The sequence below is a fragment of the Helicobacter pylori genome (assembly GCF_011140715.1).
In the GTDB taxonomy this organism is placed as follows: domain Bacteria; phylum Campylobacterota; class Campylobacteria; order Campylobacterales; family Helicobacteraceae; genus Helicobacter; species Helicobacter pylori_DA.
Window position 1 is genome coordinate 1 of sequence record NZ_SFZZ01000025.1, and the last position, 44,613, is coordinate 44,613.

The window sequence follows — 44,613 nt, forward strand, 5'->3', positions numbered from 1 at the left end:
AGCGATGATACCGCAAGCGAGAGAGAGAGAGAGAGAGAGAGTAAAAATCGTTTTTTCATAAAAGTGTTCCTTAAAGTAATTTTTTTGTTGCTAAAATATTCTAAAATGATAATAGATTTACAACTGATTGGATTTTACCATAGATTTATTGTATTTCAAAAAAAAAAAAAAAAGATTTTGGAGTATTTTAACCTATTTATCTTTGAAGTGTTGAATTTTGTAACGATAAAATCATCTTTTGAATTTTATCATCAGTGTTTAATAAGAACGAAGCCACACTAAAACAAGAACGCGTAGCTGACAAAAACTTCTTTATTCCTAAAAACGCTGAAGTTTTGTCGGATCGTTTGTTGCTGCCACACATTGCTAGAGCCAAAATTCTTCCAACTTTGCGCGCTCAGGCTGTAATAAGGGATTTTTAACCCCACATTGAAGCGGTTATGCTTGCCTATATACAAAGAACCCCCAAAATTCACAAAAAACCCCCCACCCGCTGCAAAAAATTTATCGTCTTGTTTCGTGTTTTGGTTTTGATATTGAGGACTCCACAAGATGGCGTATTCCACCCCACCCCCACCAAACACGCCTATCTTAAAAAACAGCATTTTTTCTGTTTTTAAAGCGAGTTTTAAAAGGGTGTCTATAGGGAGATTAACAAACACATTCACGTTCAAACCAAACGCCATGAAATGCCCGTTATTAAAAAGGAAATCTTGGGGGCTTGGGGTTTTTTGCAAAACTAAAGAGCCTTGAGCGTTTGAAGCAGAATCGTAGGTTTTAATCGCACTTGGGTTATAATTCGCTTGGGATAAAAGGGTGTTACCCCCCACTTTTTGACCCAATTGAGCCTTAGCGTATTCTACATCCCCCCACACCCTTAAGCCTAAAATATGGTATTTATCAATAGCTATTTCATCGCCTATTTGCCCGGTATAAGACAGATTTTTACCCCCCTTATAATGGGCTTCTAATTTCTCGCCATAACACACGCTGCTAGGGCAAGTGGGGTTGTCTTTATAGGCTTGTTGCCACATGCTTGTGCGCGTGTTAGCCCCTGTGCCTAGCCTAAAACCCAAATAAATGTGGTTTTTGGTTTTAAAAAAAGGCGTTTTTTCAGTCGTATTACCCCACAACACCCCCAAACTGGCTAAAAAAACAAGCGCTTTCAAACACTTTTTTGATTCAATTCTACCCATAATGGCACTTCACTTTGCAACATTTCTTGATTAAAAAATTCCTCTATACTCTCTCGCATGCTCTTTACCTCTATAAGGGTATTGACACAGTTGCGAAACGCGCTCGCTTGCATTTCGCCCTTAGCGTAAGCATGCAAATTTTTCCTAAACATGATCACCCCCCTATCCCCATAAAACTCCACCATTTTATCAAAATGTTCTAAAACCAGGTCTTTTTTCACGACTGCGGGCAATTCGGTGGTGTTGTTTCTGATTTGCCAAAATATCCATGGGGCTCTTAAGGCCGCTCGCCCTATCATTAGCCCATCAGCTTGCGTGATTTGCAAGACTTCAAAGGCTTTTTTCACGCTGTCAATTTCGCCATTGGCTATCACCGGCTTTTTTAAAATCCCTTTCATTAAAGCGATGCTTTCATAATCTATTTTTTCTTTTTGGTATTTGTCGCTTCGTGTCCTCCCATGCACCACCACATAATCCACCGGCGCATCATTTAAGGCATGAGCGATTTCTTTAGGGATTTTCTTTTCAAAGCCTAAACGCACTTTCACGCTTGTGATCTTTTTATTGGTGTTTTCTCTGATGATTTTTAAAAGCTTCACCAAGTGGTTTAAATCCTTCAATAGCCCGCTACCATTACCATGATTAGCCACTTTAGGGGCAGGACAACCGCAATTAAAATCAATCCCACTCACATAATCTAAAGCGTTGATTTTCTCCACCGCTTCTTTGACTACGCCCTCTTTAGAGCCTGAAATTTGTGCCATGAAATGATCTTCTAAAGGGGATTTTTCCAACATTTTAGAAGTTTTATCAAACGCATACACCAACGAATGCGAGCTCACCATTTCGCTTGTGGTAACATCCACGCCAAATTTTTTCACCACGCTCCTAAAAGGCAAATCCGTATAGCCTGCTAGAGGGGCTAGAAAAAGCCATTTTTTATTTTTAAAGTCCATCCGCTCTCATATCAAAGTTTTTTGCTGTATTTTGACACAATCAAGGTTAAAAAGCGCTTTAAAAATTAGCGCTTGATTAAAATCAAGCTTTTTTATAGATTGATTAAACTCTGTTTGAAACGGGTTAAAAAATCATGCGTTGGTTGTTTTAAAAACTCTGCGTATAAAACAGGCCGTAAGCGTTTAGGGATATTCAACCTCCTGGCTCTGTCTTTAAAATCCTTTGGCATGCTTAAAGTTTTTGGGGGTTTAAAAGCGATAAACACATGCTCTTTATTGCTTTCAATGATGAATTTTTGAGCGATTTCTAAGCTAAAAAAATGGTGCTTGATTTCTTCTTTTTGAGAAAAGCTCAACACATACCCCTTTTGCTTTAAGATTTTATCCACCATAAAAAGCGCGTTTTGCGAATGCTTGAAAAAAGTGATCCCATGCATTTGTGAAACGGGCATCAAAGGATAAAGCCGCTCTTTTTCTTGATCCAAAAATTTAAAGCTTTGGATAATGCCCTTAGAATAATGTTGCATCAAGGCGTTAGCGTAATGTTTCCTGAAAAAATTGCGTTTGAACTTTAAAGAAGAATTAGAACTATCTTCAAAAAATTCCCAATCTTTAGCGAGCGTTTTAAGGGTGTCTTTAGGGGTGTAGAGCAAGGGGCGAACGATCGCATAAGATTCTCTTTTTTCATAAGCTTGAAAGCTTAAAAGCGTGTTTAGTCCGGCACCTTTACTTAATTGCATCAAAAACCATTCCAGCCTGTCATTCAAATGGTGCGCTAAAATCAAATGCTTGTAAGAATGCTCTTTGATTAGGGTTTCAAAAAAATCATAACGGATCTTTCTCGCTTGCATTTCAAAATTGCGCGCGATTTTTGGAGCGTAATGGATATAGCATTTTTTATGGTGTGTTTTTGCGAGTTTTTGAGCGTGTTGGATGATTTCAAGGCGTTGTTTTTGCGTGTTATAATCCACTAAAGCGATGTCAAAAGCGATGTTTTCTCCAACTAAAAGATGAAACAAGCAAGTGGAATCCAACCCACCCGAAAAACCCAATAAATTTTTCCCCTCTCTTAAAGGCTCTAAATAATTTTTAAAATCTCGCGCTGTCAAATCGGTGCTAAACGCATGCTGAATGGGTTGCGCTTTTATGAAGTTTCCTTGTGGGTTAAAACGCCTTTGAGTAAGCTCGCGCCTTCTATGCCTAAAATTTCATTCCTGAGTTTTTCCACTTCATTCAAACCTGGAGCTTTTGCATGAACGGCTTTATTGCGGATCTCTTGAATGAGGCTTAGGCTTTTTGAAAAAGGATAATTGATGAATCTTTTTAAGTTTTCTTCTAAATGGTATTGGACTTTTTCGTGTCTGAGTAAAAATTTAACGCTCCCAAGATTAGGCTTTTGAGTGAAAAAATCTTTAAGCGTAAAAGATTTTCCTTGGACTTTATAAGCTAAATCATAAAGGCTGGGATCGTTTTCGCAAGCCTTTAAAAGAACTTGTTTAGCAAAAGTATAAATTTCGTATTCTAAGGTTTTGATGTATTTGACGATGATGCTGGTAAAATCATTCAAAAGATCGTTTTCGCTTTGTAAAAGCTCTAATTCGGCATGAATGATGTTATTGATGCTGTCAGGGTGTAAGAGGTAAAAAAGCCTTTTGCCAAAAACAAAACGCATGAAATTTTCTTGCATGGTTAAATATTCTTTGCTTTTATACACGCTCAGATAATGCTTTTCATCGCCTAAAAAATAAGAACGCTCTTCTTTCAATCTCACCGGCAAAGGATAGACATAATTATTCCCATAAATGGCGTAAGTGTGGTTGTTTGGGGCGATGAAATTGGCTAAAAATTGATCCCTTAAAAGGCTGAAGTCTTCCCTGACTAATTCCCTTAAATCGCTGATAATAAAAAAGTCTTCCACTTCCAAATTTTTTTCTTTATAGTAGCTAGGGATCAAACCCTCATCAATCTCTTTAGAAACCTTTACCACCTTAGCGGCAAATAAATTAGCGTAATCGGTCAAAAAAAGCTGCAAAAAATTTTTTTCGTTGGTGGCTCTGTAAATCTCTTCTAAAGAGTCGTGCTTTTCTTGATCGTTAAGCTTTGATCGGATTTTACCAAAGCCCACTTGGGATTTTTCCTGTAAAACGCTTAAATGTTGTTGGATGACATCTTTTTGATAATAAGGGTTATAAAGGATTAAAAGGTGGTTCATGCCCTATCTTATTTTAGGATTTCTTTGAGGTTTTGCTTGATCTCATCAGGATTTTGCTCGTATTCTTGGATGAGTTCTTTTAAAATTTCAAACAATTCGTCAAAATCCTGCGGGTGCTCTTTCTTAAAACCCACGATCAAATCCAAAGTCTTGCCCGCCTTGTTTGATGGATCGTTTTCGCCCTCAAGAGCGTTTTTTATATCCAAAATCATATTGGCAATGCGAGCGCTTTGCCCAGGGCTTGAAATGCGTTTGCATATAAAGCCTTTGAATGCGTTGGCGAGCTTAAAAGATGCACAAATTTTAGAAAACATCGCCTTTCCTTATTGAAATATTTAAAATACCGCTTGTTGGATTAGTCCGTTTCAAGATCAGCCAAAAAGCCTTTTTGATGCGTTTTTGAAATTTTAACACAAATTCAGTTATAGCTGACTCTATTTGCAAAGTGTTGATTTGTTAATACTATTTATTTTTTGATCCAAACACTAAAGATGTTTGAGATTTTTGCTTCGGCATTTAAACAAAGTAATTTCAATGGGCAACTTTCAGATCGTTGACATTTAAAAAATCTTGCTAACAAACTTAAAAAGAATAAATTTCATCAATTTGTTTATTGATGAGCGGTGTTATATCTTTACCGTAATTTTTTTCTATGATTTTATCAATGCGTGTAAAATTGGCATATCCATCATCTGATGATAAACACTCTTTTGAAATGTAACGCCCTAGAGTTTCTGCTTCTATAATTACAACATTCTTGCCATCAATATCATTTTTCACACCCTTAGCAAACCGAGATGATACAACAATGCAGTATTTTGAGTTATGTTTTTCAATATGTAATATTAATCGTTTTGGGTTTAGTTGTGCTGTAGATTTTTTGCTTTTTTTAGCATCAATATTAATTTTATATGGTGGCGTTATATTGCCCTCATTTTGAATTTTACAAATAATATCTGTATCACCAGAGCCACCTATATGTTCACACTCTATCACTTCTCTAAATAAATCAAAACTTTCTTTAAGAGCGTTTTCAAAATCTTTGCCATCATTACTACCATATTTTGATAGGTAGATCATTGTTTTTATATTATTTTTGATATTCTTTTCATCAAATATTTTTTGTTGTATAATACTTAGATATTCTAAAGGATTTAATTCATATAGATCACTTTTCCACTCGCTTGGCAACAAATCGGCCTGTAAATTTGGATTTTCATCAAAAGCATGCTTATCTAAAAGCAATAATGTTTTTTCTTTCATATTATCTGCAAGTTTAATATACCCACTATATTTTTTGCGTGAGATGTAAGCATCATTTCTATAAGAACTTGTGCCGTGTGTAAATACAAAAAGTTTGCCATTATTATGTGCCATATCGCATACAAACTCTAAAACACCAAAATCTGCAAAAATTTGAAGAAAGTAGTATTTTAATTCATGTGTAACATTTGCAAAAACATCATTAAAATTATCTATGCTTTTAAAAAGAGCTAATTTCTCATCATATGTTAAAATTCTATATTCTAAAATGGAAGTTATGAGTTCTTCATAAATGCTCTTACTGATTGTTTCAATAAAGGGCAAAAACCATATACACTCATCAATATATAATTTTTGTTCTAAGCGTTTGTCCAACAAGAGCTTTAAAATCAGTCTTCCACAGTATAGTTTGAAATTTTTTGGAGTTTTACTATATGGATGTGGGAATTGCATAGAAAATAAATTAACAAGCATTAAGTCTGCTTTGTTTGCATCATTTTTTAATAGTAATTGTGTTGTAGCACTTGGGATAAATCTATTGTCTTTTTTATAACCAAACATATAAAAACACATTTGAGAAAATCTAACACCCATTGTACTTAATGATCCACCTATTGAACGCCCAATATAATGACCATTATACCGCAAATTATCTTGTATGTTTTGAGTATTTATCTCATTATTTTGTTCTCTCATAGCATTAACATAAGCTTGCATAAGTTCAGTTGAACTAATATTTTTTTGTAAAATCCACTTATTATCTTTTGAACGATTGAGTCTTATCATTTTATACCTTTAATAATATTTTTGCAAAACATAGGTGGTATTGCTTCGCCTATCACACTTCTTATAAGCGTTTCACTTGCAAAAATAGGCAAATCCCAATCTGCTGGAAGTGAACTAACAATAAACAATTCTCTTAATGTCAAAACTCTTGCATCACTATATGTGCCATCGCTTTGTAAGCGACCCGGATGAACATTATTGTGTCCGCCCATATTACCGCTATTTGTAGCCCTTGCAGGTGCAGGTTCATTCCATTTCATGCGCTTATAGGTATTATGAAATCCAATAATCTTATCGCCATTTTCTTTCTTAGGGTAATAAAACTCATTTTTCATGGCTGATTTTCCCTCTGCTGTATGTTTTAGAGCTAAAATATCTCTATCGTTGTGTTTTTTTGCATAATGCCATTTCAAATTACTCTTTTCCCCACTTTCTAAACTTGGCAAATCGCCGATAGCTTCTCTTAAGGAAATTTCTTTTTGGGGTCTAGGATTATCCCATTTTAGATTTCTTTTGTAAATTTTGATAAATCCTCTTGGGCGACTTTGTGCCACACCATAATCTTTAGCGTTTAGAATAAAGCTTTCAATATTATACTCATTGGCATATTTTTCTTTAACAATATCCACAAGTAGTCTAGGCTTATCTTTATACGGAAAGTATAGTTTTAAAAACTTTGGCACATTTTCAATTAAAATATAATCAAAATTACTACTATCAATTAAATCAAACACATAAAAAACTAGATAGTTTCTTTCATCATTATCATAATCTTTCTTTCCAAGTGAACTCATACCCTGACAAGGTGGTGTAGCAAGTAAAAATTTGCAATTGCTATCTATCGCTAATTGCTTAATTTTAGCAAAATTACTTTTCTCTTTTATATCACCTATAACCATCTCACATTTTGGATATAGCCATTTATAAAGCTCTGCTCTTTTTGGAAGCAATTCATTTGCTACCACCATTTCAATTTCCAACTCTTTTAAGTATATTTCAGCTATACCTGCACTTGAAAATAGTGAAACACCTTTCATTTTACGATAATTTTATTGATATTTTTACAAATTTTTTCAATTAACAATGGTGGAACACCCTCGCCAACCATATGTCTTATTTGAATATCACTAGCAAATTTTGGAACATCCAAATCGGCATTCATAGAGCTTAAAATAAAAATTTCTCTTAATGTTAAAACTCTTGCATCACTATATGTACCATCGCTTTGTAAGCGACCCGGATGGACATTGCTTTGAGATGATAGACAATCATTTCTCATTGTTATTGTGGGTGCAGGCTTATCCCATTCAATCCGCTTATAAGAAGCCATATAGCCTCTAGCTCTTTTGCCCTCTTTGGTTTTCGGAAAATAAATTTTGTTTTCAAATGCAGAATGTCCTGTAGGCGTATGCTTCATGGCTAAAATATGTGCTTCAATATGCTTTCTAGCATTATGATTTTTAATATTTGAAGTTTCCCCACTTTCTAATGATGGTAAATGCCCTATCGCTTCTCTAACGCTTATAACTCTGTTGTTTTTTTGAGGTCTGTTGTATATGTAATCATTATTTGTCATTACAATTATCGCACGAAGTCTGTTTTGAGCTACACCATAGTCAGCACAATTATAGACATTAACATCAATATTATATTCTTTAGAGTATTTGTGCCGTATGATAAATTCAATATTTTTAAATTCATTATCATAAGGAAAGAGCATATCTAAAAACCTAGCTACATTTTCAATCACTACAACTTTTGGTTTTATGTTATCTATGACTTCAAAGGCTTCAAAAATTAAAAAATTTCTTTTGTCTTTTAACATGTCGCTATTACTTTTATTCTTACCTATCAAAGATACGCCCTGACAAGGTGGAGTGGCTAAAATAAAATCTGTTTTAATTTTTTTTCCTTCTTTTATAATTTTGTTTTTAGTCTCGCTTTGTGTTATATCACCACAAATCATTTTTGAATTTGGATGCCAAAATTCATAAGTTTTTGCTCTTATGGGTAATAATTCATTAGCAAGTTTCATGTCTATACCACATTGTGATAAATTCATTTCTGCAAGCCCAGCACTTGCAAACAATGATAATCCTATTAACATAATTCTACCCCTTAAACCGCTAATAGTGGGATAGCGGATTCATGAGAAATCTCTAAACTTTTACTCACATATTCGCTATTTTGTATATATTCAAGTAGTATTGTTTCTTTATAGCTTTCTTTAGCAAAATTCACGAAGTTGTGATAAACAAGGTAATTATCTAAATATTTAGTAGCTACACCCTTAATAAACTTGTGCTTGATCATATCTTTCAAATGGCTGTGATAACTATTTCGTACTGCTAGACATTTAAAAGCCCTTACTTAAATTAGAATATTCTAGCAAAATAACCATTAAAAACCAATACTTTTTACAAATAGAGCCTTATAGCTTATTTCTTTTATATGCTTTTAGCCTTATGGTTAGCTTTTCAAAAAGGGCTTAAAACCTTAGCGAGTAGGATATTGTCTTTAAAGGCGCTAGGCACAATCGTGTAATGCCCGGGTTTTAAAGGGGTGGTTAGTTCGCTGTCATTAATCAAAATTTCCCCATCCACTTCAGGCGCCCACCTGAGATCCCTAGCTTTGTAAAAATACTCGCCCTCTTTATTTTCCACTAGCGCCTTAATGGGTTTATCCAACAAAGCCTTAAAAGAATGGTTCTGGTGTTTTAAAGCGATTTTATTCAAGGCTTTAATGCGGGCGTTGATGATTTTTTTAGGCACTTTCTCTAAAGAATAGGCATGCGTGTTTTCTTCCGTGCTGAAAGCAAAAATATTCAATCGATCAAACTGAAACTCGTCTAAAAACGCGCTCAATTCTTCAAATTCGCCCTCATTTTCTTCCGGATGCCCCACAATGATCGTGCTTCTTATAAAGCTTTCTTTAACCTGTTTCATGGCATCTAAAAGCTTTAAATGGTGTGCTTGGCTGGAGTTGCGACGCATTTTTTTAAGCATAGAGTCGCTGATATGCTGGATGGGCATGTCAAAATAATTTTGAAAAATAAGCGAGCTTTCAATCGCGCCAATCAGATCTAAAGTGGTGCTAGAGGGGTAGAGGTATAAAATTCGAGCGCTCTTTAAGGCTTGTTGCTTGTCAATCGCCTTAATGAGCTGGATCAAGCCGTCTTTTTGCCCCTTATCGTATAAAAACGAGCTAGAATCTTGAGCGATAAAAGTCATATCCTTATAACCTTTAAGAGCCAAATCTTCCACTTCTTTTAAAATGGAGTCTAATTCCCTGCTTTGCAATTTCCCCTTAAAGCTAGGGATAGCGCAAAAAGAGCATTTTTGGTTACAGCCCTCAGAAATTTTCACATAAGCATGCACGCTAGAACCGGTGATGATGCGCGCGTTATAATGCTCGCTTAAAAACACTTGCTCGCTGAACTGGTTTTGTTTTTTAGCAATCATTATATCAATCTTGTCATAATCCCCTACGCCGGTAAAAATATCCACTTCAGGGATCAACTCTTTGATTTCATCTTTATAGCGCTCGCTCAAGCACCCACTCGCAATCAAAATCGCTCCCTTTTTTTTATCTTTAGCGGCGTTGAGAATGGTTTGGATACTCTCTTGTTTGGCGCTTTCAATAAAACCGCAAGTGTTGATAAGGATCACATCGGCTTTTTTAGCGTCATTAGTGAGCGTGTAATTATAAAGCTTGCCTAGCATCACTTCTGAATCCACCAAGTTTTTAGAGCAACCTAATGAGATCAAGCAAAGTTGTTTGTTTTCTTTAACTTGCATGTTAGTGGCTTTTTAAGTTTTTCAGATCCACTTCCCAAAAGAAATCAATCCATTCAGGAGCGTCTTTTAAAAACGCATCAGCTTTGTATTTTGCGCTTGTTTTTTGGAACAAACTCGCGCTATAAAACTTTTTATCAGGGTGTGTTTCTTGTAAAACCTTAAGCACCGCTTCTAAAGAATTACCGCTATCTACGATTTCATCTACCACCAAAATGGTTTTTAAATAATCTTTGATCGTGGGGATATTTTCAATTTTTAGGGCGTTTTGTCGGTGGGTGGTGTCATAAGAAATCGCATTGATGCCATAAACTTCCCTTAAATCCCAGTGCAAACTCAAAAAATGCGTCAAAGTCATGCCCCCTCGCATCACACACACAAGGGCTTCTGGGACACCGCAAATTTGCTCTACTTGTTTGACTAATTCCAGGCTGTCTTTCAAAAAGGCTTCATAAGAATAATGCATTGTGATCCTTAAATTTCGTAATATTGCTTCAAAAAAGTTGCGTTCGCCGCGCCGTCAAATTCCCTTAAATCCAAATCGTTTAGGGCTAATTCTAGGGCGTTTAAAGCGTAAGCACTTTTATAAACAGGAATGATCCCCATGTGGTTGATGCGAATGAGTATATCTTTATAAGGCTCTTGACCGCCCGCAAATTGCACCTGGTATTTTTCTTTTAAAAAGTTTCTCAATTCTTTGGCATGCTCATTAACAATCGTTGTCATGCTCAAGCTCGGGCTTTTAGGGAAAATCTTTAAACCTAGCGCTAAAACGGCTTTTTGAGTGGCTAAAGCGACTCTTTTAGTCTCCTTATAGAGCGCTTCAAAGCCCCCTAAATTCTGCACCAATTCAAAATAGCGTTGCAACCCTAAAGTGTGCAAAATAGGAGCGGTGTAGCTTGTGGTGTTATTTCTTTGGTTTTTCAATTCGCTCTTTAAATTGAAATAAAACCCCACATTGCGTTCTTCTATGCATTCAATTGCCTTCTGGCTCAATGCGATTAGGCTCATCGCAGGGGGTAGCATGAACGATTTTTGACTCCCTCCAATGAGCGCATCAACATGCGTTATTTCCAAAGGCTCAACCCCTAAAGCGGTGATCGCATCTACTATTACAAAAACATTCGGGTTAGTTTCTTTGATCGCTTGAGCGATTTTTTCTACAGGGTGTCGTAACCCCCCACTAGACTCGCATGCTTGAATGCAAAACGCATCAATGTTAGGGTTGGCTTCAAGCGCGTTTAATATTTCATCCACTTGAGCCGGTGTGTCCCATTCATAGACTAATTCATGGGCTTTGAGTGAATGGGCTTTAGCGATCTTGCCAAACCTTTCGCCAAACTTACCCGCATTAACAAAAAGCAACTCTTTTTGGCACAAGGAAATCACACTCGCTTCCATAGCCCCCGTCCCGCTGCTGCTTAAAAGCAAAACTTCTTCTAAACCGGTCATTTTTTTTAAATTTTCTCGCACGCTTTGGAAAATCTTTTCAAAATCTTTGGTGCGGTGGTGGGGCATTGGCTGAGAAAAGCTTGAGCGCATCTCTTCATTAATGGCTACAGGGCCTGGAGTGAAAAGCAACATTAAAATTAACCTTTAATTTTTGAGAGAATTTAAAACTTATCATACTAAAACGCGCTTAAAATTAAGCCTTATTGTTTAAGAAAATCGCTTTTTAATGCAAATAAAATGCTAAAATGCCATGATTTAAAAAGAATTTAAGGCAATGATTGGATAAATTTAGTCTTCGCGCATGTTTTTTAACCCTTTTTTTTAGCGGGTATTCTAAAAAAGCTCCTGGAACGATAGGGAGTTTAGTAGCGTTGTTACTGGGCTTACCTATTTTAATTTTTTCGGCTAACACTTTGTTTTTAGGGGCGATTTTTGTTGGGCTTATCGCTATCGCTCAAATAGACAAGGAAGAAGAAGAGACTAAGAGGCATGACAGCTCTTACATTGTGATAGACGAATTAGTGGGCATGTGGCTTGCGATGGCGATTAGCGGGTTATCGTTAGCGGGTGTGGTTTTGAGTTTTATCTTTTTTAGAGTCTATGATATCACTAAGCTCTCACTCATTGGCAAGATAGACAAAGAAGTTAAAGGGGGCTTAGGGGTGGTGGCTGATGACGCTTTAGCGGGCGTTTTAGCCGGCTTGAGCGCGTTATTAGTCATCAATGTTTTAGGATTTTTCAACATTAAATTTTAATTTTAAGAAAATTCAAAAGCCTTTTTTTAGGTAAAATAGACAGACTTTATTGCAATCGTTTTTAGGGAGTTTGATCGTGGAATTTTGCGTTTTATTTGGTGGGGCGAGTTTTGAGCATGAAATCAGCATTGTGAGCGCGATCGCGCTTAAAGAAGTGTTAAAAGATAGGATTAAATATTTTATTTTTTTAGATGAAAACCATCATTTTTACTTGATTGAAGAATCTAACATGCATTCAAAATACTTCGCTCAAATCAAAGAAAAAAAATTACCCCCCCTAATCCTTACGCATAATGGCTTGCTCAAAAACTCGTTTTTAGGCGCTAAGATTATAGAATTGCCTTTAGTGATCAATCTTGTGCATGGGGGCGATGGCGAAGATGGGAAATTAGCGAGCTTGTTAGAATTTTATCGTATCGCTTTTATAGGCCCTAGGATTGAAGCGAGCGTGCTGAGTTACAACAAATATTTAACCAAGCTTTACGCTAAAGATTTAGGAATAAAGGCTTTAGATTATGTTCTTTTGAATGAAAAAAACCGCGCTAACGCCTTGGATTTGATTGGGGTTAATTTCCCTTTTATTGTCAAACCCAGTAACGCCGGAAGCTCCTTAGGGGTGAGCGTTGTGAAAGAAGAAAAAGAATTAATTTACGCTTTAGATAGTGCGTTTGAATATTCTAAAGAGATCTTAATAGAGCCTTTCATTCAGGGCGTGAAAGAATACAATTTAGCCGGCTGTAAGATCAAAAAGGATTTTTGTTTTTCCTATGTGGAAGAGCCTAACAAACAGGAATTTTTGGATTTCAAACAAAAATATTTGGATTTTTCACGCAATAAAGCCCCTAAAGCGAACCTTTCTAACGCCCTAGAAGAACAACTAAAAGAGAATTTTAAAAAACTCTATAACGATTTGTTTAGTGGCGCGATCATTCGTTGCGATTTTTTTGTCATAGAAAATGAAGTGTATCTCAATGAGATCAACCCCATTCCTGGCAGTTTAGCCAATTATTTGTTTGATGATTTTAAAACAACGCTAGAAAATTTAGTGCAATCGTTACCCAAAACCCCTAAAATCCAAATCAAAAACTCTTATTTGTTGCAAATCCAAAAGAATAAGTAATGGCCAAACGCAGTATCGCTTATTTGGATAGCGTTTTTGACATTTCCTACACCTTTATAGACCACCATAGCCCTTTAAACGCCTTGTTTTTGCATGGTTGGGGGAGTTCTAAGGAAATCATGCAACAAGCGTTTCAAGGCTGTTTTTTAAATTATAACCATTTGTATGTGGATTTGCCCGGTTTCAATCAAAGCCCTAACGATGAAAAAGTTTTAGAAACTAAAGATTATGCCAATATCATCAATCTGTTCTTAAAAAGCGTGGATAAAAAAGCGCATGTCGTTTTTGGGCATAGCTTTGGAGGGAAAGTAGCAATCTTGTGCGAAAACGAACGGATGGTTTTATTGAGTAGTGCCGGGATTTTAGAGCCAAAACCCTTAAAAGTGCGTTGTAAAATCCTTTTAGCTAAAATCCTTAAAAAATTAGGCTTGAATTTAGGGTTTTTGAGGAGTAAGGACGCTATGGGGCTTAATCAAGCGATGTATGAAACCTTTAAAAAAGTGGTTAGCGAAGATTTTAGCGAGCATTTCAAACGATGCGAGAAGGAAGTTTTATTATTTTGGGGTAAAGATGATAAAACAACCCCCTTAAGCTCCGCTCAAACAATGCGAACCTTATTGAAAAAGAGCGAATTATTCGTTTTAGAAGGGGATCATTTCTTTTTTTTAAACCAAGCAAAAGAGATTGAAAAACTAGTGGAGAATCATTATCATGCAAAGTCTTAGTTGGCTGAATTTAGCGTTTCGTTGGCTCTTTATAACAGGGCTTGGCTATTATATAATGACTTTATTGCAATGGTATCATTACAGCGTGTTTAGGATCTTAACCAAGCACCACAAGATGCGTTGGCATGGGATTTATTTTCTCTTGCCTTTAGGGGTGTTTATCCTATCGTATGCTTTCAAAATGCCGTTTGTTTTTGATTTCTTTTGCGGCGTTATTCAAATGCCCATGCTCATTGTTTGGGCCAAACGCAACGACAAGCCTTTAGTTTTCACGCCAAGGGTAAAGCGCTTTTTCATCTTCTTATTACTCTTTTTAATCTTGCATGAAATCTTAAATATAGAATTAGTCCCTTTGAATGGCATTTCGCTCGCACTGGGCTATTTGTGTTTATTTATATTCGTTTTGAGCGCTTCTTTAATCTTTGAAAAAGTCTTATCCAAGCAGTATTTGCAAACCGCTAAAGATAAAATCGCCTCTTTAAAGAATTTAAAAGTCATCGCCATTACCGGAAGCTTTGGGAAAACCAGCACCAAAAATTTCTTGCATCAAATCTTACAAACCACATTCAACGCGCATGCAAGCCCCAAGAGTGTCAACACCCTTTTAGGCATTGCGAACGATATTAACCAGAATTTAGACGATAGGAGTGAAATCTATATCGCTGAAGCCGGGGCAAGGAATAAGGGCGATATTAAAGAAATCACCCGTCTCATTGAACCGCACCTTGCCGTGGTCGCAGAAGTGGGCGAACAGCATTTAGAATATTTTAAAACTTTAGAAAATATTTGCGAGACTAAAGCGGAATTATTGGATTCCAAACGCTTAGAAAAAGCCTTTTGTTACTCTGTGGAAAAAATCAAACCCTATGCCCCTAAAGATAGCCCTTTAATAGATGTTTCTAGCCTGGTTAAAAACATCCAATCCACTTTAAAAGGCACTTCTTTTGAAACGCTTATCAATGGCGTTTGGGAAAGATTTGAAACGAAGGTTTTAGGGGAGTTTAGCGCTTATAATATCGCTTCAGCGATTTTAATCGCTAAGCATTTAGGCTTAGAGACCGAAAGGATCAAACGGCTTGTTTTGGAACTCAACCCTATTGCCCATCGTTTGCAACTTTTGGAAGTGAATCAAAAAATCATCATAGACGATAGCTTTAATGGGAATTTAAAGGGCATGTTAGAGGGCATTCGTTTAGCAAGCTTGCATCAAGGGCGTAAGGTTATTGTAACACCGGGATTGGTGGAAAGCAATACAGAAAGTAATGAGGCTTTAGCGCAAAAAATAGACGGGGTTTTTGATGTCGCTATCATCACAGGGGAGTTGAATTCCAAAACGATTGCTTCCCAATTGAAAACCCCCCAAAAAATCTTACTCAAGGATAAGGCGCAATTGGAAAATATCTTACAAGCCACCACGATTCAAGGCGATTTGATTTTATTCGCTAATGACGCCCCTAATTACATTTAGGAAATGAACATGCAACATTTATACGCTCCTTGGCGCGAAAGTTATTTGAAAGAGAAAAATAAGAGTTGTGTCTTTTGTGAGATTTCTCAAAACCCCACAAAAGATCCAGAAAACAGAGTGCTTTATAGGAATAGCGATCTCTTTGTGGTGATGAACGCCTACCCTTATAACCCAGGGCATTTGTTGATCGTTCCTCATGCACATCAAGCGAGCGTGGAACTTTTAGATCTGAATACTTGGCTCAACATAAATGCTTTAGCGCCTAAAGTGTTAAAAGCGTTGTATGCTTATGGCGCTCAAGGGATCAATTTAGGTTTGAATTTGCACAGAAACGCCGGAGCAGGAATCCCTGAGCATTTGCACATGCATTTAGTGCCTAGATTCTTAGGGGATAGCAATTTTATAAGCGTTATCGCTCAAACCAGGGTGTGCGGGATTGATTTAAATGAAACCTATCTTACCTTAAAAAACTTATTAGAAAAGGAGCTTGGTTGAAAACAAACGCTTTTAGTTTGGGTGCGCTACAATTGATTTTAATTCATTTTAGGGAGTGTCAGCGATGAAGGCGCATGGTTTTAAGACAAAGATGCGTGGTTTTAAGATTTTTTCAGGGAGCGCTCACCCTGCATTTGGCAAAGAAGTGTCAAAGCATTTAGGCGTTCCCTTATCCAAAGCGGTGATAGGCAAATTCAGCGATGGTGAAATCAATATCCAAATCAGCGAATCGGTACGCGGTAAGGATATTTTTATTATCCAGCCCACTTGCATGCCTGTCAATGACAATTTAATGGAATTGTTAGTCATGGTAGATGCTTTAAGGCGCAGTTCGGCCAATTCTATCACGGCGGTGTTGCCGTATTTTGGCTATGCCAGACAGGACAGAAAAGCGGCTCCAAGAGTGCCTATCACGGCTAAAATGGTCGCTAATTTGATGCAAGAAGTGGGGATTGAAAGGATCATTACGATGGATTTGCATGCCGGGCAAATCCAAGGCTTTTTTGATGTGCCGGTGGATAATTTATACGGATCTATCGTTTTTAGAGACTATATCCGCTCTAAAGCGCTCAAAAACCCTGTGATCGCTAGCCCTGATGTGGGTGGGGTTACAAGAGCCAGGTATTTTGCCAATCAAATGGGCTTAGATTTAATCATCGTGGATAAGCGCCGTGAAAAAGCTAATGAAAGCGAAGTGATGAATATTATCGGCTCAGCAAAGGAGCACGATGTGATTTTAGTGGATGACATGATTGATACCGCAGGCACGATCTGTAAAGCCGCTTTAGCCTTAAAAGAACAAGGGGCAACTTCTGTCATGGCGTTAGGCACGCATGCGGTTTTGAGCGGGAATGCGATCAAGCGCATTAAAGAAAGCGCGTTAGATGAAGTGGTGGTAACTAACTCCATCCCTTTAGTTCAAAAATGCGATAAAATCACCACTTTAAGCGTAGCACCCTTATTTGCAGAAGTGATCAGAAGGATTTATCATAACGAAAGCGTCCAATCGCTTTTCACTTAAAAAAGGAGATAAAAAAGGGGGAGTGGTGGATTCTGTAGGACTTGAACCTACGACCAATCGGTTATGAGCCGAGCGCTCTGACCAGCTGAGCTAAGAATCCAAAATTCCCAAAGGATGGTTTGCTATTGTATCCAAAAATATAGCGAAAAGCAAGCAGGTTTTCTAAGATCCCAAATAGGATCATAAAAGTGATAAAACTGCTCCCTCCATAGCTGAATAAGGGCAAGGGAATCCCCACCACAGGGGCTAACCCTAAAGTCATGGCGATATTCACGCTGGAATAAACAAAGATTAAAATAGAAATCCCAAGGGCTACAATCTTTAAAAACCAATCGCTGTTGCTCTCAAACATGTAAAAAAATAAATGCAAACTCAAGCCTATATAAATTGCAAAAAGCAACATAGCCCCTAAAAACCCAAAACGCTCCACGAAGTAAGCGAAGATAAAATCGCTCGTTGCGATAGGCAAGAATTTGAATTTGGTTTGCGTGCAGGCTTCTTTAGATTTGCCTAAAAACCCGCCCGATCCTATAGCGATAATGGATTGCATGACATGGTAATTAGGCTTTTCAGAAAGGAAGTCTGCAATACGCTTTTTTTGGTAATCATGCAAAAAGTGATAAGCGATAGGCGAAGCCACTAAAAGAGCGATAAAAAGAGGGAGCCACACCCTAGTCCTTAAACCCACGATCAATAAAATCCCAAAACCCATGATTAACACAATAAGAGCCGTGCCTAAATCAGGCTGTTTTAAAATCAAAGCCGCCGGTAAGCAAATGTAAAAACTGAGCTTTAAAAACATGCCCCAATCATAGCCCTTAAAAGGGGGTGGGTTGATTTTAATCAAATGCGCTAACAATAAAAGGATAGCGATTTTCACGGGTTCGCTAGGCTGTAAAGTGATAGAGGTAAAGGGAATGACTAGCCATCGTTGCGCCCCAAGCTTGCTAGACCCCATAAAATCCACTAACGCTAATAAAATCACGCACGCCCAATAAAACACAAAGAGCCAGCGATCGAGCTTCCTAAAAGGGATAAAAAACACGATCCAAAAGAGAAGAAACCCTATCGCATAATAAACCCCTTGTTTCAAGCTCAAAACCGCGCTGCTCTCAAAAATCAATACAAAAGAAACCACCAACAAGGGGATGATAAACACAAAAGGCAAAAGATCAAAATGCATCCAAATCCTTTTGTCTAATGCCATGCGTTTTTCATAACCCCTAATCTTATTGCGTTAATTTTTTGATTGTATCCAAGTTGAGATAATTCTCCTTAAAGAGAGAAGTGATCATGCCAACTTCACCAGGCAAATTGACTTCGCCCGTCTCATCATTAAAGCACTTTTCTAGCACTTTCAAATAAGCAAACCCAATGCCTTCTGTGATAACCGCAGCGGTCGCGCCCCCTGCAACACTCCCCACAACAGGAATGAATTTAAGGAAGCCATTAACGAGCGTTCTCCCCACTTGCGCGACTGCGGTTACGCCTAACAATCCTGTGATGAGCGATGTGGCTACGGATTTTTCCATTTTCACTCCAAAAGCGTCATTCATTTTGTAGATCATTCCTGCTTGAATGGGCGCGATAGCGAGTGCATCGCTAAAAGGTATGGGGATAAGCCCAGCCGCTCCTGCAGCGCCGGATGCAACATGGACAATGGTTTTACATTCCTCTATCATGGCTTGTTTTCTTTTTTGAATATTAGCTTTTTGAATCAGCAAGAAATGGTTTTGTTTGTTTTTCCTAGCTTCTATCAAGCATTTTTTCGTTTCAGCTACCAATTCTTCTAAACCTTCAATGGGGACTTCAATACCTCTAAATGAAAAGGCAACCGAATTGACTCTCACATAAGCTCTAACAAAACCTTTAAAGCCCCATTCTTCATCTATAACTCTTTGAGCTTCTTTAACAAACGCATCGCCGGCTTTTTCTTGGGTGTTGGTGAAGATGACGATCGTTGGAATATTCCATTTTTTAGTAAGGTTTAATAATTCTTTTTCTCTTTCTTCAACCCTAGAAGAAGTCTCCTTAACGCACAGATACGCCACATCAATGGCTTCTTTTTCATCAAGCGTTTTAAAAGAATCTTCCATTTCTTTTTTAATGCTTTGCATGGTGTCGTGGTAATCTTTATCTTCAATACCTTTAGTGTCCCATAAAATCAAGCCCTTCTTTTCATCAATGAATTTTTCAAGATGCTGAGTGATGGGTTTTCCTACGCCTGCTTTAGCGATTTCTTTACCAAATAGAGCGTTAATGAGCGAGCTTTTACCCACCCCAGTAGCCCCCATGAGCAAAATATTCATCTTTGGTTTTTCCTTTTTGATATGTTCAAGCATCTTGCTCATGTTCAATCCTCCCTCTTTCCCATCAAGCGTGAATGAGTCGCCCAAAAAGCCACGCAAAATGCCGTTCAGTTTATCATGCCCGTTATGTTCCATTAGAACCCCTTTTTTAAAATGATTTGAGCCACAAAACGTTGGTGCACCGATTATAGCGTATTCAAATAATGAAATAGGATTTTTTTAAGGTTTTGAGTAGAATAATGGTTTTTTAAAAATGCAAAAAAGAGTTTGAATGCAAAAAGTTTTCATTGCCCCTACCCATTACAAACGCATTGATGAATTTTTAGCCAAAGAATTGCGAATTTCTAAAAACCAAGTGTTGAATTTGATTAAAGAGGGGCTGGTGTTTTGTCAAAAAAAGGAGGTCAAAAAAGGGGGGCTAGCCTTAAAAGAGGGCGATGAAATCACGCTTTTAACGCCCAAAATCGCGCCCAAACCCTTAAAAAAAGAGCTTGATTTAGAAATAGAGGTCATTTTTGAAGATAGAGACTTGTTAGTGTTGAATAAGCCCCCTAATCTAGTCATCCATAAAGCCCCAAGCGTGAAAGAGCCTACTTTAGTGGATTGGTTAAAATCTCAAAATTACGAGCTTTCCAATCTAGGCTCAAAAGAGCGCTATGGGATTGTGCATCGTTTGGATAAGGACACGAGCGGAGGGATTGTCATCGCTAAAAACAATTTTACCCATGTTCATTTGAGCGAGCAGCTCAAAACTAAAATGATGGGGCGCTATTATATCGCCTTGCTTTCAACGCCCCTAAAAGAAGAGAAAATGAGCGTGGAATGCTATTTGGCAAGAAACCCCAATAACCGCTTAAAAATGATAGCGCTCAAAGCAGCCCAAAAAGAAAAAAGCCGCTATTCTAAAAGCGAATTTACTAGCTTGCTGACTTCTCAAAATGGCATGGATTTGATAGGGGCTAAATTACACACCGGGCGCACGCACCAGATCAGAGCGCATTTAGAATATTTGAACAGACACATCATAGGCGATAACCTTTACGGGCTTAATGGAGCGCTTTCTAAAGAAGAAATAAGGATCATGCTGCATGCCTATTTGATAGAGTTCAAACACCCTAGAAGCGAGCAAAAACTGCACTTTAAAGTTCCCCTATTAAAGGATATGTTAGAATATCTTAAAAAAGTTTTTGACAAGGAGAATTTAGATGAGGTCTTGGATGAAGAAAAGATACTTCACGCTTTTATTGCAAAGTAGTGTGGTATTAGCGGTTTTTATAGGGTGTTCTTCTACCAGGAATCATACTTTTTCAGCTCTCAGTAATCAAGAAAATACAGACGATAAGCTCCCAGTGGTCCATTCCATTAAAACCATTAACGATGTGAGTTCAGTGGGTTTTGAATGGTCTAAAGTCGCTGACACTTATGACATTGACGGGTTTATTTTGTATCGTTTGAAAAAAGACTCTAAACTCAAAAGAATCGCCACCATTAAAAACCCTTATGCGACCCACTATTATGATGAGGGGTTAGAAACAGAGAGTTCTTACACTTACCAATTAGCCACCTACAAGGGCGATAAAATCTCTAACCTTTCAGAACCCATTCTAGTAAAAACCTCCTTTATCAATCCTGTAGAAAGCGTGTTTGCAAGCCTTGAATACCCTAAAAGCGTGAAAGTCTTTTGGAGCCCGCACCCAAATCCCAGCGTTTCTAAATACATCATTCAAAGGCAGAATAAAGACGGCAAATTTTTAAATGTAGGGGCTGTAAAAAACCGCTTATTCGTGGAGTTTTTTGATAAAGATCTAGAAGATGGGCAAAAATACCGCTACCAAATCATCGCTGAAAATTTCATGGGGGATAAATCCAGGCCTAGCGTCATAGTGGAGGGAAAAACCAAAGACTTGCCCAAAGAAATCACTAATGTTAGAGTGAGCCAAAACCTCACGCGACAAATTGAATTGAGTTGGGATAAATCCCCCGAAGAAGATGTGATAGCTTATCGCATTTACGCTTCCAATAACCGCAACGATAAATACAAATTCATCGCTCAAACCACCAACACTTCCTATGTGGATAAGATAGAAAAAGACAACCTCACTCGTTATTATAAAGTCGTCGCCCTTGATAAAACGCATCTTGAAGGGGCGTTACCCAAAGAGCCTGCCATGGGTGAGACCTCTGATAGGCCTGAAGCCCCTATCATCACTAAAGGGACTATTCAAGACTCTTCGGCCTTTATCCAATGGGAAAACAACCCAAGCCCTAGGGTGGTCGCTTATGCGGTGTATCGTTTTGAAGCCAATTCTAAAACCCCTTTGCGTTTTGGGAATATCACCAAAAACCAGTTCGTGGATAAGGACATGAGAGTGGGCGTGGCTTATCGTTATCAAGTGGTGAGCGTGGATAAAGATGGTTTAGAGTCGCACCCAAGCAAAGAAGTGCGTTTGTTTTTAGAACGCTAAAAGGGTTTTAATGCCCCATTTTTTAGCCAAATTAGATTCCAAACCTTTAGAATACCCCATAACCAAAGGGGATTTTTGTTTTCATAGGGAATTTTTAAGCTTAAAACACCCCACTAAAAGCTGTGTGCATGCGAGTTTTAAAAATGATGTTTTTTTATTGCAAAAAATCCGGCGAGCGGGTGATTTTTTGATTAAAAGCGAAAAAGCCACGCCCTTAAAAAGAGAAATTTTAAAACAAGCTTTAAGGATTTATTCGCAATCTTTTGAAGTCATTTCGCATAATTTGCAAGAAAATTCTAAACATGCGAGCCAAAAAAAAGCCCTTGATTTAGAAACTTTTGAAAATTTTATCCAAAACAATCAAGCCCCTATTTTAATAGAAATTGGTTTTGGGAGTGGGAGGCATTTGATAGAATTAGCCAAAAACAACCCCACTAAAACATGCTTAGGGATAGAGATTCACACCCCCTCTATCGCACAAGCGTTAAAACAAATTGAATTGTTGGATTTAAAAAATCTGCACATCTTACAAGGCGATGGCCGTTTGATTTTAGAAAGCATGCCAAATTATAAGTGCGAAAAAATTTTTGTGCATTTCCCTGTGCCATGGAATGAGAAAAAACACCGCCGAGTGCTAAGCGAAAAATTTTTAAACGAAGCCTTAAGGGTTTTAAAGCCTAGAGGGTTTTTGGAATTACGAACCGATGATAGCCTTTATTTTGAAGACAGCCTAAAATTAGCCCTAAAAAACTTTCAATGCGAGATAGAAATCAAAAAAAACGCTCAAATCCCGGTGGTCAGCAAGTATGAAGCGCGTTGGAATAAACTCAAAAAAGATATTTATGATTTAAGAATTTATTCTTTAGAATCGAATGAAACCCCTTTTGATAACCATGCATTTGATTTTTCTTTTGATACAATAACAATGAGTAAAAAGAGCGTTAAAACGATTTTAAAAACCAAAAAAACCATCCAAGAGGGGTATTTTGTGCATGTTTGTAATATTTATGAGGATAAGGGGGATTTTTTAGTGGAATTGAGTATGGGGGATTTTGATTGGCCTGTGCGTTTGTTTGTTTTACTGACAGAAAATCAGATTTTTTATCTCAATAAAAGCCCCTTAAAAACCTTAAACAACCACAAAGCGCATCTTTTGCTTCAAAATATCCTAAGCCAAAAGGGAATTGGATGAGTGTGATCATCGCAGCGAACAATCTATGCTTACAATACCAGCAAAACGAACCGGTCATTAAGCATGCTAATTTGCGCATCAAACGGAAGGATTTTGTGTTCATTTCAGGGCCTAGCGGGAGCGGTAAAAGCACGCTTTTGCGATCGTTTTATGGGGATTTAAAACTTTTTAGCGGTAAATTAGAAGTTTGCAATACCAACATGAATAACGCTTCAAAAGCGACGATTTTAGATTTGCGTAAAAATATCGGCGTGGTTTTCCAAGATTATAAATTGATCCAAGATTACACGATTGAGCAAAACATCAAACTACCCATGGTGATTTGTGGCGTTAAAAAAGAAGAATGCCATTTGCAGCTAGAAAAACTTTTAGGGCATATTGATTTACGCCATAAGGCTAACCGCTACCCCAAAGAGCTCAGTGGAGGCGAACAACAGCGAGTGGCTATGGCTAGGGCCATGGCGAACTGCCCTGAACTCATTTTGGCCGATGAACCTACCGGGAATTTAGACGATTATTCTAGCGATAAAATCTGGAGCCTATTAAGGGGCATGAACACGCAATTAAACGCTACGATCGTAGTGGTTACGCACAAATTCCCTAAAAATTTTAGCGCTTATCACCGAAAATTTTACATAGAAGATGGGGAAGTTTATGAATACTCTTAAAAAGCATTTAGCCTTTATCATTCCCCTAGTAGCGTTATTGTTTAGCTTGGAGTGTGTGTTGTTTATCAATCAAGCGATCGAACAGAAAGAAAAAAAATTGATTGAAGATTATTCGGTCGTGTTAGCCAGCACGCAAAAATTAAGCTTGGAATTGTTGCGTCAAAATTTTAACGAAATCATAGCGTTAAAAGAAATTGATCCTAATTATTCTTTAGAGCCTCTTCAAAAAACTTTAGGCACAGACGGGCTTAAGGAATTAAAAAAAAATTTACCCTTTTTTTATTCTTTACAACTTTCCACATTCCCCACTCAAGAGCGTTTAGAAAACATTAAAGAAAAATTGCTCAAAATCCCTGGCGTTCAAAAAGTTGAAGTCTTTGCCAAAACTTACATGCAAGTGTATGATCTCTTAAGCTTGATTAAAGCCACGATTTATGTCTTTGCGTTAGTGGTCTTTGTTTTATCGGTTTTATTGATGTTTAAGCAAGTCCGCATCTGGATCTATCAATACCATGAGAGGTTAGAGATCATGGATTTATTAGGGGCTTCGGTGTCTTTTAAAAACGGGTTTTTGTATAAAATAGCTTTAATGGATTCTTTAATCGCTAGTTTTTTAGCCCCCATGCTCATGCTTTATACCACTTCGCAAAAAGGTTTTGAAAAAACGATGGATACTTTGGGTATTATAGGAGGCGCGTTTGTTTTAAACCATTTTTTATGGGGACTGCTTTTTAGCCTTGTGGTCTCATTTGTTTCTGTTTTACTTGTAGCTTGGAGGACTAGACATGTATAAATTAGGAATATTTTTATTAGCCACCTTACTATCAGCTAACACGCAAAAAGTGAGCGATATTGCTAAAGATATCCAACATAAAGAAACCCTTTTGAAAAAAACCCATGAAGAAAAAAACCAACTAAACAGCCGTTTGAGTTCTTTGGGCGAAGCGATCCGCTCTAAAGAGCTTCAAAAAGCGGAAATTGAGCGCCAAATGGCCGCCTTAAAAAAGAGTCTTGAAAAAAATCGTAACGAAAGTTTGGCTCAAGAAAAAGTCCTAACCAACTACCGCAAATCTTTAGATCATTTGCAAAAACAACGATCATTTTTACAAAAGAGGGTGTTTGATACGCTTTTAGAGGATTTTCTTTTTTCACAAGCCCTAAAGGGGCAGAATTTAGCCTCTTCTAACGATGTTGTTTTGCAAGTAGCGTTTGAAAACTTGCACCAAAGCACCCTGTCTAAAATGTCGCAATTGAGCCAAGAAGAAAAAGAACTCAATGTGCAAGCTTTAAAAGTCAAAAGCAACATTCAAAAAATCTCCTCTGTCATAGATGAGCAAAAAACTCGTGAAGTAACCTTAAAATCCTTGCAAACCGAACAAAATAAGCTCATTTTGAGCATGCAAAAAGATTATGCGATCTATAACCAACGGCTAACCCTTTTAGAAAAAGAGCGCCAGAATTTAAACGCTCTTTTAAAACGCTTGAATATCATCAAACAAAATAGAGAAAATGAAGAGAGGGTCAGTTTGAAAAAATCTTCTCAAGCCTTAGAAGTCAAACAAGTGGCGAGCTCTTATCAAAATATCAACACCACGAGCTATAACGGGCCAAAAACGATCGCTCCTTTGAACGATTATGAAGTGGTGCAAAAATTTGGCCCCTATATTGACCCAGTTTATAATTTAAAAATTTTTAGCGAGTCTATCACGCTAGTGTCAAAAACCCCAAACGCTTTGGTGCGTAATGTTTTAGACGGGAAAATCGTGTTCGCTAAAGAAATCAACATGCTTAAAAAAGTCGTTATCATTGAGCATAAAAATGGCATCCGCACGATTTATTCTCAACTGGATAAAATCGCCCCCACCATTAAAAGCGGCATGCGGATCCAAAAAGGCTATGTTTTAGGGCGCATTGAGCAACGCTTGGGCTTTGAAGTAACCATGAGAGAAAAACACATTAACCCCTTAGAACTCATCGCACGCAATTAAACAAATCATTTTTATTGCCGATATTGGCTAAAGAGCTTATGCAAACAAATAAATCATTATACTTGTAGGCATGGAAAAATTTGGAGGTTTTTATGGTCAATGAAGTTCAAGGGATTGGGATTCCCACATCTCACACAAGCGTTCAAACAACCCCCACAAAAGAGATCAGTCGCGCAAACACTATAAACACTATTGATGAATCCAAGACAACAATAGACCCTGATCAATACAAACCCAAACTAGAATTATTGAGCGAGCGTCTGAATGAAGAAATGAAACGCATTGGCACAGATATTAATTTTAGTTATAACGATACGATCAAGGGGTTAGTGGTTTCAGTCAAAGACGCTAATGGGGATAAGGTGATAAGAGAAATACCCTCTAAAGAAGCCGTGGAGCTTATGCAAAGAATGCGCGATGTGATAGGCATTATCTTTGATAAAAGAGGCTAAAAATTAGAGGTAAAGCATGGCAATAGGTTCATTAAGCTCATTAGGGCTTGGCAGTAAGGTTTTGAATTATGATGTGATTGACAAGCTTAAGGACGCTGATGAAAAAGCTTTAATCGCCCCCCTAGACAAGAAAATGGAGCAAAATGTTGAAAAACAAAAAGCCCTTGTGGAAATTAAAACGCTCCTTTCATCTCTAAAAGGCCCGGTTAAAACGCTCTCAGATTATTCCACTTATATCAGCCGAAAAAGCAATGTTACAGGCGATGCGTTGAGCGCGAGCGTGGGGGCTGGCGTGCCTATTCAAGATATTAAGGTGGATGTGCAAAATTTAGCGCAAGGCGATATTAACGAATTAGGGGCGAAATTTTCTTCAAGAGATGATATTTTTAGCCAAGTGGATACCACGCTCAAATTTTACACGCAAAACAAGGACTACGCCGTTGATATTAAAGCAGGAATGACTTTAGGCGATGTGGCTCAAAGCATCACAGACGCTACCAATGGCGAAGTGATGGGCATTGTGATGAAAACAGGAGGGAATGACCCCTACCAATTAATGGTGAATACCAAAAACACCGGCGAAGACAACCGAGTCTATTTTGGCTCACACCTCCAATCCACGCTCACTAACAAAAACGCCCTTTCTTTAGGGCTTGATGGAGCTGGGAAAAGCGAATTGAGTTTGAATTTAAAGGGGGCTGATGGGAGCATGCATGAAGTCCCTATCATGCTAGAGCTCCCTGAAAGCGCTTCTATCAAACAAAAAAACACAGCGATCCAAAAGGCTATGGAGCAGGCTTTAGAAAACGACCCTAATTTTAAAGATTTGATCGCTAATGGGGATATTTCCATAGACACTCTTCATGGGGGGGAATCTTTAATCATTAATGACAGGCGTGGGGGAAACATTGAAATTAAAGGGAGCAAGGCTAAAGAGCTTGGGTTTTTGCAAACCGCCACGCAAGAAAGCGATTTATTAAAAAGCTCTCGCACGATAAAAGAGGGTAAATTAGAAGGGGTGGTTAGTTTGAATGGTCAAAAACTGGATTTAAAAGCCTTAACCAAAGAGGGTAACACCAGCGAAGAAAACACAGACGCTATCATTCAAGCGATCAACGCTAAAGAAGGCTTGAGTGCGTTTAAAAACGCTGAAGGCAAGCTTGTGATCAATTCTAAAACCGGAATGCTAACGATTAAGGGCGAGGACGCTTTAGGCAAGGCCAGTTTGAAGGATTTGGGTTTAAATGCTGGCATGGTGCAATCTTATGAAGCTTCACAAAACACGCTTTTTATGTCTAAAAACTTACAAAAAGCGAGCGATTCAGAATTCACTTATAATGGGGTGAGCATCACACGCCCCACTAATGAGGTCAATGATGTGATCAGTGGGGTTAATATCACTTTAGAGCAAACCACAGAGCCTAATAAGCCTGCCATTATCAGCGTGAGCAGAGACAATCAAACCATTATAGACAGCCTTAAAGAATTTGTCAAAGCCTATAATGAGCTTATCCCTAAACTAGATGAAGACACTCGTTATGACGCTGACACTAAAATCGCTGGGATTTTTAACGGCGTGGGCGATATTCGCACCATTAGATCCTCTCTTAATAACGTGTTTTCTTATAGCGTGCATACGGATAATGGGGTAGAAAGCTTGATGAAATACGGGCTTAGTTTAGACGATAAGGGCGTGATGAGTTTAGATGAGGCTAAATTGAGTAGCGCCTTAAATTCTAATCCTAAAGCGACTCAAGATTTTTTCTATGGGAGCGATAGCAAGGATATGGGGGGCAGGGAAATCCACCAAGAGGGCATTTTTTCTAAATTCAATCAAGTCATCGCCAATCTCATAGACGGAGGGAACGCTAAATTAAAGATTTATGAAGATTCCCTAGACAGAGACGCTAAAAGCTTGACCAAAGACAAAGAAAACGCTCAAGAGCTTTTAAAAACCCGCTACAACATCATGGCGGAGCGTTTTGCCGCTTATGATAGCCAAATCTCTAAAGCCAATCAAAAATTCAATTCCGTGCAAATGATGATCGATCAAGCGGCGGCTAAAAAGAATTAAAAAAACAGAGAGTTATCAATTTTAAAGGATAAAGGAACATTATGCAATACGCTAACGCTTATCAAGCCTACCAGCATAACCGAGTGAGTGTGGAATCTCCGGCAAAACTCATTGAAATGCTTTATGAAGGGATTTTAAGATTTTCTTCGCAAGCCAAACGCTGTATTGAAAATGAAGACATTGAAAAAAAGATTTATTATATTAACAGGGTTACGGATATTTTCACGGAATTATTGAATATTTTAGATTATGAAAAAGGGGGGGAAGTGGCGGTGTATCTTACAGGCTTATACACCCATCAAATCAAAGTTTTAACGCAGGCCAATGTGGAAAATGATGCGAGTAAGATTGATCTGGTGTTGAATGTGGCTAGGGGGTTGTTAGAAGCTTGGAGGGAAATCCATTCAGATGAACTCGCCTAATGCGTTATTAGATTCCTTTAAAATCGCTCTTGTTAAAAAAGATTCCAAACTCGCCTTTTCATTGATAGAGCGCCTTTCTTTAGAGCAAATAAAAAGTTTGGATTTAGATGCGCTTTTAAGCCTTAAGGAAATGATAGCCCAAAGCATTGAACTATTAAAAAAAGAAAAAGAAGAACTGCAATTACAAATGCATAAGGCTAAGAAGATTCAAAAATTTTTGTCTTAGATTTTTTAAACTACGATACAATAAAAGCACTATTTTTATTGAAGGCTAAAGATTGTCTGAACCCATAGATAGATTCACGCGCATAAGGTGGTTGTTTAAAAACGATTTTGAAAAAATCCGCCAACAAAGGGTTTTAATCTGTGGCGTGGGGGGCGTTGGAGGCTTTGTGCTAGATTCTTTGTATCGTGTGGGGATAGGGCAAATCACTATCATTGATAAAGATGTGTTCGATGTTACCAATCAAAACCGCCAGATTGGATCAGAGAGAATAGGAGAATCTAAAGTGTTGGTGTTGCAAGATCTCTATAAGGGCGTTCAAGCTTTAAATTGTCGCATAGATGAAGCGTTTTTAAATTCATTTAATTTTAGAGATTATGATTACATTTTAGATTGCATGGACGATTTGCCTATTAAAACAAGCTTGGCGATAAAATGTCAAAATTTCGCTTATGGGAAGTTTATCAGCTCTATGGGGAGCGCGAAACGCTTGAACCCTAAACACATCAAAGTGGGGAGCGTGTGGGAAAGCTATGGCGATAAATTCGGGCGTAAATTTAGGGATTTTTTAAAAAAACGCCGTTTTAAGGGGGATTTTAAAGTGGTTTTTAGCCCTGAAGTCCCGCATTGCATAGAGCTTGGGAGTTTTAATGCGGTTACGGCGAGTTTTGGTTTGCAAATAGCGAGTGAAGTCGTGCAAGATATCATCAAAAATGAAAGGCAATGAAATGAAAGATTACGAAGACGAATTGGAAGATTTTGAAGAAGAAGAATTAGAGGGCTTTGAAGAAGAAGATGAAGAGTATAATGATTATAAGAATGTCTATGATGATGACGATTATGAAGACTATAACTCTGATTATGAAGAAGAGTGAAAAATGATTTATGCAGGCGTTCTCCAGCATGCTTATTGTGGCTCTAGAAAAAAGACTATAGAGCATACAGCCAACTTGCTTGAACAAGCGCTAAAAAAACACCCTAAAACCAATTTAGTGGTGTTGCAAGAATTGAACCCTTATAGTTATTTTTGCCAGAGCGAAAACCCTAAATTTTTTGATTTAGGCGAGTATTTTGAAGAAGATAAGGCTTTTTTTAGCGCTTTAGCTCAAAAATTTCAAGTGGTGCTTATCGCTTCTTTATTTGAAAAGCGCGCTAAAGGGTTGTATCACAACAGCGCGGTTGTGTTTGAAAAAGATGGCTCAATCGCTGGAGTGTATCGCAAAATGCACATTCCTGATGACCCGGGGTTTTATGAAAAATTTTATTTCACGCCGGGGGATTTGGGCTTTGAGCCTATTATTACAAGCGTGGGGAAATTAGGGCTTATGGTGTGTTGGGATCAGTGGTATCCTGAGGCGGCTAGAATTATGGCTTTAAAAGGGGCAGAAATTTTAATCTACCCTAGCGCGATAGGGTTTTTAGAAGAAGATTCTAATGAAGAAAAAAAGCGTCAGCAAAACGCATGGGAGACCATTCAAAGAGGGCATGCGATCGCTAATGGCTTGCCTTTGATTGCGACTAACAGAGTGGGCGTAGAGTTAGATCCTAGTGGTGCGATTAAGGGGGGCATTACCTTTTTTGGCTCTAGTTTTGTGGTGGGGGCTTTGGGCGAATTTTTAGCTAAAGCGAGCGATAAAGAAGAGATTTTGTATGCGGAAATTGATTTAGAACGCACCGAAGAAGTGCGCCGAATGTGGCCGTTTTTAAGAGACAGACGCATTGATTTTTATAACGATTTATTGAAACGCTATGGGGATTAGAGATTATTTTAGAAAGGATTGACATGGTGGATACGGTTTTTTGCGCTAAACAAGCGCAAAAATTCTATCATTTTTGCGCGGTATCTTTATTTTAACAAGGAGCAAAAATGCTAGAAAATAGCTCTGTATGGAGCAATCCCGCCTTTGTGGCTATCATTTGCATGTGCGTTCTTAGCCTTTTAAGGCTCAATGTCATGCTTTCTATGATTAGCGCGACTCTCATAGCAGGACTTATGGGAGGGCTTGGAATCACAGAGAGTTTTAATGTAATGATAGATGGCATGAAAGGCAATTTAAACATCGCTTTAAGCTACATCCTTTTAGGGGCTTTGGCGGTAGCGATCGCTAAAAGCAATCTCATTAAAGTCGCTTTGAGTAAGCTGATAGGCTTAATGAATTACAAGCGATCCACTTTTTGCTTTTTGATCGCTTTCATCGCATGTTTTTCGCAAAATTTAGTGCCGGTGCATATCGCTTTTATCCCTATTTTAATCCCCCCTCTTTTGCATTTAATGAACCGGCTAGAATTGGATAGAAGAGCGGTCGCTTGCGCTTTAACCTTTGGCTTGCAAGCCCCCTACTTGGTGCTTCCTGTAGGGTTTGGCTTGATTTTTCAAACCACCATTTTAGAGCAATTAAAAGCTAATGGCGTTAGCGCTACCATAGTGCAAATCACAGGAGTGATGTGGATAGCAGGGTTAGCGATGGTTGTTGGGCTATTTGTCGCTGTATTAACGCTATACAAAAAACCCAGACACTATAAAGAAAAATCTTTTAACATAGAAAATTACGACTCGCTTAAATTAAACTACCATGACTACTTGACTTTTATAGGGATTATCGTGGCGTTTGTGATCCAATTAGCCACCGATTCGATGCCTTTAGCCGCCTTTTTAGCGTTAGCGATCATCTTATTAGGCCGTGGCATTAAGTTTAAAGAAACAGATTCGCTTATGGATGATAGCGTGAAAATGATGGCGTTTATCGCTTTTGTGATGTTAGTGGCTAGCGGGTTTGGGGAAGTGTTGCAAAAAGTGCATGCGATAGAGGGCTTAGTGAATGCGATCACAAGCGTAGTCCAAGGGAAGCTTTTAGGGGCTTTTTTAATGCTTGTTGTAGGGCTTTTTATCACTATGGGGATAGGGACTTCTTTTGGCACTATTCCTATCATCGCTGTGTTTTATGTCCCTTTATGCGCGAAATTAGGTTTTAGCATAGAATCTACGATTTTACTCATCGGCATAGCCGCAGCTTTAGGCGATGCAGGCTCACCGGCTAGCGATAGCACCATGGGGCCCACTTGCGGGCTTAACGCAGACAACCAACACAATCATATCTATGACACATGCGTGCCGACTTTTTTAGTCTATAACCTCCCTTTGATTGTTTTTGGAGTGGTTGGAGCGTTACTATTAGGCTAATCTATCAAGTTAAGAAAATCTTTTCTTTAGCCTTACCCTCTGGGGTTAATGCTTTTTTAGATGTGTTGGTGGTCGCGCTCTCGGTTTTTTTTGTGGGTAAGATTTCGCACCATCACATTGTGGCTTTAGGGGTGGGCTTGCAATTTTTGATGCTTTTTTATGGCATCAATACGATTTTATACACCGGCACCAACGCCATTCTTTCTAGGCTTGTGGGAGCTAGGGATTTTGCTCAAATCAATCACGCTTTTTCCAGTATTTTTATAGGGGCGTTTGTGATTTGTTTGGGCGTGCTGTTTGTTTCTTATTTTTTGATTGAGCCTTTTTTAAATTGGATGCAATTGCAAGATCCTTCGCGCCAATTGACGCAAGATTATTTAGAAGTCTTAGTTATCGCGCTACCGAGTATTTTTTTAAAAAATGTTTTAGTTTCAGCGCTCGCTAGCTTTTCAGACACCCTAACCCCCTTTATTGTTAAAATCATCATGGTCATTGCATGCATTTTCTTGAATCAAGCCTTGATTTTTGGGGATTTTGGTTTTAAAGAAATGGGGATTGTAGGCTCTGCTTTAGCGAATGTGGTTGTCTCTTATTTGGAATTACTCGCGCTTGGCGTTTGGATACAAATCAAAAAAATCCCTTTAAAATTCAAAATAACCTTTCATTTTTCTTTTTTAAAAACCATGTTTAGAGTGGGTTGGCCGGCCGGGTTTGAGCGCTTATTGAGCTTGTTTTCTTTAATCCTCTTATCCAAATTTGTAGCGAGCTATGGGGATAAGGTGTTAGCGGGCATGCAAATAGGCATCAGGGTTGAAACCTTTTCGTTCATGCCCGGATTTGGGTTTATGATCGCAGCGATGGTTTTAACAGGGCAAAATTTAGGAGCGAACAAGCCAAAGATCGCCACAGAATACGCGCATTTGATTTTAAAAATCTCTATGGGTTTAATGGGGGTTTTAGGGATTGTTTTAGTCTTATTCGCTAAAGAATTTGCGAGCCTTTTTTCTCAAGATGGAGAAGTCTTGGAAGTGGCACGCTCTTATTTGATCGCTGTGGGTCTCTCTCAAGCTCCCTTAATTGGGTATTTTGTGCTAGATGGAGTTTTTAGGGGGGCTGGCATTTCTAAAGTCTCACTATACATTAACACTCTAAGCTTATGGGGGTTAAGGATCATGCCTATTTACTTGCTTTTAATTCATCATTTTAAGGTGGAATTTATTTTTGTAGTGATCGCATCAGAAACTTTTTTGCGCTCATTCATCTACTATAAAGTTTTTTCTAAAGGCATATGGAAAAGGTGCGGGAAAAAGGCTTAATCATTGCTTGAGCGTAGCGGTCGTTTTGAAACGATTTTCTCGCACCACTTGCACGCCCACTTCGCCCACATACTGAGCGCTCTCTTCTATCTTTTTAGCGATCTTTCTGGCAATAATTGGCACTTGATTGTCCCTAACTTGGTTGGATTTGACAATCACTCTTAATTCTCGCCCGCTCTCCATCGCATACGCCTTTTCCACCCCATCAAATTCTAGCGCAATCTCTTCTAAAGCTTGCATGCGTTTAGCGTATTCTTCATCGCTCTTTCTCCTAGCGCCCGGACGCCCTGCTGAAAGCACATCAGCCGCGCACACGCTCGCGCACTCCACGCTCATGATTTCTTCATGCCCATGGTGGGCATAAATCGCATTGATCACAACCGGGTCTTCTTTATGGCGCTTGCACACTTCAACCCCTAAATTCACATGGTCTCTCCCAAGCTCTTGGGTGAGCGCTTTACCAATATCATGCAAAATACCCGCTCTTCTAGCGAGCTTTTTATCCCCCCCAAGCTGCTCTGCAATCAAGCCGGCTAAAAGGGCGACTTCCTTAGAATGCTGTAAGGCGTTTTGCCCAAAACTAGAGCGGTAACGCATTTTGCCTATTAAAATTTTAAGCTCATCTTCCATAGCCCCAAGCTCCAATTCTAGCACCACGCTCTCTCCTTCAGAAAGCAGTTCTTTTTCCATGTTGCGCGCGACTCTGTGATAAACCTCTTCAATCCTGTTAGGCTGGATACGGCCGTCTTCTATTAAAATTTTAATCGTCTCGCTCGCTACTTCACGCCGATAAATATTGAAACTAGACAAGCACAATTCGCTACTGTCTTCGCTAAATTCTATATCCACCCCACTAATCTTTTTAAACGCTTCAATGTTTTTCCCGTCTTTGCCTATCACACGACCGATATAATCTGAGCAAGGCAAAGCGATACGAGTTGTTAAATTCTCTGCCGCATAATCGCCCGCAAAACGGGCTGTCGCTTCCGCTAAAATGGCATACGATTTTTTCTTGCTCTCTTCTTTGGCTTCTTTTTCATAACGCCTGATCAACGCGCTTTTTTGCGCTTCTAGTTCTTCTTCTAATTGCTCCAAGATCATGCTTTTAATTTCATCTTTGGTATAAGCCATGTAATTGAGCATCGCGTCTAGCGCTTTGGCTTGAGCTTCTTTGCAAACAGCGCGCTGTTTTTTAAAATTTTCTTTTTCTTGTTCTAAAATCTGGCGTTCTTTTTCAAGCTCTTTTTTTTCCTTTTCTAAATAGCGTTTTTCATCTCTTACAAATTCTTTGTGCTGCGCTTCTAAGTGTTTCAAATGCGCTTCTTTTTTTTCAAAATGGGTTTGGAGTTGCAAGTTTTTGTTTTCATATTGCTGTTGCAATTTGCATTCTTGGCTTTTCATGCGCATCTCTTCAGCCTCCACAAAAGATTTCGCTTGAAACTCCATTAATTTGGCTTTAGCTGAAGCGCTTTTTAAAGTGGCTTGCCCTCTAGCATAATAGATCTTTTTCATCACATAATACATGACTAGAGCGGTAATCAAACACGCTACCAAGACTTCTAATGAAATGTAAATTAACCCGCTGCTCATAATGTTTCCTCTTATTATTCTTCATAACGATACGAGCATTCATGTAAAGATCCGCTTCAATGTCATAGGCGTTTGTGAGAACACCATTAGCCAGTGCTAATTCCCTACTTACAAATATGACTAAGGGGCGTTTTAGTTGCTTTTTGAGTAATTGGGGCAAACTCCTATCATACATGCCTAGCCCAAAACCCACGCGCCTAAAGCTTGTATCCATTCCTAAAATCGGCACGACAATACAATCCAATTCCCGCTTATAATAGCGCGACAAACTCGGCTCATCAAACCACCCCAAACGCCTTAAGGGCAACCTAAAGGGTGCGATAGTAAAGCCCTCTTTAGAAAAATGAGTGCCTTTTTTGATGCTTTTAGGCAACCACACGCGCTTATTTTTTTGTCTTAACTTCAAAATCAAAGGCCTGATGTCAAGCTCATGCCCTAACGGGCTATACAATAAAATATTTTGATAATCTTTGAGTTTCCAAAATAAAAGCTTGCAAGCCAATTTATCCCTGACTTTATTTTTTGCTTTAGCCCTTTTCAAGCGTTCTTTACAAAAATCTCTAAAAATCGTTTTAATGGTTATAATCCTTAAATTTTAGACTTACATTATAGTATAATTTTAGGTTATTAGTTACCATTTTATTATTCTTAAGGATGTGTTTATAATGAGAATTAAGGCTTATTTTTTGCGTTTTATCGTGCTGGTTTTGATCGTTTTGTTAGGTTTTAGCGCTTGTAAAAATTCTCAAAAATCTCAAGATTCTCAAAACAATACCACCCAACAAGATAGCCCTAAAACCTACACCGCTATGGATTTGAATAACCAAGAATACACAATCACAGGCGATTTAGATTCTCTAAATATCAGCCCGGATTCTAACGCTCCTACCCTATTAGTTTTAAGCGCTTTAGACGATTTTTTAAAAGATTACACCCCTAGCTTTAACATCTTAAAAAAAACTTTTAAAGATCGTTTGAGGGTGCTTATTTTACTCAATAAACCCTATTCAAGCGATGAAATCAAAGACTTTAATACGCATTCTCAAGCTGATTTTATGATTTTAAACCCTAAAGATACCGCTCTTTTTAATCATTTAAAGCATGACTCTTTAAACCATTCTTTTAACATGCTCTTATATTACAAACACCAATTGATCAAAATGTATCAGGGGATCGTGCCAATAGAAATGCTCCAATTTGATATTTCCAATTTAAAGGATTAAAAAACCATGTTTAATTTTTTCAAAAAAATTGTCAATAAGATTAAGGGCGAAGAGGTTAAAGAAGAGGCTAAAGAAAAAAAGCGCCAAAGCGTTCCTAAAGAGGAATTAGAAGAAATTTTGATTGGCTTTGACATTCAATACGATTTGATAGAGAGCTTGTTAAATCATTTAGGCGATTTAGTTACACCCAAGCAATTAGAAGTCGCTTTGTTGCGTTTCGTGCGTGGGGAAAGCTATTATGATAAAACACGCCTAAAAACCATCACCACAAAACCCTTAGTGCATTTAATCGTGGGGGTTAATGGGGCGGGCAAAACCACAACGATCGCCAAACTCGCCAAGCTCTCTTTAAAACAGCATAAAAAAGCGCTTTTAGGGGCAGGCGATACCTTTAGAGCGGCCGCAGTCAAACAGCTCCAGTTATGGGGCGAAAAGCTTAACATTCAAGTCATTAGCGCTAAAGAAGGGAGCGATCCAAGCTCTCTAGCTTATAACACCATAGAAAGCGCGATCGCTAAAAATATAGATGAAGTTTTTATAGACACCGCCGGGAGGTTACACAACCAGACCAACCTTAAAAACGAGCTTTCTAAAATCGCACGCACCTGCTCTAAAGTTTTAAAAGACGCCCCCTTTTATAAATTCCTTATTTTAGACGGCACGCAAGGGAGTTCTGGGCTAACGCAAGCCAAAATTTTCCATGAGACTTTGGCGTTAGACGGCGTGATCATGACTAAGCTTGATGGCACTTCTAAAGGCGGAGCGATTTTAAGCGTGCTGTATGAGTTAAAATTACCCATTCTTTATTTAGGAATGGGCGAAAAAGAAGACGATTTGATCGCTTTTGATGAAGAACGCTTTATAGCAGATTTGGTTGATGCGGTGTTTGTGGAACAATAAAAAATACAACCATGCCAGGAACATGGAGTATAACATAAACAGTATGGTCAAGTAACTTTATGATGAGTTCAATGTTTTCTATAAGGGCGATGATAAAGCACCTTTTGAAAGATTTATTCGAAGAATTAAGATTAAAACATTGCAAAAATAATATAGAAGTTATTACCAATATAGTAAAATAGGAGTTTTAAACTCCTATAACCTTATTCTGAGCACCTATTAATTAATATTGTCGTTTTTAATGCCTAATTTATTATATATATCTTCTATTCTTACTTTTTTGATAAAATCACAATGTTTAGTAAGGCTAGGCTCTATTTTTCGCTTGAGATCTTCAAAAAAGATAATTTCTGTTTGAATTCCATTTGTTCTAGCCAATTTTAAAGCCGGAGACATATCAGAGTCATATCCTATTAAAACTACTTTTTCTACAAAATGTTTTAAGGAAATTTCTAGCATGTCTATCCCAAGGAGCATATCTACTTGTTTTTGAACCACCTCGTCACCACGCTTAACAAGCTTTCCGAGTCTCAAGGCAGTATGATTTAAGTGTTCTAGTGTTGACAAGAATTTCAATATATCTTTCTTTTTCTTATGATCACCTAATGGTTTTGCTGTGTATGTAAAAGAATATTCTATATAGATTTAATAAATCTCTCTCATAATAACTGTCAAAAACACATAAATTACAAAAATCTATAACTTTTTGTGGATTGTTATTGTAATCAAAAAAAGTTTTTTATCTTTTCCTGTTTTTTCAAAAACACCTAGTCTCAAATTTTCAAAATCAACAAAAATTGCCGCTTTTTGTGTATGATTAATGATTCTGTCCTTTTTATTTGGATAACTAGGACTAGAAATAAATAAAGCTAAGCCATAGTTGAGTAATATTTCTCTATTATAGCAAAGTTTTTGTAAGAAGTCAAATTTATAGATTTTTTATGCTTCAATCAATTATTGTTTATAATCATAGAACACATTGGTGAAATAGGGTCTGTTTTTATGGGATATCAATAACCAAATTTAAAAATGCTATTAGCATTTTTTACAATCAATAGTAAAGAGCTTGATGCTAGTCAAGTGATAGCTCTAAAAAGCGGTCTTCTTGAATTAGGGGTTTTTAGTTGGGGGTTGTAGGGGGAATTATTTCAAAATACCCCTATCCCCTTAAGAGAATGAGTTTTATCATAAAATAGAATAACTAAAACCCCTTTTTTTAATAATAAGACTTTGAGTGTTCATATTTAATGAAAATAGAGCTATTTTTAGTCTATTCCGTAATAATAACCCTAAAGCTTATATCCATGTGGTTTGCTTCTTGTAAAGCGTTACAAACCTCTGCGTTTTTGGCATAAAACTCCTTCAGCGGGATATGGGAATAAAGCTTTTTGTGCACTTCATCAATCCTGCAAATTAACGGACGCGATTCATAAATCTTGCACAGATTTGTTTCTAAATCCAAAAACTTGCACACCCCATTGCCGGTATCAAACTCAATAAGCTCAATAATCCCAGCGATATTTTTACAGCAAAGCCCACAAGAAGTGCAAGGGAAACGATTAAGAGTTGTTCGCTTTTTTGATTCTTCCATTTTTTCCCCAAAACGATCTAAAAAATTCAAATAATCTGCGTGCCAATCCAAATTTGATTTTAGTTGAATTAATTAAATCATAATGCTTAGTTTCTAGGCTATTCATCTCCCTTTGCATAAACTCTAGCTTACTTTGTGTAGCTTCATTGAGCTTTTGGTGTTTATCCATGATAGGGACTTCCAAAAAAGCACCCAAAGTCATAAGAGTTGAATAAGTAGTAGCTATCTGATCATTTTCTTTTTGATTGTAATGCGAAACATCATAGTTGTGCTTTTTCATCGTAGCGATTGCCTCTTGAGAAAGCGAGAAAAACAGCGCGTCAAACTTTGTGATCTGCCTAGTGAAATACATCGCCATTTTTTCAATAGCTTGAAACTGATCAATCATCACAACCGCTTCCTCAAATCTCACTCTGATCTCTTCGTAGCGAGCCTTAGCATTTTCTAGCTTTTTTCCATTTCAGCGGCTCTCAAAGCTCCAAAAATAGCGAGTGCGGGTCCGGCTAAAAGCCCCATACTTCCAACTATACCTCCAGCAGCCAAACCAAATCCCATAGAGAAACCTCCCACAGCATTTCCAACGACACCAAAGGTATCAAAGGAACTCATCTTGAGATTTTTATCAATAATTTTTAATGTATTTGATACATGGAGTTGGATATTTTCCATGCCTTTTTTGTTGATAAGCTCGAATCCTTTTAATTGATTAAAATGGTGCGAAAATTCTGAAATTACTTGATTTCTAATATAGCACTTTTTCTCTTCAAATCTCGCAAGAGCAAACTCGCAATCAGAAGCCACAGCTTTAATAACTTCTTCTGCTTCCTCTAGCAAATCATTGCCTTCATTGATATACTTAAATATATTCATTAGTCTCTTCGCTGAGAATGTCTGCATCAACTTTTTTCAACTCCATATCCTGCTGCCGCTAGGGCCACTCCAGCTGCTATAATAAATGGCAATGGCATGTTTTATCCTTTATGTGTTTATAATATTTCTTAAAGCTTCTAGATTTTCATCAATGCTTTTTTGGAGCTCAGATAACACGGCTTTCTTTTGTTCTCTTGATAAATCGCTTGCATCAATAAGATCTTCATGGCGGTAGATAAGGCTGAGCGTTTGACCAATATCAATCATTTCTTCAATAACGCTGTCTTCAATCCCATGCGTTCTAGCGGCTTGTGCGAATTTCTCACGATCTCTTTGACTGAAAGAACCACCACTTTCTAACGACTTCAGCACTTTGGTTAAGATCACACTTTGACCCATATCTTTTTGTTCTTCCATGATTTCTCCTTTAAATTTCTATTTTTCCACCATTATTCATGAGTTCCAAAAATTCTTGGGTATTATTAAACAAGGGCTTTTGACCTAGTCTTTCTTGGATCTTGTTATTGACCGCTATCGCCAAATCCGCATCTCCTGCATAAAGCGCCCTCTCAAGATTATTAAAATTCTCATTAAAGAATTTTACATTCCCATGAAAATATTGCTTAAACACTTCCTTAAATTGATTGCGATAGATCTCTAACAGCCTAATACTTTCACGGCATTCTTTTTCAATCTCTATACGCCTTTGGCGCGCCAATTTAGCCTCTTTTAGAGCATCTCGCAAATTTTCACAGAGAGTTTTGCTCAGTAATGCACCCACAAAATTTCCAATTATCGCTCCAACTCCAGGAATGGGGATGAATGTTTGACCAACAACTGCCATAGCTTTTGTGCCTAAAATTTTCGTGCCAGTGTGTAACAAACGACAAGAAAGCTCATCATCATCGATCTTTTGAGAACCATAGTCAATAAATATCTTATAACACTCTATGCCAGTTTTTTCTAAGCGCATCGCAATTTCTAAGTCTCCATCAAAACTTTGGATTGTTTCGTTTGGACTATTTGAAACCATGTCTTTAAGAAAGGCTGCTCTACCACAGCTAAGCGCCACATCCTTTGCATCCTTCATGGCTTGATCGAACGCTTCTTTGGAATCCTTGCCATTTCCAACATATTCATATAAATTCATCAATAATAATGGTGCAAATTTTATAAGCATTTTGCTCTCTGTAATATCCATCCCTGCTTCATGAGAGCTTTGTAACGGAATATCTTGCATGTTTTCTAACATGAATTACCCTCTCTTTAGCGGTGTTAATAGGTAAGTTTTAAAAAAAGCGAGAGATTTTGGGGATTTTAAAAGGTTTAGGGTAGGCTTATAAGTAACCCCCCCCCCCAAGAAAAGCTAGAAATAAAAGACTAGGACTAAAAAACGCTAGGATTTTTTCCATAAAGACCTCCTTATTGTTTGATCCTAGCCACTATAACCAAAAATCCTAAACAAACCGCCTTATTTTTTATAAAAAGGTTTAAAATAATAAATATTTTCCCCTACCCCCCTGTGTAGTAAAACGCCCTTGTGGGAGTGTCGTTATTTTTATCATTCCACATGTTTTTTTCTGGTTTATTGATGATGGATTGTTTTAAAAGCCTTTTTATATTTTTTATATCTTTATTGATGATCGCTTCTTTAGCGTCTATGGCGTCTTGATAGTATAAACATGGGCAAATCTTGCCATCAGAAGCCAAGCGGATACGATTGCAAGATTGGCAAAAATCATCGCTATGCGGAGCGATAATGCCAAATTGATAGCCATTTTCTAGCGTGTAGATTTTAGAAGACCCTTTTTTAGGGTTTTCCATGCCCATAATCTTATATTTTTGAGCGATCAGATCTAAAATTTCTCGCTCTTTCAAGCCTTTAACCAAACTTTTAGCATGCGTGTTTTCCATAAATTCAATGTAGCGGATTTGTATGCTTCTGTTTTTTGCATACTCTAAAAGCTCTAAGATTTCATCATCATTAACGCCTTTCATCACAACCATGTTTAATTTGAGTTTTAAACCCACCTTTAAGGACTCTTCAATCCCTTCTAGCGCATTTTTAAGGGCATCTTTTTGAGAGATTTTTAAAACCCTATCGCTTTTTAAAGAATCTAATGAAACATTCACCCGTGATAACCCGGCATCTTTTAAACCCTTAGCCATTTTTTTGAGTAAAAAACCATTAGTGCTTAAAACTAACGCCACTTCCTTATTGTAAGCGTGTAGTTTAGCGATAAACTCGTCTAAACCCTTGCGTAACAATGGCTCCCCACCCGTGATTCTGATTTTTTTAACGCCCTCATCAATGGCGATTTTAAGAAATTCTAAAACATTATCCAAAGGCAATAATTCTTCATCATCAAAAAAATCTAATGGCGTGGTAGGCATGCAATACTGACACCTGAAATTACATTGTTTGGTTACAGACACCCTAATATAATCAATAACCCTATTGAAACTATCTACTAACACTCCCTTTATCCCTTATGCTCTTTATTTAAGCTTTTAGTGTAACATAATAAACAATGACTTAACAACATCAACATGGATAGATCTTTTGAAAAACCCTATCATTGATAACATTCCTTGCGTTTTATTAGCTGGGGGCAAAAGCTCTCGTTTTACCATCAATAACATTCCAATCAATAAGGCTCTCATGCCTTTAAAATCGTATTCTAGCCTTTTAGAATACCAATACTCGCGCCTTTTAAAACTTTTCAAACAAGTCATTATCAGCGCTAAGAAATCGTATGAATTAAACGCTCCCTACCTTTTAGAAAAAGAGAGCGGTCTTTTTTCACCCCTTTTTGGCATTCATAACGCTTTTTTAACGCTGCAAACCCCTTATATTTTTTTTATCCCTATAGATACGCCTTTAGTATCCTTTGAAAGCATTAAAATTCTTTGTGGGATTCAAAACTTTAGCGTAGTCTATGCTAAAAGCCCCACAAAAGAACATTATTTGATTTCTTTGTGGCACAAAAGCGTCCTTAACGCTCTTAGTTACGCTCTTAAAACGCAAAATTATCGCTTGAGCGATCTTATCAAAAACGCCTCTTCAACCGCTATCCATTTTGATAAAGAAGAAGAATTTTTAAACCTCAACACCCTAAAAGACTATGAATTAGCCGTTCAAATTTTAAAAGAGGGAGCAAATGGCTGAAGAAGAAAAAACCGAACTCCCTAGCGCGAAAAAAATCCAAAAAGCCAGAGAAGAAGGCAATGTGCCTAAAAGCATGGAAGTGGTGGGGTTTTTAGGGTTATTGGCTGGGCTAATGAGTATTTTTGTTTTTTTTATATGGTGGGTGGATGGCTTTAGCGAGATGTATCGCCATGTGTTGAAAGATTTCTCCCTAGATTTTAGCAAAGAAAGCGTTCAAGAGCTGTTTAACCAACTGGCTAAAGACACTTTTTTATTGCTTTTGCCTGTTTTAATCATCTTAATGGTGGTGGCGTTTTTATCCAATGTCTTGCAATTTGGCTGGCTCTTTGCCCCTAAAGTCATTGAGCCTAAATTTTCTAAAATCAACCCTATCAATGGCGTCAAAAACCTTTTTTCTTTAAAAAAGCTCCTTGATGTGAGTTTGATCACCTTGAAAGTTTTTTTAGCTTTTTTTCTGGGGTTTTTCATCTTTTCCTTATTTTTAGGGGAATTAAACCATGCGGCTCTTTTGAATTTGCAAGGCCAGTTATTGTGGTTTAAAAGCAAGGCGTTATTACTCATTTCTTCGCTTTTATTTTTATTTTTTGTCTTGGCTTTTATAGATTTAGCAATCAAGCGCCGCCAATACACTAACTCTTTAAAAATGACCAAGCAAGAAGTTAAGGACGAATACAAACAGCAAGAAGGGAACCCAGAAATCAAAGCCAAGATCCGCCAGATGATGGTAAAAAACGCCACGAATAAAATGATGCAAGAAATCCCTAAAGCCAATGTTGTGGTTACTAACCCTACCCATTATGCCGTCGCTCTCAAATTTGATGAAGAACACCCTGTGCCTGTGGTAGTGGCTAAAGGCACGGATTATTTAGCCATTAGGATTAAGGGTATCGCTAGAGAGCATGGCATAGAAATTATAGAAAACAAAACGCTCGCTAGAGAGCTTTATAGGGATGTGAAATTGAACGCTACCATACCAGAAGAATTGTTTGAAGCGGTAGCGATAGTCTTTGCTCAAGTGGCCAAATTAGAACAAGAACGCCAAAAACAAAAGATCATCAAACCTCTTTAAGATTTTTGTAAACCCGCTTTTAAACCCTAAAAAGACACTCAATCAAGGACACTCAACCAAAAAACTTTAGCTATCCCTATTTGAGCTTTAAATCTTATGCTCCAAACGCCTTAAAGTGTTATGCACATATTCTAAAAGCCACCCTAACAAGCCTAAAAAGTAAAAACCCAACCGCATGCCATAATATTCTTTAGTTTGAATGAACATGCTAGAACACAGCACCACCACGCTAAGCCCCACAATCAAAATAAGCGTGTTAGCGTATTCATACAACCCAAAAAGGCGTTTGCAATAGATTAAAACCAGTATCAATAAAATAAGAGCGAGTGTAAAAAGGGAAAAATCCACGCAATCAGACACGCTTAAAAATCTAAAACTCTGTAAAGAAGAAGCAAAAACCCACACGATGCAAATATTCATAGAGGGCAAGAAAGATTGCTTCATGCTAGCCCCTAAAAAACGCCACAATAAAGTCGCTAACAGCACAAAATAGAAAAGATAAAGCACGATTAAAGAATGTTTAACAGGAAAATTCCAAGCGTAAAAAGAAAGGCATAAGATCCCTACGCAAGCGCATTTTTGGCGCGTGAGGGTGAAAGGCTTTAGGATAAGCACAAGCAGATAAATTAAAGAAACGCCTATTAACCCCAAGTAATCTAATTTGACAA

The 44,613-nt window shown here is 37.8% G+C and carries 49 protein-coding genes, 1 tRNA gene and 1 pseudogene; 26 read left to right on the top strand and 25 right to left on the bottom strand.

Annotated elements, in window-relative coordinates; genetic code table 11:
* The coding region (locus EWZ81_RS08315) for a hypothetical protein (protein WP_205250222.1) at positions 1–282 on the top strand (282 nt) is incomplete at its 5' end.
* Here EWZ81_RS08315 and EWZ81_RS02720 read toward each other — a convergent pair.
* The 12 genes and pseudogenes from EWZ81_RS02720 to EWZ81_RS02775 form a co-directional block, all read right to left on the bottom strand.
* Complete coding sequence (locus EWZ81_RS02720; RefSeq protein WP_165548939.1) at positions 279–1,196, bottom strand: outer membrane beta-barrel protein; 918 nt, start codon at positions 1,194–1,196, stop codon at positions 279–281. The genes EWZ81_RS08315 and EWZ81_RS02720 overlap by 4 nt on opposite strands.
* Positions 1,166–2,152, bottom strand: coding sequence for a tRNA dihydrouridine synthase (locus EWZ81_RS02725; protein WP_165548940.1), 987 nt, complete (start codon positions 2,150–2,152; stop codon positions 1,166–1,168). The genes EWZ81_RS02720 and EWZ81_RS02725 overlap by 31 nt, the downstream gene beginning before the upstream one ends.
* A 92-nt stretch (positions 2,153–2,244) precedes the next feature.
* Positions 2,245–3,261 (bottom strand): tRNA lysidine(34) synthetase TilS, encoded by a 1,017-nt coding sequence (gene tilS / locus EWZ81_RS02730; protein WP_165548941.1) that lies wholly within the window; start codon positions 3,259–3,261, stop codon positions 2,245–2,247.
* A gap of 35 nt (positions 3,262–3,296) precedes the next feature.
* The gene (locus tag EWZ81_RS02735) at positions 3,297–4,364 is read right to left on the bottom strand and encodes an HP0729 family protein (protein ID WP_165548942.1); all 1,068 of its coding nucleotides are present in this window, start codon (positions 4,362–4,364) and stop codon (positions 3,297–3,299) included.
* 8 nt (positions 4,365–4,372) lie between these two features.
* Complete coding sequence (locus tag EWZ81_RS02740; RefSeq protein ID WP_341846689.1) at positions 4,373–4,624, bottom strand: hypothetical protein; 252 nt, start codon at positions 4,622–4,624, stop codon at positions 4,373–4,375.
* A 322-nt stretch (positions 4,625–4,946) separates the two neighbouring features.
* Entirely contained in the window at positions 4,947–6,413 is a 1,467-nt protein-coding gene (locus EWZ81_RS02745) for a hypothetical protein (RefSeq protein ID WP_000620359.1), read from the bottom strand.
* The gene (locus tag EWZ81_RS02750) at positions 6,410–7,450 is read right to left on the bottom strand and encodes a DNA cytosine methyltransferase (RefSeq protein ID WP_000679372.1); all 1,041 of its coding nucleotides are present in this window, start codon (positions 7,448–7,450) and stop codon (positions 6,410–6,412) included. Before EWZ81_RS02750 ends, EWZ81_RS02745 begins: the two co-directional genes overlap by 4 nt.
* Positions 7,447–8,520: a DNA cytosine methyltransferase gene (dcm, locus tag EWZ81_RS02755; RefSeq protein ID WP_165548944.1), complete on the bottom strand. Its 1,074-nt coding sequence runs from the start codon at positions 8,518–8,520 to the stop codon at positions 7,447–7,449. The genes EWZ81_RS02750 and dcm overlap by 4 nt, the downstream gene beginning before the upstream one ends.
* A gap of 11 nt (positions 8,521–8,531) precedes the next feature.
* Positions 8,532–8,753 (bottom strand): annotated as a pseudogene (locus tag EWZ81_RS02760) (IS1595 family transposase); the annotation flags it as partial.
* A gap of 137 nt (positions 8,754–8,890) precedes the next feature.
* Positions 8,891–10,210, bottom strand: coding sequence for a 30S ribosomal protein S12 methylthiotransferase RimO (gene rimO / locus EWZ81_RS02765; RefSeq protein WP_165548945.1), 1,320 nt, complete (start codon positions 10,208–10,210; stop codon positions 8,891–8,893).
* Between the two features lies 1 nt (position 10,211).
* On the bottom strand, positions 10,212–10,673 hold the full coding sequence (locus EWZ81_RS02770; protein WP_165548946.1) for a phosphoribosyltransferase: 462 nt from the start codon (positions 10,671–10,673) through the stop codon (positions 10,212–10,214).
* An 8-nt stretch (positions 10,674–10,681) separates the two neighbouring features.
* Entirely contained in the window at positions 10,682–11,791 is a 1,110-nt protein-coding gene (locus EWZ81_RS02775) for a pyridoxal-phosphate-dependent aminotransferase family protein (RefSeq protein ID WP_165548947.1), read from the bottom strand.
* 146 nt (positions 11,792–11,937) lie between these two features.
* Between EWZ81_RS02775 and EWZ81_RS02780 the strand changes: the two genes are divergently transcribed.
* The 6 genes from EWZ81_RS02780 to EWZ81_RS02805 all read left to right on the top strand — a co-directional run bounded on the left by EWZ81_RS02780 (position 11,938) and on the right by EWZ81_RS02805 (position 17,243).
* Positions 11,938–12,414 (top strand): phosphatidylglycerophosphatase A family protein, encoded by a 477-nt coding sequence (locus EWZ81_RS02780; RefSeq protein ID WP_165548948.1) that lies wholly within the window; start codon positions 11,938–11,940, stop codon positions 12,412–12,414.
* 76 nt (positions 12,415–12,490) lie between these two features.
* Positions 12,491–13,534: a D-alanine--D-alanine ligase gene (locus EWZ81_RS02785; protein ID WP_165548971.1), complete on the top strand. Its 1,044-nt coding sequence runs from the start codon at positions 12,491–12,493 to the stop codon at positions 13,532–13,534.
* On the top strand, positions 13,534–14,259 hold the full coding sequence (estV, locus tag EWZ81_RS02790; RefSeq protein WP_165548949.1) for a lipase EstV: 726 nt from the start codon (positions 13,534–13,536) through the stop codon (positions 14,257–14,259). Before EWZ81_RS02785 ends, estV begins: the two co-directional genes overlap by 1 nt.
* Entirely contained in the window at positions 14,246–15,727 is a 1,482-nt protein-coding gene (locus EWZ81_RS02795; protein ID WP_165548950.1) for a Mur ligase family protein, read from the top strand. The genes estV and EWZ81_RS02795 overlap by 14 nt, the downstream gene beginning before the upstream one ends.
* Positions 15,728–15,736: 9 nt before the next feature.
* Entirely contained in the window at positions 15,737–16,222 is a 486-nt protein-coding gene (locus EWZ81_RS02800) for an HIT family protein (RefSeq protein WP_165548951.1), read from the top strand.
* Positions 16,223–16,286: 64 nt separating this feature from the next.
* Positions 16,287–17,243 (top strand): ribose-phosphate pyrophosphokinase, encoded by a 957-nt coding sequence (locus EWZ81_RS02805; protein ID WP_275690017.1) that lies wholly within the window; start codon positions 16,287–16,289, stop codon positions 17,241–17,243.
* Between the two features lie 23 nt (positions 17,244–17,266).
* Here EWZ81_RS02805 and EWZ81_RS02810 read toward each other — a convergent pair.
* The 3 genes from EWZ81_RS02810 to EWZ81_RS02820 form a co-directional block, all read right to left on the bottom strand.
* Positions 17,267–17,343, bottom strand: a tRNA-Ile gene (locus EWZ81_RS02810).
* Positions 17,305–18,450, bottom strand: coding sequence for an FtsW/RodA/SpoVE family cell cycle protein (locus EWZ81_RS02815; protein WP_073412421.1), 1,146 nt, complete (start codon positions 18,448–18,450; stop codon positions 17,305–17,307). The genes EWZ81_RS02810 and EWZ81_RS02815 overlap by 39 nt, the downstream gene beginning before the upstream one ends.
* Before the next feature lie 22 nt (positions 18,451–18,472).
* Entirely contained in the window at positions 18,473–19,687 is a 1,215-nt protein-coding gene (locus EWZ81_RS02820) for a GTPase (protein WP_165548952.1), read from the bottom strand.
* A 136-nt stretch (positions 19,688–19,823) separates the two neighbouring features.
* Between EWZ81_RS02820 and EWZ81_RS02825 the strand changes: the two genes are divergently transcribed.
* The 15 genes from EWZ81_RS02825 (at position 19,824) to EWZ81_RS02895 (ending at position 33,533) form a co-directional block, all read left to right on the top strand.
* Positions 19,824–20,807, top strand: a complete 984-nt coding sequence (locus EWZ81_RS02825; RefSeq protein WP_165548953.1) for an RluA family pseudouridine synthase — start codon at positions 19,824–19,826, stop codon at positions 20,805–20,807.
* Positions 20,770–22,017, top strand: coding sequence for a fibronectin type III domain-containing protein (locus EWZ81_RS02830; RefSeq protein ID WP_165548973.1), 1,248 nt, complete (start codon positions 20,770–20,772; stop codon positions 22,015–22,017). Before EWZ81_RS02825 ends, EWZ81_RS02830 begins: the two co-directional genes overlap by 38 nt.
* 10 nt (positions 22,018–22,027) lie before the next feature.
* The gene (gene trmB, locus EWZ81_RS02835) at positions 22,028–23,209 is read left to right on the top strand and encodes a tRNA (guanosine(46)-N7)-methyltransferase TrmB (RefSeq protein WP_165548954.1); all 1,182 of its coding nucleotides are present in this window, start codon (positions 22,028–22,030) and stop codon (positions 23,207–23,209) included.
* Positions 23,206–23,877, top strand: a complete 672-nt coding sequence (locus tag EWZ81_RS02840) for an ABC transporter ATP-binding protein (RefSeq protein WP_000111082.1) — start codon at positions 23,206–23,208, stop codon at positions 23,875–23,877. Before trmB ends, EWZ81_RS02840 begins: the two co-directional genes overlap by 4 nt.
* A complete protein-coding gene (locus tag EWZ81_RS02845) occupies positions 23,864–24,670 on the top strand; it encodes an FtsX-like permease family protein (protein ID WP_165548955.1) in 807 nt (268 codons plus the stop codon). Before EWZ81_RS02840 ends, EWZ81_RS02845 begins: the two co-directional genes overlap by 14 nt.
* Complete coding sequence (locus EWZ81_RS02850) at positions 24,663–25,865, top strand: murein hydrolase activator EnvC family protein (RefSeq protein ID WP_165548956.1); 1,203 nt, start codon at positions 24,663–24,665, stop codon at positions 25,863–25,865. Before EWZ81_RS02845 ends, EWZ81_RS02850 begins: the two co-directional genes overlap by 8 nt.
* A 92-nt stretch (positions 25,866–25,957) precedes the next feature.
* Positions 25,958–26,317, top strand: a complete 360-nt coding sequence (flaG, locus tag EWZ81_RS02855; RefSeq protein ID WP_000245951.1) for a flagella length regulator FlaG — start codon at positions 25,958–25,960, stop codon at positions 26,315–26,317.
* Positions 26,318–26,333: 16 nt separating this feature from the next.
* A complete protein-coding gene (gene fliD, locus EWZ81_RS02860) occupies positions 26,334–28,391 on the top strand; it encodes a flagellar filament capping protein FliD (protein ID WP_165548957.1) in 2,058 nt (685 codons plus the stop codon).
* Between the two features lie 41 nt (positions 28,392–28,432).
* The gene (fliS, locus tag EWZ81_RS02865) at positions 28,433–28,813 is read left to right on the top strand and encodes a flagellar export chaperone FliS (RefSeq protein WP_001199081.1); all 381 of its coding nucleotides are present in this window, start codon (positions 28,433–28,435) and stop codon (positions 28,811–28,813) included.
* Positions 28,800–29,039 carry a hypothetical protein gene (locus EWZ81_RS02870; RefSeq protein WP_165548958.1) on the top strand — a complete coding sequence of 80 codons (240 nt, stop codon included), beginning with the start codon at positions 28,800–28,802 and terminating at the stop codon, positions 29,037–29,039. Before fliS ends, EWZ81_RS02870 begins: the two co-directional genes overlap by 14 nt.
* 52 nt (positions 29,040–29,091) lie before the next feature.
* Positions 29,092–29,763, top strand: a complete 672-nt coding sequence (locus EWZ81_RS02875; protein ID WP_165548959.1) for a tRNA threonylcarbamoyladenosine dehydratase — start codon at positions 29,092–29,094, stop codon at positions 29,761–29,763.
* A 1-nt stretch (position 29,764) separates the two neighbouring features.
* The gene (locus EWZ81_RS02880) at positions 29,765–29,911 is read left to right on the top strand and encodes a hypothetical protein (protein WP_000656207.1); all 147 of its coding nucleotides are present in this window, start codon (positions 29,765–29,767) and stop codon (positions 29,909–29,911) included.
* 3 nt (positions 29,912–29,914) lie between these two features.
* The gene (locus EWZ81_RS02885) at positions 29,915–30,796 is read left to right on the top strand and encodes a carbon-nitrogen hydrolase (protein ID WP_147747581.1); all 882 of its coding nucleotides are present in this window, start codon (positions 29,915–29,917) and stop codon (positions 30,794–30,796) included.
* Positions 30,797–30,903: 107 nt separating this feature from the next.
* Complete coding sequence (locus EWZ81_RS02890) at positions 30,904–32,217, top strand: Na+/H+ antiporter family protein (RefSeq protein WP_165548960.1); 1,314 nt, start codon at positions 30,904–30,906, stop codon at positions 32,215–32,217.
* Positions 32,217–33,533, top strand: a complete 1,317-nt coding sequence (locus EWZ81_RS02895) for an MATE family efflux transporter (protein ID WP_241487714.1) — start codon at positions 32,217–32,219, stop codon at positions 33,531–33,533. Before EWZ81_RS02890 ends, EWZ81_RS02895 begins: the two co-directional genes overlap by 1 nt.
* On the opposite strand, the gene rny is transcribed toward EWZ81_RS02895, so the two are convergent.
* Together rny and EWZ81_RS02905 are read right to left on the bottom strand one after the other, a co-directional pair.
* Positions 33,534–35,045, bottom strand: coding sequence for a ribonuclease Y (rny, locus tag EWZ81_RS02900; RefSeq protein ID WP_240146739.1), 1,512 nt, complete (start codon positions 35,043–35,045; stop codon positions 33,534–33,536). It abuts the gene before it with no gap.
* Positions 35,023–35,691: a 5-formyltetrahydrofolate cyclo-ligase gene (locus EWZ81_RS02905; RefSeq protein WP_165548974.1), complete on the bottom strand. Its 669-nt coding sequence runs from the start codon at positions 35,689–35,691 to the stop codon at positions 35,023–35,025. The genes rny and EWZ81_RS02905 overlap by 23 nt, the downstream gene beginning before the upstream one ends.
* A gap of 97 nt (positions 35,692–35,788) precedes the next feature.
* On the opposite strand from EWZ81_RS02905, the gene EWZ81_RS02910 reads away from it, so the two are divergent.
* Together EWZ81_RS02910 and ftsY are read left to right on the top strand one after the other, a co-directional pair.
* Positions 35,789–36,346, top strand: a complete 558-nt coding sequence (locus EWZ81_RS02910) for a hypothetical protein (protein WP_165548962.1) — start codon at positions 35,789–35,791, stop codon at positions 36,344–36,346.
* 6 nt (positions 36,347–36,352) lie between these two features.
* Positions 36,353–37,246: a signal recognition particle-docking protein FtsY gene (gene ftsY, locus EWZ81_RS02915; protein WP_165548963.1), complete on the top strand. Its 894-nt coding sequence runs from the start codon at positions 36,353–36,355 to the stop codon at positions 37,244–37,246.
* A gap of 219 nt (positions 37,247–37,465) precedes the next feature.
* On the opposite strand, the gene EWZ81_RS08420 is transcribed toward ftsY, so the two are convergent.
* The 7 genes from EWZ81_RS08420 to moaA form a co-directional block, all read right to left on the bottom strand.
* Positions 37,466–37,891 (bottom strand): NYN domain-containing protein, encoded by a 426-nt coding sequence (locus EWZ81_RS08420; RefSeq protein WP_341846690.1) that lies wholly within the window; start codon positions 37,889–37,891, stop codon positions 37,466–37,468.
* 625 nt (positions 37,892–38,516) lie between these two features.
* Positions 38,517–38,837 (bottom strand): YkgJ family cysteine cluster protein, encoded by a 321-nt coding sequence (locus EWZ81_RS02925; protein WP_165548964.1) that lies wholly within the window; start codon positions 38,835–38,837, stop codon positions 38,517–38,519.
* Positions 38,806–39,225: a sortase gene (locus tag EWZ81_RS08425; protein ID WP_240146737.1), complete on the bottom strand. Its 420-nt coding sequence runs from the start codon at positions 39,223–39,225 to the stop codon at positions 38,806–38,808. The genes EWZ81_RS02925 and EWZ81_RS08425 overlap by 32 nt, the downstream gene beginning before the upstream one ends.
* A gap of 56 nt (positions 39,226–39,281) precedes the next feature.
* Complete coding sequence (locus EWZ81_RS08430) at positions 39,282–39,707, bottom strand: hypothetical protein (RefSeq protein ID WP_240146738.1); 426 nt, start codon at positions 39,705–39,707, stop codon at positions 39,282–39,284.
* Between the two features lie 108 nt (positions 39,708–39,815).
* The gene (locus EWZ81_RS02935; protein ID WP_165548965.1) at positions 39,816–40,124 is read right to left on the bottom strand and encodes a hypothetical protein; all 309 of its coding nucleotides are present in this window, start codon (positions 40,122–40,124) and stop codon (positions 39,816–39,818) included.
* A gap of 10 nt (positions 40,125–40,134) precedes the next feature.
* Positions 40,135–40,959 (bottom strand): hypothetical protein, encoded by an 825-nt coding sequence (locus EWZ81_RS02940; RefSeq protein ID WP_165548966.1) that lies wholly within the window; start codon positions 40,957–40,959, stop codon positions 40,135–40,137.
* A 260-nt stretch (positions 40,960–41,219) separates the two neighbouring features.
* The gene (gene moaA, locus EWZ81_RS02945) at positions 41,220–42,185 is read right to left on the bottom strand and encodes a GTP 3',8-cyclase MoaA (RefSeq protein WP_165548967.1); all 966 of its coding nucleotides are present in this window, start codon (positions 42,183–42,185) and stop codon (positions 41,220–41,222) included.
* Positions 42,186–42,270: 85 nt separating this feature from the next.
* On the opposite strand from moaA, the gene mobA reads away from it, so the two are divergent.
* On the top strand, positions 42,271–42,876 hold the full coding sequence (mobA, locus tag EWZ81_RS02950; protein WP_165548968.1) for a molybdenum cofactor guanylyltransferase MobA: 606 nt from the start codon (positions 42,271–42,273) through the stop codon (positions 42,874–42,876).
* Entirely contained in the window at positions 42,869–43,945 is a 1,077-nt protein-coding gene (gene flhB, locus EWZ81_RS02955; protein ID WP_165548969.1) for a flagellar biosynthesis protein FlhB, read from the top strand. The genes mobA and flhB overlap by 8 nt, the downstream gene beginning before the upstream one ends.
* Positions 43,946–44,032: 87 nt before the next feature.
* Here flhB and EWZ81_RS02960 read toward each other — a convergent pair.
* On the bottom strand, positions 44,033–44,613 hold a 581-nt coding region (locus tag EWZ81_RS02960; RefSeq protein ID WP_165548970.1), incomplete at its 5' end, for a hypothetical protein.

Coding starts and splice junctions, on each gene's coding strand:
- EWZ81_RS02735 (WP_165548942.1), bottom strand. CDS start 4,364: ATGAACCACCTTTTAATCCTTTATAACCCTTATTATCAAAAAGATGTC.
- EWZ81_RS02745 (WP_000620359.1), bottom strand. CDS start 6,413: ATGATAAGACTCAATCGTTCAAAAGATAATAAGTGGATTTTACAAAAA.
- EWZ81_RS02725 (WP_165548940.1), bottom strand. CDS start 2,152: ATGGACTTTAAAAATAAAAAATGGCTTTTTCTAGCCCCTCTAGCAGGC.
- EWZ81_RS02885 (WP_147747581.1), top strand. CDS start 29,915: ATGATTTATGCAGGCGTTCTCCAGCATGCTTATTGTGGCTCTAGAAAA.
- EWZ81_RS02890 (WP_165548960.1), top strand. CDS start 30,904: ATGCTAGAAAATAGCTCTGTATGGAGCAATCCCGCCTTTGTGGCTATC.
- EWZ81_RS02825 (WP_165548953.1), top strand. CDS start 19,824: ATGCAAAAAGTTTTCATTGCCCCTACCCATTACAAACGCATTGATGAA.
- EWZ81_RS02910 (WP_165548962.1), top strand. CDS start 35,789: ATGAGAATTAAGGCTTATTTTTTGCGTTTTATCGTGCTGGTTTTGATC.
- EWZ81_RS02770 (WP_165548946.1), bottom strand. CDS start 10,673: ATGCATTATTCTTATGAAGCCTTTTTGAAAGACAGCCTGGAATTAGTC.
- rny (WP_240146739.1), bottom strand. CDS start 35,045: ATGAAAAAGATCTATTATGCTAGAGGGCAAGCCACTTTAAAAAGCGCT.
- estV (WP_165548949.1), top strand. CDS start 13,534: ATGGCCAAACGCAGTATCGCTTATTTGGATAGCGTTTTTGACATTTCC.
- EWZ81_RS02845 (WP_165548955.1), top strand. CDS start 23,864: ATGAATACTCTTAAAAAGCATTTAGCCTTTATCATTCCCCTAGTAGCG.
- EWZ81_RS02870 (WP_165548958.1), top strand. CDS start 28,800: ATGAACTCGCCTAATGCGTTATTAGATTCCTTTAAAATCGCTCTTGTT.
- EWZ81_RS02720 (WP_165548939.1), bottom strand. CDS start 1,196: ATGGGTAGAATTGAATCAAAAAAGTGTTTGAAAGCGCTTGTTTTTTTA.
- EWZ81_RS02815 (WP_073412421.1), bottom strand. CDS start 18,450: ATGGCATTAGACAAAAGGATTTGGATGCATTTTGATCTTTTGCCTTTT.
- dcm (WP_165548944.1), bottom strand. CDS start 8,520: ATGTTAATAGGATTATCATTGTTTGCAAGTGCTGGGCTTGCAGAAATG.
- EWZ81_RS08425 (WP_240146737.1), bottom strand. CDS start 39,225: ATGATTGATCAGTTTCAAGCTATTGAAAAAATGGCGATGTATTTCACT.
- EWZ81_RS02935 (WP_165548965.1), bottom strand. CDS start 40,124: ATGGAAGAACAAAAAGATATGGGTCAAAGTGTGATCTTAACCAAAGTG.
- flaG (WP_000245951.1), top strand. CDS start 25,958: ATGGTCAATGAAGTTCAAGGGATTGGGATTCCCACATCTCACACAAGC.
- EWZ81_RS02925 (WP_165548964.1), bottom strand. CDS start 38,837: ATGGAAGAATCAAAAAAGCGAACAACTCTTAATCGTTTCCCTTGCACT.
- EWZ81_RS02940 (WP_165548966.1), bottom strand. CDS start 40,959: ATGTTAGAAAACATGCAAGATATTCCGTTACAAAGCTCTCATGAAGCA.
- EWZ81_RS02775 (WP_165548947.1), bottom strand. CDS start 11,791: ATGTTGCTTTTCACTCCAGGCCCTGTAGCCATTAATGAAGAGATGCGC.
- EWZ81_RS08430 (WP_240146738.1), bottom strand. CDS start 39,707: ATGAATATATTTAAGTATATCAATGAAGGCAATGATTTGCTAGAGGAA.
- EWZ81_RS02820 (WP_165548952.1), bottom strand. CDS start 19,687: ATGGAACATAACGGGCATGATAAACTGAACGGCATTTTGCGTGGCTTT.
- EWZ81_RS02850 (WP_165548956.1), top strand. CDS start 24,663: ATGTATAAATTAGGAATATTTTTATTAGCCACCTTACTATCAGCTAAC.
- flhB (WP_165548969.1), top strand. CDS start 42,869: ATGGCTGAAGAAGAAAAAACCGAACTCCCTAGCGCGAAAAAAATCCAA.
- fliD (WP_165548957.1), top strand. CDS start 26,334: ATGGCAATAGGTTCATTAAGCTCATTAGGGCTTGGCAGTAAGGTTTTG.
- fliS (WP_001199081.1), top strand. CDS start 28,433: ATGCAATACGCTAACGCTTATCAAGCCTACCAGCATAACCGAGTGAGT.
- ftsY (WP_165548963.1), top strand. CDS start 36,353: ATGTTTAATTTTTTCAAAAAAATTGTCAATAAGATTAAGGGCGAAGAG.
- EWZ81_RS02880 (WP_000656207.1), top strand. CDS start 29,765: ATGAAAGATTACGAAGACGAATTGGAAGATTTTGAAGAAGAAGAATTA.
- EWZ81_RS02840 (WP_000111082.1), top strand. CDS start 23,206: ATGAGTGTGATCATCGCAGCGAACAATCTATGCTTACAATACCAGCAA.
- EWZ81_RS02795 (WP_165548950.1), top strand. CDS start 14,246: ATGCAAAGTCTTAGTTGGCTGAATTTAGCGTTTCGTTGGCTCTTTATA.
- EWZ81_RS02830 (WP_165548973.1), top strand. CDS start 20,770: ATGAAGAAAAGATACTTCACGCTTTTATTGCAAAGTAGTGTGGTATTA.
- EWZ81_RS02750 (WP_000679372.1), bottom strand. CDS start 7,450: ATGAAAGGTGTTTCACTATTTTCAAGTGCAGGTATAGCTGAAATATAC.
- EWZ81_RS02805 (WP_275690017.1), top strand. CDS start 16,287: ATGAAGGCGCATGGTTTTAAGACAAAGATGCGTGGTTTTAAGATTTTT.
- EWZ81_RS02800 (WP_165548951.1), top strand. CDS start 15,737: ATGCAACATTTATACGCTCCTTGGCGCGAAAGTTATTTGAAAGAGAAA.
- trmB (WP_165548954.1), top strand. CDS start 22,028: ATGCCCCATTTTTTAGCCAAATTAGATTCCAAACCTTTAGAATACCCC.
- rimO (WP_165548945.1), bottom strand. CDS start 10,210: ATGCAAGTTAAAGAAAACAAACAACTTTGCTTGATCTCATTAGGTTGC.